This window comes from Rhizobium sp. BT03 (assembly GCF_030053155.1).
GTDB lineage: Bacteria > Pseudomonadota > Alphaproteobacteria > Rhizobiales > Rhizobiaceae > Rhizobium.
Genome location: NZ_CP125643.1, coordinates 230,686 through 288,356, shown reverse-complemented (window position 1 = coordinate 288,356; position 57,671 = coordinate 230,686). Strand labels below are relative to the sequence as shown.

Annotated in this window: 46 protein-coding genes and 13 pseudogenes (1 of these 59 running past the window's edge); 32 read left to right on the top strand and 27 right to left on the bottom strand. The window is 57.7% G+C overall.

Going from position 1 to position 57,671, the window contains the following annotated elements; genetic code table 11:
• The 4 genes and pseudogenes from QMO80_RS28765 to QMO80_RS28750 form a co-directional block, all read left to right on the top strand.
• Nucleotides 1-357: the 3' portion of a RibD family protein gene (locus tag QMO80_RS28765; RefSeq protein WP_012489430.1), read on the top strand. The gene continues 345 nt to the left of window position 1, outside the view; 357 of the gene's 702 nt are visible here — the last part of the coding sequence; the start codon falls outside the window, past its left edge; the stop codon is at nucleotides 355-357.
• Between the two features lie 22 nt (nucleotides 358-379).
• On the top strand, nucleotides 380-502 hold the full coding sequence (locus tag QMO80_RS28760; protein ID WP_257784633.1) for a hypothetical protein: 123 nt from the start codon (nucleotides 380-382) through the stop codon (nucleotides 500-502).
• 480 nt (nucleotides 503-982) lie between these two features.
• Nucleotides 983-2,933 (top strand): annotated as a pseudogene (locus tag QMO80_RS28755) (multicopper oxidase family protein).
• Between the two features lie 26 nt (nucleotides 2,934-2,959).
• Entirely contained in the window at nucleotides 2,960-3,352 is a 393-nt protein-coding gene (locus QMO80_RS28750; protein ID WP_004674379.1) for a hypothetical protein, read from the top strand.
• A gap of 77 nt (nucleotides 3,353-3,429) precedes the next feature.
• On the opposite strand, the pseudogene QMO80_RS28745 reads toward QMO80_RS28750, so the two are convergent.
• Together QMO80_RS28745 and QMO80_RS28740 are read right to left on the bottom strand one after the other, a co-directional pair.
• Nucleotides 3,430-4,097: pseudogene (locus QMO80_RS28745) on the bottom strand (IS66 family transposase zinc-finger binding domain-containing protein); the annotation flags it as partial.
• Between the two features lie 346 nt (nucleotides 4,098-4,443).
• Nucleotides 4,444-4,911 carry an avidin/streptavidin family protein gene (locus tag QMO80_RS28740; protein ID WP_012489429.1) on the bottom strand — a complete coding sequence of 156 codons (468 nt, stop codon included), beginning with the start codon at nucleotides 4,909-4,911 and terminating at the stop codon, nucleotides 4,444-4,446.
• 183 nt (nucleotides 4,912-5,094) lie between these two features.
• On the opposite strand from QMO80_RS28740, the pseudogene QMO80_RS28735 reads away from it, so the two are divergent.
• From QMO80_RS28735 to QMO80_RS28705, 7 genes and pseudogenes are all read left to right on the top strand, one after another.
• A pseudogene (locus tag QMO80_RS28735) lies at nucleotides 5,095-5,202 on the top strand (transposase domain-containing protein); the annotation flags it as partial.
• Nucleotides 5,203-5,480: 278 nt separating this feature from the next.
• Nucleotides 5,481-5,891, top strand: coding sequence for a xanthine dehydrogenase family protein subunit M (locus tag QMO80_RS28730; RefSeq protein WP_237350504.1), 411 nt, complete (start codon nucleotides 5,481-5,483; stop codon nucleotides 5,889-5,891).
• Nucleotides 5,888-6,127 (top strand): hypothetical protein, encoded by a 240-nt coding sequence (locus QMO80_RS28725; RefSeq protein ID WP_237350503.1) that lies wholly within the window; start codon nucleotides 5,888-5,890, stop codon nucleotides 6,125-6,127. The genes QMO80_RS28730 and QMO80_RS28725 overlap by 4 nt, the downstream gene beginning before the upstream one ends.
• A 186-nt stretch (nucleotides 6,128-6,313) precedes the next feature.
• Nucleotides 6,314-6,598, top strand: coding sequence for a 2Fe-2S iron-sulfur cluster-binding protein (locus QMO80_RS28720; protein ID WP_012489426.1), 285 nt, complete (start codon nucleotides 6,314-6,316; stop codon nucleotides 6,596-6,598).
• Complete coding sequence (locus QMO80_RS28715; RefSeq protein ID WP_004674371.1) at nucleotides 6,595-7,356, top strand: N-acyl homoserine lactonase family protein; 762 nt, start codon at nucleotides 6,595-6,597, stop codon at nucleotides 7,354-7,356. The genes QMO80_RS28720 and QMO80_RS28715 overlap by 4 nt, the downstream gene beginning before the upstream one ends.
• Nucleotides 7,353-7,677: pseudogene (locus QMO80_RS28710) on the top strand (xanthine dehydrogenase family protein molybdopterin-binding subunit); the annotation flags it as partial. The gene QMO80_RS28715 and the pseudogene QMO80_RS28710, both read left to right, overlap by 4 nt.
• Nucleotides 7,678-7,855: 178 nt before the next feature.
• Nucleotides 7,856-8,250 (top strand): annotated as a pseudogene (locus QMO80_RS28705) (transposase); the annotation flags it as partial.
• Nucleotides 8,251-8,848: 598 nt separating this feature from the next.
• On the opposite strand, the gene QMO80_RS28700 reads toward QMO80_RS28705, so the two are convergent.
• From QMO80_RS28700 to QMO80_RS28690, 3 genes are all read right to left on the bottom strand, one after another.
• Nucleotides 8,849-8,992: a hypothetical protein gene (locus tag QMO80_RS28700; RefSeq protein ID WP_016737394.1), complete on the bottom strand. Its 144-nt coding sequence runs from the start codon at nucleotides 8,990-8,992 to the stop codon at nucleotides 8,849-8,851.
• 39 nt (nucleotides 8,993-9,031) lie between these two features.
• Nucleotides 9,032-9,289 (bottom strand): BON domain-containing protein, encoded by a 258-nt coding sequence (locus tag QMO80_RS28695; protein ID WP_029875514.1) that lies wholly within the window; start codon nucleotides 9,287-9,289, stop codon nucleotides 9,032-9,034.
• Nucleotides 9,290-9,443: 154 nt separating this feature from the next.
• Complete coding sequence (locus tag QMO80_RS28690) at nucleotides 9,444-9,653, bottom strand: CBS domain-containing protein (RefSeq protein WP_008534154.1); 210 nt, start codon at nucleotides 9,651-9,653, stop codon at nucleotides 9,444-9,446.
• A gap of 270 nt (nucleotides 9,654-9,923) precedes the next feature.
• On the opposite strand from QMO80_RS28690, the gene QMO80_RS28685 reads away from it, so the two are divergent.
• Nucleotides 9,924-10,976: a type III polyketide synthase gene (locus QMO80_RS28685; protein ID WP_008534153.1), complete on the top strand. Its 1,053-nt coding sequence runs from the start codon at nucleotides 9,924-9,926 to the stop codon at nucleotides 10,974-10,976.
• 220 nt (nucleotides 10,977-11,196) lie between these two features.
• On the opposite strand, the pseudogene QMO80_RS28680 reads toward QMO80_RS28685, so the two are convergent.
• Nucleotides 11,197-11,343: pseudogene (locus QMO80_RS28680) on the bottom strand (hypothetical protein); the annotation flags it as partial.
• 937 nt (nucleotides 11,344-12,280) lie between these two features.
• On the opposite strand from QMO80_RS28680, the gene QMO80_RS28675 reads away from it, so the two are divergent.
• Nucleotides 12,281-12,988 carry a response regulator gene (locus QMO80_RS28675; protein ID WP_237350502.1) on the top strand — a complete coding sequence of 236 codons (708 nt, stop codon included), beginning with the start codon at nucleotides 12,281-12,283 and terminating at the stop codon, nucleotides 12,986-12,988.
• Here the strand turns inward: QMO80_RS28675 and QMO80_RS28670 are convergent.
• The 4 genes and pseudogenes from QMO80_RS28670 to QMO80_RS28655 all read right to left on the bottom strand — a co-directional run.
• Complete coding sequence (locus QMO80_RS28670; protein WP_012489422.1) at nucleotides 12,954-13,601, bottom strand: BON domain-containing protein; 648 nt, start codon at nucleotides 13,599-13,601, stop codon at nucleotides 12,954-12,956. The genes QMO80_RS28675 and QMO80_RS28670 overlap by 35 nt on opposite strands.
• A 123-nt stretch (nucleotides 13,602-13,724) precedes the next feature.
• Nucleotides 13,725-14,888: a trypsin-like peptidase domain-containing protein gene (locus tag QMO80_RS28665; protein WP_237350501.1), complete on the bottom strand. Its 1,164-nt coding sequence runs from the start codon at nucleotides 14,886-14,888 to the stop codon at nucleotides 13,725-13,727.
• On the bottom strand, nucleotides 14,869-15,060 hold the full coding sequence (locus QMO80_RS28660; RefSeq protein ID WP_237350500.1) for a hypothetical protein: 192 nt from the start codon (nucleotides 15,058-15,060) through the stop codon (nucleotides 14,869-14,871). Before QMO80_RS28660 ends, QMO80_RS28665 begins: the two co-directional genes overlap by 20 nt.
• A gap of 108 nt (nucleotides 15,061-15,168) precedes the next feature.
• Nucleotides 15,169-16,052 (bottom strand): annotated as a pseudogene (locus QMO80_RS28655) (zinc-binding alcohol dehydrogenase family protein); the annotation flags it as partial.
• 136 nt (nucleotides 16,053-16,188) lie between these two features.
• Here QMO80_RS28655 and QMO80_RS28650 point away from each other — a divergent pair.
• Nucleotides 16,189-16,488, top strand: coding sequence for a hypothetical protein (locus QMO80_RS28650; RefSeq protein ID WP_029875516.1), 300 nt, complete (start codon nucleotides 16,189-16,191; stop codon nucleotides 16,486-16,488).
• A 163-nt stretch (nucleotides 16,489-16,651) separates the two neighbouring features.
• Nucleotides 16,652-16,891, top strand: a complete 240-nt coding sequence (locus QMO80_RS33085) for a universal stress protein (RefSeq protein ID WP_335720576.1) — start codon at nucleotides 16,652-16,654, stop codon at nucleotides 16,889-16,891.
• Between the two features lie 426 nt (nucleotides 16,892-17,317).
• On the opposite strand, the pseudogene QMO80_RS28640 reads toward QMO80_RS33085, so the two are convergent.
• A pseudogene (locus QMO80_RS28640) lies at nucleotides 17,318-17,773 on the bottom strand (pyridoxamine 5'-phosphate oxidase family protein).
• A gap of 129 nt (nucleotides 17,774-17,902) precedes the next feature.
• Between QMO80_RS28640 and QMO80_RS28635 the strand changes: the two are divergent.
• Nucleotides 17,903-18,721 (top strand): universal stress protein, encoded by an 819-nt coding sequence (locus QMO80_RS28635; RefSeq protein WP_012489417.1) that lies wholly within the window; start codon nucleotides 17,903-17,905, stop codon nucleotides 18,719-18,721.
• 77 nt (nucleotides 18,722-18,798) lie between these two features.
• Here QMO80_RS28635 and QMO80_RS33080 read toward each other — a convergent pair.
• The 4 genes and pseudogenes from QMO80_RS33080 to QMO80_RS28600 form a co-directional block, all read right to left on the bottom strand.
• A pseudogene (locus QMO80_RS33080) lies at nucleotides 18,799-19,637 on the bottom strand (HAD-IC family P-type ATPase); the annotation flags it as partial.
• Nucleotides 19,638-19,804: 167 nt separating this feature from the next.
• The gene (locus QMO80_RS28610; protein WP_012489416.1) at nucleotides 19,805-20,899 is read right to left on the bottom strand and encodes a GSU2403 family nucleotidyltransferase fold protein; all 1,095 of its coding nucleotides are present in this window, start codon (nucleotides 20,897-20,899) and stop codon (nucleotides 19,805-19,807) included.
• A 135-nt stretch (nucleotides 20,900-21,034) separates the two neighbouring features.
• A pseudogene (locus QMO80_RS28605) lies at nucleotides 21,035-21,588 on the bottom strand (hypothetical protein).
• A 129-nt stretch (nucleotides 21,589-21,717) separates the two neighbouring features.
• A complete protein-coding gene (locus QMO80_RS28600; RefSeq protein WP_012489415.1) occupies nucleotides 21,718-22,392 on the bottom strand; it encodes a transcriptional regulator in 675 nt (224 codons plus the stop codon).
• Between the two features lie 624 nt (nucleotides 22,393-23,016).
• Between QMO80_RS28600 and QMO80_RS28595 the strand changes: the two are divergent.
• From QMO80_RS28595 to QMO80_RS28585, 3 genes and pseudogenes are all read left to right on the top strand, one after another.
• Nucleotides 23,017-23,124, top strand: a pseudogene (locus tag QMO80_RS28595) (hypothetical protein); the annotation flags it as partial.
• A gap of 201 nt (nucleotides 23,125-23,325) precedes the next feature.
• A pseudogene (locus QMO80_RS28590) lies at nucleotides 23,326-23,507 on the top strand (ATP-dependent DNA ligase); the annotation flags it as partial.
• A gap of 505 nt (nucleotides 23,508-24,012) precedes the next feature.
• On the top strand, nucleotides 24,013-24,486 hold the full coding sequence (locus tag QMO80_RS28585) for a helix-turn-helix domain-containing protein (RefSeq protein WP_041684019.1): 474 nt from the start codon (nucleotides 24,013-24,015) through the stop codon (nucleotides 24,484-24,486).
• A 288-nt stretch (nucleotides 24,487-24,774) separates the two neighbouring features.
• Here the strand turns inward: QMO80_RS28585 and QMO80_RS28580 are convergent, their stop codons facing one another.
• The 3 genes from QMO80_RS28580 to QMO80_RS28570 all read right to left on the bottom strand — a co-directional run bounded on the left by QMO80_RS28580 (nucleotide 24,775) and on the right by QMO80_RS28570 (nucleotide 27,131).
• Nucleotides 24,775-26,187: an NAD(P)/FAD-dependent oxidoreductase gene (locus QMO80_RS28580; protein ID WP_012489411.1), complete on the bottom strand. Its 1,413-nt coding sequence runs from the start codon at nucleotides 26,185-26,187 to the stop codon at nucleotides 24,775-24,777.
• A gap of 204 nt (nucleotides 26,188-26,391) precedes the next feature.
• Nucleotides 26,392-26,784, bottom strand: a complete 393-nt coding sequence (locus QMO80_RS28575) for a DUF2243 domain-containing protein (protein WP_237350510.1) — start codon at nucleotides 26,782-26,784, stop codon at nucleotides 26,392-26,394.
• 86 nt (nucleotides 26,785-26,870) lie between these two features.
• Nucleotides 26,871-27,131 (bottom strand): DUF982 domain-containing protein, encoded by a 261-nt coding sequence (locus QMO80_RS28570; protein ID WP_041684018.1) that lies wholly within the window; start codon nucleotides 27,129-27,131, stop codon nucleotides 26,871-26,873.
• A gap of 660 nt (nucleotides 27,132-27,791) precedes the next feature.
• Between QMO80_RS28570 and QMO80_RS28565 the strand changes: the two genes are divergently transcribed.
• The 3 genes from QMO80_RS28565 to QMO80_RS28555 all read left to right on the top strand — a co-directional run bounded on the left by QMO80_RS28565 (nucleotide 27,792) and on the right by QMO80_RS28555 (nucleotide 31,449).
• Nucleotides 27,792-28,619, top strand: coding sequence for a type IV toxin-antitoxin system AbiEi family antitoxin (locus QMO80_RS28565; RefSeq protein WP_012489408.1), 828 nt, complete (start codon nucleotides 27,792-27,794; stop codon nucleotides 28,617-28,619).
• Complete coding sequence (locus tag QMO80_RS28560; RefSeq protein ID WP_012489407.1) at nucleotides 28,616-29,476, top strand: nucleotidyl transferase AbiEii/AbiGii toxin family protein; 861 nt, start codon at nucleotides 28,616-28,618, stop codon at nucleotides 29,474-29,476. The genes QMO80_RS28565 and QMO80_RS28560 overlap by 4 nt, the downstream gene beginning before the upstream one ends.
• A 161-nt stretch (nucleotides 29,477-29,637) precedes the next feature.
• Entirely contained in the window at nucleotides 29,638-31,449 is a 1,812-nt protein-coding gene (locus QMO80_RS28555) for an ATP-dependent endonuclease (protein ID WP_012489406.1), read from the top strand.
• A 133-nt stretch (nucleotides 31,450-31,582) separates the two neighbouring features.
• On the opposite strand, the gene QMO80_RS28550 is transcribed toward QMO80_RS28555, so the two are convergent.
• The gene (locus QMO80_RS28550; protein WP_283197540.1) at nucleotides 31,583-32,779 is read right to left on the bottom strand and encodes an IS256 family transposase; all 1,197 of its coding nucleotides are present in this window, start codon (nucleotides 32,777-32,779) and stop codon (nucleotides 31,583-31,585) included.
• A 17-nt stretch (nucleotides 32,780-32,796) separates the two neighbouring features.
• Between QMO80_RS28550 and QMO80_RS28545 the strand changes: the two genes are divergently transcribed.
• The 3 genes from QMO80_RS28545 to QMO80_RS28535 all read left to right on the top strand — a co-directional run bounded on the left by QMO80_RS28545 (nucleotide 32,797) and on the right by QMO80_RS28535 (nucleotide 37,964).
• Entirely contained in the window at nucleotides 32,797-34,596 is a 1,800-nt protein-coding gene (locus QMO80_RS28545) for a UvrD-helicase domain-containing protein (RefSeq protein ID WP_283201242.1), read from the top strand.
• A 442-nt stretch (nucleotides 34,597-35,038) separates the two neighbouring features.
• On the top strand, nucleotides 35,039-36,451 hold the full coding sequence (locus QMO80_RS28540) for a toll/interleukin-1 receptor domain-containing protein (RefSeq protein WP_012489404.1): 1,413 nt from the start codon (nucleotides 35,039-35,041) through the stop codon (nucleotides 36,449-36,451).
• Between the two features lie 4 nt (nucleotides 36,452-36,455).
• Entirely contained in the window at nucleotides 36,456-37,964 is a 1,509-nt protein-coding gene (locus QMO80_RS28535; protein ID WP_082240375.1) for a hypothetical protein, read from the top strand.
• A gap of 244 nt (nucleotides 37,965-38,208) precedes the next feature.
• Here the strand turns inward: QMO80_RS28535 and QMO80_RS28530 are convergent, their stop codons facing one another.
• The 6 genes from QMO80_RS28530 to QMO80_RS28505 all read right to left on the bottom strand — a co-directional run bounded on the left by QMO80_RS28530 (nucleotide 38,209) and on the right by QMO80_RS28505 (nucleotide 43,759).
• Entirely contained in the window at nucleotides 38,209-39,231 is a 1,023-nt protein-coding gene (locus tag QMO80_RS28530) for a hypothetical protein (protein WP_123876245.1), read from the bottom strand.
• A 165-nt stretch (nucleotides 39,232-39,396) separates the two neighbouring features.
• Entirely contained in the window at nucleotides 39,397-39,864 is a 468-nt protein-coding gene (locus QMO80_RS28525; RefSeq protein ID WP_012489401.1) for a TIR domain-containing protein, read from the bottom strand.
• Nucleotides 39,865-40,458 (bottom strand): 7-cyano-7-deazaguanine synthase, encoded by a 594-nt coding sequence (locus tag QMO80_RS28520; RefSeq protein ID WP_041684015.1) that lies wholly within the window; start codon nucleotides 40,456-40,458, stop codon nucleotides 39,865-39,867. It abuts the gene before it with no gap.
• Entirely contained in the window at nucleotides 40,455-41,159 is a 705-nt protein-coding gene (locus QMO80_RS28515) for an N-glycosylase/DNA lyase HhH-GPD family (protein WP_012489399.1), read from the bottom strand. Before QMO80_RS28515 ends, QMO80_RS28520 begins: the two co-directional genes overlap by 4 nt.
• Complete coding sequence (locus QMO80_RS28510) at nucleotides 41,156-42,559, bottom strand: TIR domain-containing protein (protein ID WP_283201241.1); 1,404 nt, start codon at nucleotides 42,557-42,559, stop codon at nucleotides 41,156-41,158. The genes QMO80_RS28515 and QMO80_RS28510 overlap by 4 nt, the downstream gene beginning before the upstream one ends.
• Before the next feature lie 66 nt (nucleotides 42,560-42,625).
• Nucleotides 42,626-43,759, bottom strand: coding sequence for a carbohydrate kinase family protein (locus tag QMO80_RS28505; protein ID WP_012489398.1), 1,134 nt, complete (start codon nucleotides 43,757-43,759; stop codon nucleotides 42,626-42,628).
• A 170-nt stretch (nucleotides 43,760-43,929) separates the two neighbouring features.
• Between QMO80_RS28505 and QMO80_RS28500 the strand changes: the two genes are divergently transcribed.
• The gene (locus QMO80_RS28500) at nucleotides 43,930-45,273 is read left to right on the top strand and encodes a TRAFs-binding domain-containing protein (RefSeq protein ID WP_012489397.1); all 1,344 of its coding nucleotides are present in this window, start codon (nucleotides 43,930-43,932) and stop codon (nucleotides 45,271-45,273) included.
• A gap of 63 nt (nucleotides 45,274-45,336) precedes the next feature.
• Nucleotides 45,337-45,822 carry a DUF4231 domain-containing protein gene (locus QMO80_RS28495; protein ID WP_369685951.1) on the top strand — a complete coding sequence of 162 codons (486 nt, stop codon included), beginning with the start codon at nucleotides 45,337-45,339 and terminating at the stop codon, nucleotides 45,820-45,822.
• Here QMO80_RS28495 and QMO80_RS28490 read toward each other — a convergent pair.
• Nucleotides 45,767-46,956, bottom strand: a protein-coding gene (locus QMO80_RS28490) for an IS3 family transposase (RefSeq protein WP_283201018.1) whose coding sequence is annotated in 2 segments (ribosomal slippage) — nucleotides 45,767-46,707 and nucleotides 46,707-46,956 — 1,191 coding nt in all. Because the reading frame shifts where the segments join, the coding sequence is not laid out codon by codon here. The genes QMO80_RS28495 and QMO80_RS28490 overlap by 56 nt on opposite strands.
• A gap of 37 nt (nucleotides 46,957-46,993) precedes the next feature.
• On the opposite strand from QMO80_RS28490, the gene QMO80_RS28485 reads away from it, so the two are divergent.
• Nucleotides 46,994-47,554, top strand: a complete 561-nt coding sequence (locus QMO80_RS28485) for an SLATT domain-containing protein (protein ID WP_283201240.1) — start codon at nucleotides 46,994-46,996, stop codon at nucleotides 47,552-47,554.
• A 349-nt stretch (nucleotides 47,555-47,903) separates the two neighbouring features.
• Entirely contained in the window at nucleotides 47,904-48,335 is a 432-nt protein-coding gene (locus QMO80_RS28480) for a TIR domain-containing protein (RefSeq protein WP_012489395.1), read from the top strand.
• Between the two features lie 106 nt (nucleotides 48,336-48,441).
• On the opposite strand, the gene QMO80_RS28475 is transcribed toward QMO80_RS28480, so the two are convergent.
• The gene (locus QMO80_RS28475) at nucleotides 48,442-52,239 is read right to left on the bottom strand and encodes a hypothetical protein (RefSeq protein ID WP_012489394.1); all 3,798 of its coding nucleotides are present in this window, start codon (nucleotides 52,237-52,239) and stop codon (nucleotides 48,442-48,444) included.
• A gap of 344 nt (nucleotides 52,240-52,583) precedes the next feature.
• Between QMO80_RS28475 and QMO80_RS28470 the strand changes: the two genes are divergently transcribed.
• The 3 genes and pseudogenes from QMO80_RS28470 to QMO80_RS28460 all read left to right on the top strand — a co-directional run bounded on the left by QMO80_RS28470 (nucleotide 52,584) and on the right by QMO80_RS28460 (nucleotide 56,638).
• Entirely contained in the window at nucleotides 52,584-52,850 is a 267-nt protein-coding gene (locus QMO80_RS28470) for a hypothetical protein (RefSeq protein WP_225881501.1), read from the top strand.
• 334 nt (nucleotides 52,851-53,184) lie between these two features.
• Nucleotides 53,185-55,020: pseudogene (locus tag QMO80_RS28465) on the top strand (hypothetical protein).
• 700 nt (nucleotides 55,021-55,720) lie between these two features.
• A complete protein-coding gene (locus QMO80_RS28460; RefSeq protein ID WP_008534020.1) occupies nucleotides 55,721-56,638 on the top strand; it encodes a recombinase family protein in 918 nt (305 codons plus the stop codon).
• Nucleotides 56,639-57,671: the final 1,033 nt, after the last annotated feature.

The following is a 57,671-nucleotide window of genomic DNA, read 5'->3' as shown; positions in this document are numbered from 1 at the left end:
TCTGACGTGGATGATGCTTACCTGGCGGGCCTCACCCAGGCTGGCGTTTCCTATATCGTCTCGGAGAAAGATGGCGTCGATCTGAAAAACGCGCTCGACCTTCTTGGAACCGAGTTCGGTGTGAAGCGCTTGATGCTGGAAGGCGGGGCGCAAACCAATGGCCATTTCTTGAAGGCGGGTCTTGTTGACGAGGTCAGCCTGGTCATCTTCCCTGCGATCGGAGGCAAGTCGAGTACACCGGCCATATTCGAGGGCGGCGAGGATGGGCTTGACGGCAGGGCGAGGCTCACGTTTATCAGCGCCGAAGCCGCTGGCCTCGGCTCCGTGCATCTGAGATATCGCGTTGGACGTCCATAAGAGACGTCCATAGGAGAAGATTGTGGAAGGGCTCCCTCCTGCCGTCGTCGAAATGATCGTCGAGGAGCAGGGCGCGATACTCCTGAGCAAGCAACCTAGTTTCGAGATCATCGCGCAGCGCAGAGAGCCGGAAGAACTGGCGTAGTCTGCCCGTGGTGTCTCTCCGATTAGGCGGTGTGATGAACGGTATGTGACGCCGACATTAATGCCCGCGGCGGTGACCGCGATATGAGCGTCAAGGCGTTGCTCGAGTGCAGCTCGACAAACAAACAAGGTGAGACGCGTATTGCCGCACGTAACGATGCTCCCCACAAAAATGTCGGGCCTACTACACCTGCTGTCAGGTTTGTCAGGTGCGCGCCATGGTGCTGTTCCGCCCGACTTCCTACCGCGCTCTCGTGGAAGTCCTTGAAGCATAGGCACAAGATTCCTTCTGAGGCTCGATCCGGCCAGAGTGGCATGAGTCTTGAAACTTTCTCGTCGCGCGGCGGCAGCTGTCTTCTCCCGAGAAAGCGCGCGAGTCAAAGTCGAATTGCAGGTGAACGCATGGTGACGCAGTAGAACTTTGTGGATGCGGTTCGACCCGGGGAGAACAAAACTCCGGGCAGAGGTTTGGGAGGGTTGTTTGTCTGTGTCTGACAAAATTGCGATCTTCGGTATGGCGAGCGTTTTTTCGGTCACCCATGCGCTATTCGCAGTCGCTCAAGAGGCCAGGGCCGTGACTAACCCCCTGGCCTATATGCTGCAACCTATCACAAAATCCCAGGGGATGCTGAAAACCTTCGAACAAAGCCGGGAGACATTTCCGGGCGAGGTTCTGCTCGATATGAACGCTACCTATCTCGACCGACAGATCTACAATCCGGCCACGGCGCGCTACGACCACGTTAAACTGCGCGGCTATCAAGACGCCCGCCAGACCGGCTTATCCGGTGCCGACACGCCATTGGTTGGACCGACCATCGATCTACGGCCCGGTCAGACGGTGCGGGTAACGCTTCACAACCTGTTCCCTCAGGATTCCACCTGCGGCATCGGCGGTGGCAGTGCCAATACCCCCCATTGCTTCAACGGTACCAACCTGCATTCGCACGGTCTCTGGGTAAATCCGTCTGGCAATGGCGATAATGTGCTGATCTCAATCCGTCCCGGCGTTTCGTTCCAATATGAATACAACATCGCCGTTGAGCATCCCGCCGGCACCTTCTGGTATCACCCACACCTACACGGATCAACCGCATTGCAGGTGTCGAGTGGCATGTCCGGGGCGTTGATCATCCGTGGCGATCGCATGCCGACACCGACCGAGACTGGCGATATCGACCGCCTATTGAAGCGGCCGGGCGGCTCCGATATCGCCGAACGGGTTTTGGTGCTACAGCAGATTCAATATGCTTGCACCGATAACAATGGCGACATCACTTATGATTGCCAGCCAGGACAGGTGGGCGGCATCGAAAGCTACGATCAGTTCGGACCTGGCAGTTGGCCGGCTTCGGGCCGCTTCACCAGCGTCAACGGCCAGGTGCTTGGTCAGTTGGCATCAGCGGAGGCTGGCTCGGTCGAGCGGTGGCGGATGATACACGCCGGGGTTCGCGACACCATCAATTTCGAAATCCGGCGCAAGACCGGGACGACCGCGTTCCGCACGCTTGCGGCAGCGGACACCGACAGATGGATCGACCAGAATTGCGGCAAGGATACTATTCCGTATGGGGTGGTGGCCCAGGACGGGCTGACAATGGCGCAGGTGCAGATGCGGCAGCAAGCGATCCTGCAACCGGGCTACCGCGTTGACGCGCTGGTGGTGTTGCCAGGAGCGGGTGACTACTGCATCATCGATGGCGCCGCACCGGCAGCGGCCAGCGTCAACCAGGAGGCTCCAAGCCGACGGCTTCTCGGCATAGTCACTGCAGTAGGCGGCCATGCCGTCAATGGCGAGATCGGCACCTATCTGCAGGATTGGCTGATTTCGGCGGCTGAGCGCACGATGTCACAGAATGTCGCCGGCAAGGTTATCGATGACCTCAAGAACGAGATGTCGCTCTCAAGCTTTATTCCCCATCCGGACATCGACGCGGGCGAGGTCACCGGCGAGCAGCAACTGGTGTTTAACATCGATGTGAAACAGCCGGGTGCCGCCTTCTTCGAGGTTGACGGCAAACCTTATGATCCCAACCGCATCGACCGGACGTTGCCGCTGAGCGGAGTCGACGAATGGACGCTCCGCTCGGATTTCGTCAGCCACCCATTCCATATCCATGTCAATCTCGTTTCAGATCATCAAAATTGTCGATGCGGCCGGCAACGATGTCAGCGCGCTTGGCGCCGATGACGACGGCGATCCGCAATATCCAGGCTTGAAAAATGTCTGGAAGGACACGCTGTGGATCAAGAATCCCGGCACCGATCCGTCGGCGCGCTACACGATCACCGTGCGGACGCACTACCAGCGCTATATCGGCGAGTTCGTTCTGCATTGCCACATCCTCGATCATGAGGACCAGGGCATGATGCAGAACATCAGGATCACCCTGCCGGACGGCCAGGGTGGCACCGTTTCCGGCCATCATTAGGGCGTCGATCGCCATTGGGAGGAACTATGAGCTTCACTGGCACTTGGAGTTATCGCAGCCTGATCAACAATCCCGATTTATCGGTTGATTTCAATGCACTGGAATTTGGCCAGGGAACGCTGGTGCTGACCGAGTTGGCTCGGCGCAAGGTCGGCGGAACCATTGGTGGGCCCGGGTGGTCGCTGGAATTGACCGGTACGGTGCGTCCGGGAGACCCTGTCGAGCTGCAATTCACTGGAAAGGGCGATGTGGCCGGCGAGACCTGGATCTACAGCTATCGCGGCTACATCGTGCCGAACTGGCCGAATGGCGTCGATCAAAGGGACGCCATTGTCGGTAGCATCGTCCGCGACGTCCCGCATTCGCATGGGGTCGCCGCAGCCGGCTACGTTGCCTCCTGGTATGCCGTGCGACAGTGATGCTCCAGCATTTGCCGCAGCTCGAAGACATTCGGATCAACATTCACCGGCCAGGGTCTGGGTCGACGGACCGATGCCTCACATTTGAACCGCGTGCTCTGGCGGTTCAGCGGGATGTGCTGCCCGAACTTGTCGAACACGATCGTCGCCAGCAACTGAGGGCCGATGAAGCCGCGCGGGCGTCGCATGGAACGGTGCGGGAGCCTGACTGATCGCCTCGCAATCGCGGCAGGTAAATTTCTCGCGCACCGTCTCGATCACCTTGAATCGGCGCGGGATATCCTCCAGCGTTTCCGTCACATCCTCGCCCAGCTTCGACAGCCGCGAGCCGCCACAGCAGGCACATGCCGTCGGCGCTTCGATGACGATGCGTGCGCGCTCGACGTCTTTGGGCCACGCCTTGCGCACTGGACGCTTGCGGGCGAAGGCGCGCACGGACTGTGTTCTGACTGCGGCCTCTTGGACGCTCAGTTCGTCCTCGGCGGCCTACGCCACGAGCTCTTCGAGCTGCAAATTCCAACTGATCGATCAGCCGCTGCGTGCGCTCGCGGCGCGGCCCGTGCTTCTCGCGCTCCAGCTTGCCGATCAGCAACTGCAAATGCACGTTGAGCGCCTCAATGCTCGACAGCCGCGCCTTCGCGTTGGCCGCTTCCGCCTCAGCTTGCAGCCGCGCAGCACGTTCGGCCAGCAGCGCCGGATGAGCGCTGGCAAGGTCCGATGGCAGGGTAAGCGGCGGCAATGTCATAACGACATTGAATCAGATTTCTCAACAATCTCAATCGTCACGCTAGATAAACCTTCCTCGCTCCAATTTTTTCGTGAACAGGCAGGCCCCCTGGCATCGTGCCAAACGACCTTGATCAGATCGCCGCGTTTGCCCCAAGGCGGCGCATCCTCGGATGCTTACTTTTGTCCGGAAAGCTTGCCGTTTTGGCCGCATTGAACTCATCAAATAAGGATTTGCGCCGCGCGGACGAGCACGCGGCGCTTTTATTCGGCAGGGAAAGCAGCTTCGTCTAAGCCTTTGGCCATATTCGATGAATTCTTGCTCCACAATCTCTGACGGGCCAGCGCCGGCAGGGCAGAGGAGATTAATCCTTCAAGAGGCTTTTGTTCTCAGTCATCGGCACGTACTGGAAAGTGTCTTGTCCTTGCTCAATGGCCGGACCGGAGCCGCCTTCGTAAGCGAGGTTCCAGCTCGTGACTATCTCAGTGTTGTTGCCGTTGACCTGTGCGTAGCCGGTCCATCCGGTTGCGGAATTGCAGTTCTCCGTCGAATTGTTCCAGCCGACCGAAAATGCGATGAACGTCCCGTTTACCCTTCCTGTTAGCGGATAGGGCGAGTTCTGGCATCCGGTGCCCTGGGCTCTGTTTACATATTGGCCGGAGACATTTCCGAACGAGTCGACTTGAATGATCATCGTCGAGCCGGACTGGTTCTGCCAACTGCTGGAAGCCGATGCGATGCTTGAAAAATCCTTGAAGTTGCTTGCATCGAAAGCAAAAGCTGAGGTTGCTACAGCAAACACAAGTGCTGCAACTGCAGTAGTACGGATCATGGTTTTTCCTCCTGATGTGCGCCGACCGTCGGCGATCGTACCGAAGGTTGCATATAAACTCGTAATAATCAATCAATCCGAGTAGCAATTTCCCGGGTTGAGAAAACCGAAAGACGGGCCGCGCGTTGCGTGGCGCGGCCCGAGAACGAGCATCAGGAGTGAAGACTTACACGATGCAAATTACGAACGGGATAGCGCAACGCTAATATCTTGACCATCATTGGAACGGACAAACTGCATGGCCGCAACCCCGAGAGCTACCTCACGGACGTCCTAACCCAGATCAAAGATTAACCGGTAGATAGGCTTGAAGACCTGTTGCCGTGGAATATGCTTCCGACGGTCTCCACTGCGCAAAAGGCCGCCTGATGGCTCGTTCGATGCATATCTGCACGATCGAAGACGTGGCCACCATGACCGGCGAGAACCTCGAACTGCTCAGAGAGATCGTATCCATCCGAGCAGGGCCGCGGGATTTTGGGCGCCGCGCGTAGTAACGTCGGTTCATGGAGATCGGATCGAACTGCACGGAGATCGGGTGAGAATCGGCGCCGACGGTACGCCATCACATGACCGCGACAGACCCGATCATCCGCCAACACTTGCCGATCGTGCATGAGGCGATGCATCACGTCACCCATATGACCGTGCGCAACCGCGGCACCTTCGGCGGCAGCGTCGCGCATGCGGATCCAGCGACCGAGATGCCGATGATGACACGGTTCCTCGGTGGGACGGTCATCGCCTCCTCTCAGCGCGGCAGACGCGAAATACCTGCAGCCGATTTTTTTGTCGGATCGCTGGTCAACTCGTTGGAACCGGACGAGTTTGTAATTCGCGTCGAGCTCGACGCGATGAGACCGGATGCCGGATGGGGATTTGAGGAGTTTGCAAAACGCCACGGGGACTTCGCACTCGCTTGCTTTGCGACGACGCTGCATTGTGTAGATGGCAGGGCGTCTGACTTCGCGTTGGCATGATGGGCGTTGGTGAAACCCAGCTGCGGCTTGAAGAGATCGAGGGCATCATCGAGGGGACGGATGTTTCCGAGCCGGTTCTCGATACGGTGGCGGATCGCCTGGCTGGAATCCTCACGCCCAACACGGATATCCATGCCTCTGCAGATTACCGCAGGCATCTCTCAGGCGTCCTTGCCAAACGGGCCCTTCGCGCCGCCTGGAGCCGCGCGAACCACGAAAGGCTTCAAGCAAGATGAGTGAGAAGACGATCACCGTCAGCGTCAACGAAGCGTATATGACGCGCACGATCGAAGCACGAACGCTGCTGAGCCACTTCCTGCGCCAGGATCCTTTGCCTGACCGGAACCCATGTCGGGTGCGAACATGGCGTTTGCGGTGCCTGCACCGTCATTCTCGATGGAAGGAGCGCACGCTCCTGTCTGATGCTTGCAGTGCAGGCAGACGGGAGCGAAATCGAAACCATGGCCAGGGAAGCGTCGATACTCGGACGAATCCAAGAAGCGTTCCGCCAGCATCATGGCCTGCAATGCGAATTTGTAGGCCCAGTTTCATCGTTGGCGATCATCGACCTTCTTCGCCACCATCCGCTGGAAACCGATGATAAGATCAGGGAAGCGCTCTCAGGAAACATCTGTTGTTGTACGGGCTATGAAAACATCGTCACCGCCGTCCGCGAACTGGCTAGCAAGAGAGGACCTTTAAGATGAAGATGCATTTTCTCGAGGCCGGCCGCCTTCGTATGCGCCGGTCCATCTACGTCCCTGGGGCGCTGAAGGAAGAAGCGATTGAATTGCCGGTTCACGCCACCCTGATGCGCCATCCCCAAGGCAACGCGCTGTTCGATAGCGGATGCAATCCAGAGGCCGCCATCGATCCAGGCGCGCGATGGGGTGGGTTAAGCAAGGTTATGACCCCGATCTTTTCGCCAGAGCGGACGGTCGTTCATCAGTTGAAGACTCTTGCTCTCGATCCCGAGGACATAGATGTTGTGATCTGTTCACATCTGCATCCCGATCATTGCGGCTGCAACGCGTACTTTCGGCGCGCAACGATCCTCTGCCACGAAGCGGAGGCGCAGGCCGCCACGGCAAGCGGTGCAGAAAATCAAGGCTATCTTCGAGGAGAATGGGACCAGCCCCAGGGTTTCCAGACCTTCAATGCCGAGCATGACGTCTTTGGCGACGGGCGCATCGTCTTGCTGCCCATGCCGGGTCATACCCCCGGAATGACCGTCGCCCGTGTCGAGCTGGAAAAAGATGGTTCATTTATACTCGCTTCAGATGCTGCCCCGCTCCAGGCGAGCGTCGACACCGGTATCGCTCCGAGAAATACTTGGAACATCGAACTCGCCGCAGAGGCACTCGCTCGCCTGAAAGCTCTTCGGGAGCGGGGAGCTTCTATCATTTTCGGCCACGACGACGCGCAATGGCAAGAGTTGCGAAAGGGTGTGGAGTTCTACGAATGAGCCAGCAGGACCATTCCGTCGAGCTGCGGCCCAAACTTGTCGGCAAGCGGGACAAGCGCACCGAAGATCCACGTCTGCTGACGGGTGTTGGTCAGTATGTCGATGACATGGCGCCGCGGTATGTTGCATATCGCATTGCGACGCTCCGACCAGCCACATGCCCGAATCCTGAACATCGATGTCGGCGATGCGTTCTCGGTGCCCGGCGTCGTCGCGATCTATAACGCGAGCGACCTGGAAGGAGAGATCAAACCTGCCATACCGACCTCGCGTATGCGTGGTTATTACGCCACCCCCATATGGCCACTTGCACGCGGGAAAAGGTGGCCGTTCTATCGGATCGTGTCCCAGTACGTGGCGTAGGTGACGGTAGGGAGTAAAGCCGAGCGCCCGCGCGCTTCTCGTTGCGCTGTAGCGGGTGATCGGCTTTGCGGGCGGCCATCAGTGTTTTTCCGCTAGGGTCGGGTTGTTCAAGACCAACCTGACGGAAAGATCACCGATGACCAATGACATGATGAACGGGCGCTCCCTTGTTGAGAAGAGTGCCGATGCAGATTTGTTGCGTGAGATGATCGGCCTTGCCGCCGAGCGGCTGATGGAGCTGGAAGTAGGCTCGGCTACGGGTGCAGACTTCGGTGTGAAGAACTCGATGCGGCTCGCACAACGCAATGGCTACCGTGACATCGGGAGACGCGGGCTGGCACCGTCGAGCTTCGCATTCCGAAGCTGCGCAAAGGCAGCTACTTTCCGAGCTTCCTTGAACCGCGCCGCATGGCAGAGAAAGCTCTGACGGCCGTTATCCAGGAAGCGTATATCCAGGGAATCTCGACTCGTTCTGTCGACGACTTGGTCAAGGCCATGGGTATGAGCGGCATCTCCAAAAGCCAGGTGAGCAGCCTAACATCGGGACGAACGCAATCTGCGGGGCGAAGGTGGCTGCGACGGCCATCCTCATCAGCGGCTGGAGATAGATCAGATAACCGCCCACGGTGACAAGGATGCCGATCTGGAGTAGCGGCTCGGAGATGCTGGTCCCAACGAAACTGCCCACCGGTTCCGCTTCCGCAAAGACGATCGACAGCTCAACCCCCTCGAGCGTGGATTCCGATGGCGGCGTCTCGGCCCGATGCAGAACGCGCGCCCCGAGCCAAAGCGTGCTTTTTTCGCCCACCCAGCTTCTTTAGAGGTTGGAGGTGAATTTATCGCGCCCTTCAACACTGCGACCGCGAGATAGAGGGAGACGAGAAAGAGAAGAGACCGGTATGACGCTTGCTCGGTCGCCTCATTGACGATCCGGCGCTGGAGTTCGAGAGGCGCCGCGCCGATAACGAAAAGAGCCACGGACAGCCCTGCGACCAACGCCTGATGACGCCTTCCCATCAGCCAGATGAAGCCGAATAGTTCGGAGAGCATCGAATCCGTCGCGCCATTTGCGGGACGCGGCCGGACAATTAAATCCTGGAGGGCCAGATGTTCATCGCGCACTCAGGGGTCAGAGAGAGCGCTCGACGCGCCCGGTTCGGGAGTCGTCGGATGGCCTCACCAGTAGGACGCTCACGACCGTCCCCACCATGAGGATCAGGATGACGAGGAGAAGCCTCGACACGACGGCGTCTGCGATGACCCTGACAAACATGACGGAAACTCCAGGGACGATTTCATAGTTTGAGAGAGCTCACCATGCGGTAGCCAGGGTGATGTTGTTTACCACGCCGCCGACGCCGCGGATGCTTTCCGCCGCCACCCTGGCCGCCGAGCATTCCAGCTCCGTCTCGACCTCTCCCCTCAGGGTCACTGCCCCGTCGGAGACGGTCGCATTGACGATGGGGAACCTTATTTCGAACTCGGTTTCCAGGCGGCCACGAACGGCCGTCCCTAGGGCCTCGTCGCCGGAAGCAGTACACTGCCGTCGAACATCGAGAAGCGCTCGCATCAAGTCGTGACGGCTGATTATGCCGGCGAGTCTGCCGTTCGGTGTTTGATGTCGTGGGCCTGCAGGAGTTCTGCGAGCTGGCTCGCGGTTGCGCTCGGGGCGGCGCTGACGACGGGCGTCGACATCACGTCCTTGACGCGCCAGCTTCGGGCCTTCACATAGTCCGCCAGTGCATCTTCGCGGTCGCGCGTATGCGGTACCGCCCGTCTCGCCCAGGATGACGCCACCCGGCGCAGCAGGTCTCCCCGGTGACGATGCCGGTGAGCCGCCCTTCGCCATCGATGACGGGCACCGCGCCGATCTTGCTGGCGTTGACGATCTCGACGGCTTCCCTGACGTTGTGTCCCTCGTCGAGCGTCGTCACGGGGTCGTCATGATGTCTCTAGCAAGCATCGCGCTGTCTCCTTTTCGATCGGACAATTACGGAGCCAACTTGTTGAGCGCATTGACGTGGATCAAGGCAGACACGAAGCCGCGGGAGGCATTCTTCACGCGTCGTCGTCTCTGAAGCCTTCCGACGAAGTGCGGCGTCAGGCTCGCCCGCATTGCAACTTATTGAGGATCGAGGCGTTACGGTTCGGTCTCGTCCTCGCGCGGCGTACCAAATTCTTCCCGCGCCGTCGCAAGGAGTCTTATGCAGCAACCCGTCAAGCTGGTATCCGTCGGCACCGCCGTTCCGCCACATGTCATCGACCAGCGTGACGCGGCGCGAGCCTCGCACACCGCGTTCTCATCGCGATTTGGCGATTTCGAAAAGCTGGCAAGGGTGTTCGAAACCTCGGGAATTCGGCGCCGCTATGCCGTCCGGCCGATCGAGTGGTATCTCGAGACGTCGGGATGGCCCGAACGAAACCTCGCTCATATCGAGGGCGCGGGTGCAATGTTCGTCGCCGCCGCCAGCAAGGCTCTCGTGTCGGCGGGCATTGCAGCAGGCGATGTCGACACGATCGTAACCGTCTCCTCGACTGGTATTGCGACACCTAGTCTGGAAGCGAGGGTAAGCCGAGAACTGGGCTTCCGGGACGATGTCGAACGGGTTCCCGTGTTTGGCCTCGGCTGTGCCGGCGGAGTCTCTGGGCTTTCAATCGGGTCACGGCTGGCGGCATCCCGGCCAGGCTCAGTCGTGCTGGTGGTCGCCGTCGAGACCTGCACGTTGGCATTTCGCATGGACAAGCTTACGAAGGCGAACATCGTGGCGACCGCCCTCTTCGGCGACGGGGCCGCCGCCTGCGTGGTGCGTGCTAGTGAGACCGGTCTGGCCGAGGTCGAACTTGCAGGCCAGCATACGTGGCCCGACACGCTAGACATCATGGGATGGAGCGTCGATCCGGAGGGTCTGGGCGTGATCTTCGATCGTGCGATACCACCGTTCGCCGAAACTCATGTGCTGAAGGGCGTAACGTCCATACTCGCCCGATCAGATCTTGCTCCTGCCGACGTTGACCGGTTTGCGTGCCACCCCGGTGGATCAAAGGTTATCACCGCCTTGGAATCGGCGCTTAAACTAAGCCAGGGAACCCTCGACCAGGAACGTGAGGTTCTCTCGGACTATGGGAACATGTCCTCGCCAACCGCGCTGTTCGTACTCGAGAAGCTTCTTGCGCAAGGACTACCCAGGAGAACTGTCCTGACGGCGATGGGACCGGGCTTCACCCTTAGCTGCCTCTCGTTGACGGCTGCAGCATGACCCGGCGATCATTCTCCAGGACGTTTTAAGATCGCATCGTTTGCAGAACGAACAGGACTCGAAACAGGTAGCTGACGCTGCAAAGGCTGCGATTGCCGTGGGACACCCCAAGTCGAAGGCGAGGTTGCCACCTCGCACTCGAATCCTTTCTCCTGCGTGCCGGCGTAGCTGCGGCAGTATGGCTGGTGGTAGTCGCTACCCAGTTCGGTCCTCTGTCGCACTAGGAGGAGCGTGCCCAGCGCCAATTCTGGATTTCCGGCAAGTCTTCTCCACGCTCCCGCACGAACGCCCGGTGCTCGGCGAGCTTTGCATGCAAGGCTGCCGTCACATCTGGCACCTTTTCGGCGAGGCCGGGCACGCGCGCGATCGGTCGCGATGTCTATCTGCGTGTATCTGAACCATGCGATCCAGCCATGGCACTGAATGTGCATCGGCAAACAAAAGCGGATTTACAACCAACGTTGTCAGATACGTCTCCCTCAAGCGGCATTGATGTCTCGGGGGCCAGTGTCTCTCGATTACACCTGTCATCGATCGCCGACCTCGGCAGGCCACAAGGAGTGGGAAACTTTGATCTCCTACGCACTTTGCTCATCGCTTCCCATTCCTAGCTGCATTAAAGCGTATCTGGGGCAGAGTGACTTCAAATAGGCGCTTCAGCGGAGTCCACCGACCGAGGCACTGGATGTTCGCAACCAACTGCTGCTTTTCCGGAAGATGATGAGTTAAGGTGGCAGGAAACGGAATAAGACTGGTTGACGAGAAGCCCGGGGAAAGCAACAGAAACTGGTTCGAAAGTTCTTGTTCGTTCATCAGCGCTTTTTGTTGGATTGTGAGAGCACGGATCCTTCCAACTGCTTGGTAGGAGTGCTGTATTTCGTGCTCGATAGAACCTGCGAAGCCTTGTCCTCCATCGCAGCTCCTGTCTGCTTTGAGGTGCCCGCCTGCAAGGGCTCTGTTGCAAGATCGACTCCGACTATGTCGGGATGTACCCCGGCGATCCGCCCCGGCAGCTACGTCCTCATTTCCGTGACCGACACCGGCACCGGAATGACGTCCGATGTGATGGAGAGGGCTTTCGACCGTTCTTCACCGCGAAACCGACGGGCTCGGGAACGGGGCTTGGGCTGAGCATGGTCTACGGTTTCGCAAAGCAATCCGCAGGGCACCTGCAGCTCTACAGCGAACTTGGCGAAAGGGACGACGGTGCGCCTCTTTCTTCCACGCGCCGACGCCGGAAAGGATTCTCATCCGAACGAGCAGCGGGCTGAGGAAGCCCCGCCTCGGGGCACGGAACTATCCTGGTGGTCGAGGACGACGCGAGAGTTCGCCGAGTGACGGTCAGCCGCCTGCAGACGCTTGGCTACTTCGTGATCGAAGCTACGAACGGGATCGACGCGTTGAAGGAGCTGGAGGCGGGGCATGACGTAGCGCTCCTGTTCAGTGATGTGGCCATGCCGGGAATGAACGACGACGAACTGGCCCGGAATGTCCGGGAGCGCTGGCCGAGTGTGAAAATTCTCCTGACGTCGGGCTTTTCTGAACCCCATGCCGCGGACAAGGAGATCGAAGCGGGCGCCGGCTGGCTGAAGAAGCCGTACACTGCATCGGAGATGTCGACCCGTCTCAGGCTGCTGCTCGCCGCGAGGCCTAATAGCGATTCTGCTCGACAGCAGGATTTCAATTTAGAAAAATCAAACCCGAACCTCAATCGCGCTGCCGTTGCGGGGACTCATATCTTTCTTCGCGGAAGATCCCAGCCTACGTCGCCACCCAAGGTCGCTCTCCAAGAACATCAATGGTCGCCTTGTGCTCGCGACGGAGGCTCTGCAACGGGTGGTGCGGAATTTCGTTCCGAAGACGAGATCTGCGCGCAAGTCGATCAAGGAAATTGGGCTCTATGCGAAGGGCGCTCAGCGGCGCCCTTGCTGCTGAGTGTGGGCAGAGCAGTAATGTCTAGCCAATCCCGATATTCGATCACCCGACCGTCAGTCGGTCGTCAAGAGTGCTGATCCCTGGAGCGGACCATGCAGCGCGCTCCGCCGCCTGCCGTTCCGACCAGGTCTTCACCTTGCCGGAGAGGATTACCTTTCTGCCTTGGACGTCGATTCTGATTGCATCGGCCTCAAGAGCGGCGTCGCGCTGGAAAGCATCCTCGATGCGTTTCTTGACATCCACCGCCGTAATATGCGGCTTCAGCTCCACTAGGTTGGACACCCCTACTACGCCGGCGAGATCCCGCACGGCGTCGTAGGCCGCGTTCTTTTGATATTGCCACTCGACCTCTCCCCGCAAGGTGATCCACCCTTTGAGGACCCGCACCTGCACCGAATCCTTTGGCACGGAAACGTTCCAGTCGAGCATTTTGACAGCTCGCCGGGCGATGTCGTCGTCGTCTGTTTCCTTCGGCCCGAAAATCCGGACCTCGATATCGGCAGCTATTCCGCGCACGCCCTTGACGCGACTAACCACGCGCTCTGCGGCTTCTTTCTCCGCGTAGGTGCGCACGTGACCAGTCAGTGTGACGATCCCGCTATCGACCGCGACGCCGATATCAGCCGCGTCGATGCTGGGCTCGAATTCCATTTCGTCGAGAATGTTCTGTCTGAGTTGAATGTCGTTCATGACAACCTCCTTCAGGTTTGCGACGTGCCGATCGTGACAGCGCCGCAGATTTTCGTCGTTGATCTTCATCAAGCACGAGAGCGACCTTGGAATTTCAGCGGACAGAACACGGTCTGCGGGCTGCTACTGGGTCTGCACGTCAGCGGCCACGAAGAGGCGGTGGCCGTTCCTCACGACGGTGATGAGAGCACGGGCATGCTCCTTCACGAGTATTGAGAGGAGTTGCCCGACGTCCGTCACCGGCTGCTGGTCGAGAGCGACGATAACGTCGTCCGGCTGCAGGCCGGCCTGTGCCGCGACCGAACCCTCGGCGACGACGACGACGCGGGCGCCGGGACCATCGGGAGAGTTCGCCATCTCGGCGTCGGCGAGAGGGCCGCGGGCGATATGAATGGTACGCGGAGCAGCCGGTTCGGCAACCGGTGCGTCGGACACCACGGGAAATGCTTCTATCCTTCGGCTCGCGCGGTCGATCTGGAAGGACGGCTTGGACTGCAACGGTAGCGATCCCACAAGCCTTCGAACGTCGGACGCGCCGCGCACCGTCCTTCCGTCGACCATCCGAATGACGTCGCCCGGCTGAATTCCTGCATTTGCCGCCGGCGAACCCGGAAGGACTTCGCTGACCAGCGCGCCCGCCCCTTCATCGACGCCGAACGCCTTTGCGAGACCGGGCGTCAGGTCCTGCGTTAAAATTCCCACCTCGCCGCGTACCAACTTGCCGGTCAGGATGAGCTGCCGCATCACGATGCCGACAGTCTCGGCTGGGACCGCAAAACCGATGCCGATGCTTCCTCCGGCGGGGCCGATGATCGCGCTATTGATCCCGACCACGACGCCGTCCTCGCTTACAAGCGCGCCGCCCGAATTGCCGGGATTGGTCGACGCGTCCGTCTGAATGAATCCTTCGTACCCCTCCGATCCCACGGCACGGCGCCCAAGCGCGCTTACGATGCCCATCGTCGCGGTCTGGCCCAGGCCGAAGGGATTCCCGATCGCCACGACGACGTCGCCGACGTGAAGCGAGGACGCGCTTCCAAACTCGGCTTGAACAAGATGATCAGGTGGAATTTGAACGACAGCGACATCCGTCTCGGGATCGGCGCCGACAAGTTTCGCTTGGAAGCGTCGGCCGTCGGAGAGCGCCACCTCGATTTTTGAGGCGCTTGCTATGACATGCTGGTTGGTGACGATGTAGCCGTGGACCTCGTCGATGACGACACCCGATCCGGCCGATTGGAAGCTGTGCTCTGCCGGCGCAGCGTCGTCAGGTAGTCCGAAGAGCAAGCGTTGCATCCGCGTCGTCGAGTTCCCTGCCCTGCACCGAGATGCTGACGACGCTCGGCACGACACGCTGGAGCATCGGCGCGAGCGACAGGCTGTCTGCAACGGCTGGAGCCGACAATAGGCTCTCACCTGCGATGAAGAGCGCCGCCAAGGCGAGCAACGAACGCGACATCTCTGATCTCCTTGCGGAAGCGCCGCCGGTTGTCGGCGGACGTCTTGACGAAGAAGCTTCCGTGTAGCGCAAGCAAAGCGCATTGATCCTTGTCAAGGGGAACATCGGCTACGGAACGATCACGGCGGCTCCAGAGACACGGCCTGCGCGCAGATCGTCGAGAGCCTCGTTCGCATGCTCGAGGGGGTAGACGCTGGTGAAGCATCTGACCCCTGCCGCCTTCCCGATCGAGAAGAATTCCGCCCCGTCGCTCCGCGTCAGGTTCGCCACCGAGACGACCCGCCGCTCGCCCCAGAGCAGACGATAGGGCATGCTCGGAATGTCTGACATGTCGATGCCGCCGCAGACCACCGTTCCGCCCTCCCGCACCACGTCGAGCGCCATTGGCACGAGCTCGCCGGCCGGCGCGAAGATGATGGCGGCGTCGAGCGGCACCGGCGGCCTTTCACCGGAAAACCCGGCCCAGACGGCGCCAAGATCAAGCGCGAACTTCCGTCCGGCCTCGTCACCGGGACGCACAAACGCATAGACGCTCTGGCCTCGATGCTTGCACACCTGCACGAGGATGTGGGCGGCCGCGCCGAACCCATAGATGCCGATCGTCCTCCCCTCGCCCGCCATCTTCAGGGATCGCCACCCGATGAGGCCCGCGCAGAGAAGAGGCGCGGTCGCCACCGGGTCCGCATCTTCAGGCAGTTCGAACGCGTAGCCCGCCTCGGCCGCCGCATGGGCCGCAAAGCCGCCGTCGATGGTGTACCCGTGAAGCCAGGATCGTTGCACAGGTTCTCGCGACCCTCTCGGCAATATGCGCAGTGCCCGCAGGTGTGGCCCAGCCAAGGTACCCCGACTTTTTGACCGACAAGGCGACGAGGAAGGCCCTCGCCCGTTGCGGTCACGGTTCCGACAATCTCATGCCCTGGAACGAGAGGAAGCTTTGGCTGGGAGAGGTCTCCTTCGCAGACGTGAAGGTCCGTCCGGCAGACGCCGCAGGCCACAGTCGTATCGCCACCTTCCCCACCTTGGCTTGATCCCGGTCAAACATCCGGATTGATGCTCGTCAAAAACAAACGCCCGGGGACAGATAGGCTCCTGGACACAGCGCCACGACCTCATCCAAAGGAGACGGACATGCGCGAACAAGAAAAGACCGGCAAGACAGAAACGAACGCTGCCACGACCATTCCTCCCGTCGAGCGAACGTCCGCAGACCTTGTTCTCGGACGTCGGGACGAGGATCGCTGGGAAGTGACGGCGGCGACGCCGCGAGGCCAGGCATGGGCGAGAGATCACTTCTGCTGCGCCCTGCGGCAATCCTTCACGGGCACCATGTGTCTCGACATCATGAGCGCCGATCGGCTTCTCAAGGAAGCGCATGACGACGGACTGACGACCGAGTTCGTTAGCCTGTCTGGCAAGGACATATACTGACTGTTCGCCACGGCGCCATCGGCCGAGGATCCCGGCAACGCATGCTCCACCTCGTCGAAACGGCCCACGCGCAGATCGCGCCCAACGGAAGCCTCCACCTCGTTCACGCGGTGGAGGGCCTGCCCTCGTCGGCCTCGCCGAACGATTGGGCGGTTGAGGTGATGTGAGCCTCCGAGACCAGACTTTCGGAAGGCCCGCGGTCGACCGAGACTCCTGCTTCTATACACGTCCGAGCGGGCAACCCGTCGCAGCTCATCGTCGCCATCGCAAAGGAGATGCCGCCGATCTCGCCGTGATCGCCTCTCGCCGCGACGACGTGCTCGACCGCGTCTTCGCCTCGGTCGTGGACCACGTCGTGCAGCGCGCACCATGCTCCGTGCTCGTCTTGCGAACCATCCGATGAGCCGCGGGCTTCACACGACCGTCTTCGCTTCAGCCTCGTTGGCCTGACCGGCGGCGACGTCGCGACACATTTCGGCGGCGTGCGACAACGTTCGTGACCCGGCCTCACACAGTCGCGCCACCTCTCTAGGATACTCCTCCAGCTCGCCCTCGACATAGTCCGAAAGAACCTCGACCGCATCACCGTGGTCGATACTGCGGGCAAGTCGAGTCAGAAATTCAAAGCATCGAAGCCCTCGCCGGGCGGCGGACGCCGTCAAATCCGCAGTGACCGCGGCCGACCGGCAAAGATCTCGTCTTGAATCAGAGCGCCCGCGCGAAACGCGGGTGCGAGGTGAAATTAGATGTGGCGCTTGGATATAGGCCGCGTAGATATGGCATGTGGTGCTCCGATTGTGGGATGCGGGTTCGGCTCGAGCACCGACGGTCATTCCGTTCTGACTGCACTGCGTCCCGACACGGCCGTGACGGCAATGCCGTAGAAGACATGAGGAGAGCCATCGGGCATGGGGAACTCCTGGGGCTTCATAGAGCCGATTTCCCACCAGTCCGAATACTTTTGGAGAAGACCACGCGTGGAGCCGTTCGCTTTGTCGCGCCTCGCTGTCAGGAAATTCCTCGAACCTGCCTTCGACGACGATGCTCGTCCACCCGCCGGCGCTCGAACGCTGCTCGATGTGTAGGCAGATCTTGTCGTTCCCCGCATCCAGTCGAGCTTCTTGCCGGGCATGGTGAAGCTATAGGCGACGCCGTTGGAAAAGGCGAAATAAATCGCCGCCACGTAGAGCTGCCCATCCTTGCAGCATGCCAGATGACCGAAACGCTCGTTCTCCAGGATGCGGTAGCACTCACCGGGGTTGATCTCCGTCAGATTGATCGTCATGGCCGTGTCCTCCAGCTTCGATGAAGGCGCGATTATAGGAGCTTCATTGCGCCGCGGCCTTGACCAAGCGCAATGCGAACTCTCTCAGCGGCATGCATCATGACGGAAGTTTAACCTCAGGAGGCAAGCATGAAGCCGCAGTTCCATCTCCCGTTGTCGACCTATCCCGACGCGAGTTCCTTCGCCATAATCGATGCTATCGGCCTCGCTAGGCAGAATGACGCCCATCTCGTCGCCAGTATCCCACAAGTCCGGATCCCCCAGGTCCATCCGCCCTTTCCCACCGTTATCGATGTCGAGACATGGCGGGGACAAGCAGAACGGTATAGCCGGGACAGCGGGACTTCGCTGCGGGGACACATCGCCGACGCTATTTCGGAAACTGGCTTCGAGGTGCGAATCCACGGATTCGAGGTCAGGGAACCGTTCGTCTATGAACGCTTTTCTGAAATTGCCAAGTGCTACGACCTTTCCATCGTCGAAGCCTCGGAGCTCTCCCGGCAACTCTCCGAAACGCTGCTATTCGGAAGCGGCCGTCCGCTCGTGCTATTTCCAGCCACCAGCGTCTACTCTCGTGTGGACACGATCGCCGTCGCCTGGGACGGCAGCGCCACCGCAGCGCGCGCCCTTTCCAGCGCACGGGTCTTCATCGAACGCGCGATCAAGGTGCAGGTCATCTCGATCACCGACGACAAGGAGATCGACGAGGCGAACCGCGCCCTCCTGATCTCTTCGTTGAAGCATTCGGGACTCGACGTGGATGACGTATCGATCCAGGCAGGCGGCGAGACCGCGACAGGCGCCATCCAATCGGCCGCGCTGGAACGAAAGGCGGACCTTCTGGTCGCGGGCGGATTTGGCCATTCGCGGCTTCGTGAGTTCATCCTCGGCGGCGTCACTCGAGAACTTCTCGTCAAGGCCGAGCTACTAGTGCTTCTCGCCCATTAGAGGGCGCGAAGGGCGTTTAGAATGACCGCGACGTCGATGGCCTCCTGAAGCAATGCCCCGCCGACTGGCGGAAGGTATTGAAGCCGGTCTTCGAGCGTGATCGTGCCAGCCGGCGTGCCGTCAAACACTACCTTGACACGCATTGCGCTGCCTGACCCGTTAGGCGTCTCCTCCGCCGCCGACGCGCACGCCATCGACGATTCCGGATCCCGCGGTCTCGGTCACCTCCGATGGGCGGCTCACTACCAACCCACGTCTATGCGCCTCGTCCACCAGCGCGCGTCCGACCACATGGCCCGACGCCTGGTCCAGCGAGGCGGCCAGCCGCAGGATCCTGTTAGGATGCTCCGATCCCTCGATGTGGCCGACTTCGGGCTGTCCCGCGGTGAGCGTCCCCGTCTTGTCGAACACCGCCACGGTGGCCTGGACGAGTGCCTCGAGAGGTCCCGCACCCTTCACCAGAACGCCCTCCTACGCAAGTGCGACGGGTACGGCCAGGATCAACGGACAGGGCGTGGCGATGACCAGCACGGCCACGATCCTTGACAGGTCTCCGGACATGAACGCCGAGACGCCTGCAATCGCTACCGTGGCGAACAAGAACCACACCGAGAACCGGTCGGCCAGTCGCATCAGCTTCGCCTTGGAGCGCCTCGATGCTTCCACGAGCCTCACTATTCCGGTATTCCGGCATAGGTGCTGTCTCGGCGCGACTTAGAACGCGGATTTCGATCACGTCCCCCTCGTTCGTAGGGCCACTTGAAATGTTGCCATCCCTCGCGATGCGCACCCTTAAGGGCTCTCCGGTCAGGACCGCCTGGTCGATCGTCGCGACTTCGCTGACGAGAGCCCCGTCGGCCGGTACGACGTCGCCCTTGCGTATCAGGAGCACGTCGCCGACCGCGATCTTCTCGATTGACCCCCTTGCTATGTAGATCAGCGCTTCGCCTGCCCGGCGCTGGCCGGGGCCAGATCTGAGACCGTGCGATGCAGATATTCGGCACAGGACCCCGCAGGACCATATTCATCTTCATTGTCTTCACGACTTCGAATCAAATCAACTGCTTAGCCTTGAAAGACGGCCTATTCTCCAAACGGAAGTTCAATTTCTTCGCCGTTTCTTTTTCCGCCCTCGGTCAGGACCGTGTTGAGCCGCTCGGCATCTTGTGCTGGCAGCATTCCCGCCCCGGTTCGAATACCTTCTCGCCATGTAGGCCCGCGCCTCCATGCTTCGTTGTAGACGAGCGCCAAGTCGGTAGATCGCCTTGTCTGCTGCAGCGCTTCGAAGAGCAGCGCAGCTTGTCGGATGTCCTTCTCACGCTTCGCCGGCCCCTGCCCGTCCGTGTTTCGGCGGCTGGCGACTATTAGCTTGTGGACGGCATACCGGGACGGATCAGGGACGACGACCGGAACACCGCTTCGGTGGAGCAGCATTGTCCTGACGGGTTCCCTTATGAGGAAGTCGAGAAAGCGCAGTGGATCCGCGCTGGCGCCACCAAGAGCGGGCATCTTCGCCGGCTGATCGATGTAGTCATCCGAACCACGGTTCGACGTCAGGAACTCAACCCTGTAGCCGTCGGCATTCTGAAACGCTGACGAGACCGCGGCTCCCGATCGATGTGGAACTGGACGAAAGCTGGCGTCGACGCCCTGCAGCAACTCAAGGATCGGAGGCAGACTATCTTCGACCTCCCGACTGATGGCATAGTCCTGGGCGATGTCAGCATCGCCGGTCAGGATCGCAGCCATGGGAAGACGGACACCGAGCAGTCCTGAATAGCACTGAAAGGCCACCGTGCCTATGAGAATACCCCGGAGCCGAAAGAGACCGCCATCGGCAAGAGCCTCGACGATATCGCCCGACATGGCGTCAGGGGCGATCATCCCGCCTTCGCGGGTCAGGGTATTTACCAAGCGCCTGCGAGCGCGTAGATCGTCCTTGTCCCGCTTATGATCAGCTACGCGCTGTGCGATAACCGGATCATCAGCGGAACCGACGTAACGACGTTTCGTACCACCATGTCCATCCGGGATGTCGAAATACCAGTACTTGCGCCCCTTGATGTTTGCCGGGGTGAACCGACCCTCCGGAGGGAAATCGGCCGTCCAAGCGGCGTCGAGCGAGCGCTGACCGAGCTCAGCGAGCATCGTCTGATACATGAGGTCGATGGACTTCATAGCTCGACTCCAGGGTTATACTGTTTTTCAAAAACAGTATAACGGTCGTGAGGATAGGTCGCAAGATAGGATGCCGCCTCTATCGCCTTGAAAGGACACCTGCAACAAGCTTAAAAGGCAGGCAGCGCGTCACGCTCATCGTTCAAACCGCTCCAGCATTTTTCTCAACTGCGCGTTTTGCAACGTTAGCTTTCTGGCCAGCTGATCCCTGAGCATCCTGATCTCGTCATCGAGGCTCATCCCGTTTGCAGTTTGGATAAATTGGGGATCGTTTGCAATCGCCACCGCTTCCTTGCTGCGGCTCCTTTGCTCGCGCGGTGCGACTCGGCAATTCGCTTGAGCCTAGCGGCATCATTCGCAGCGGTGACGTCGAAACCAGTACCACCTGATATAGCGGGATCAGCGACCTCCACGATTTCGGCAACTTCGCCGTCGACCTTGTCGTGGACATCGCTTTCGGCTTCTTCGGAATGCACAGGCTTGAGGGAAATTGCACCGGGTTGACCGTGACGAGGTAGCTCCGCGCCTGCCGGCCGACCATCGCTATTCAGGCTGTCCTCGGCAGGCGTTTCAGTCGGACCAGAACTAGGCAACGCCTCCGGCGAAACCTTCTCGGTCGAGCCGTTTTTTCGCTTTTGTTCGCGTCCCGGTGAGACCAGTCGGGCAAGAAATTTCCAGGGAGACGCCATCTATCCGACCTCGCGTTTTATCCCGCAAGCAGGCAGTAAGTCTTCATTCCGGCAACAGCATCCGCCGCCGCCAAAATGTATGTCTCGACAAGCACAGAAATGCGGCCGGCGATTGACCGGCTGCTTATATCAATCGAGCTTGAGCCGTTTGCGCAGATCGGCATTTTCAGCGCGAAGTTTTTCAGCCAGAAGCTTGCGCAGCCGCTGATTTTCCTCTTCTAACTGCAGGAGGTCCGCCATTTCATCGATCGCTGTCGTCGGCGCGGCCGAGGCTGTCTGCACCGCCTTCGGAGCACGGCGCACAGGTGCGCGTTTGGCGCTCGCCGCAGCTTCGATCACCTTTGTCTTGCGCCCTCTCCTCTTCACACCACCGGCGCCGGCCAGAGCAGCTGCTGGCTCTGCCGTAGTGTCAGCTGACGCGGTTTCGAGTGCCGCGGCTTTCTTGGCCCTGGGTTTGCGCTGTTTCTTCGGCGTAATTGGCGTTTCGACAACGGCCGGCACATCGGCACTGGTTGCAGTATCAGTCTCGTCGGCCATGCTTATCTCCTGTGCATCTGATGCAGTTGTCGACGGCTCAAGAGGCGGTGTCAACAACGACTCAGCCTGATCTGGTTTTGGTAGAGAAATTTCGCTGTCGGATTTGCCACTCTGAGAGCTATCCGACAGAAACGGCATTGCCTCTTCGTCTAGGTCGCGAGCGACGGACTTTAGGTCCACGTTGCCCCAGATCGAGTTCGACCTAGTATCGAGTTTTCGTCTGCCGCTTTTGTACTCGACGGCAAAACTGCGTTGCACTTTTTTCAATATAAAAGGCCTTGAAGATTCACGGGATGATTTGGTGATGGGGTGGTATATCCGAAATAACGATTACCGGACTGCCCGTCTATAGCCACGCTCAAATGTCCACCTCACCTTTCCAGGAGCAGAATTCGTGGCCAGTCGAATGGGGGATGAGACGGGTGAGGCTACATTGGCCCTGAACGAAGTCAAACCGTACTGATTCAAAAGTTGCACGTGGGCAACTTATCGGCGAGCTTCCTTGTTGTGCATCGCCGGAGTCTTAAAAGATTTTCCGCCAACCCCGACGCGGTCTATGTAGCGCATCCAGAGCGCCGGCGTTGCCAGCGCGCACGGGCGAAGGCCCGATCGATCGGCACCACCGTCGTCACGCATGAACTGCCGAACCCTCAATCGAAGAAGCAATGCGCCTGTCAACCTTGTCTTTCTTTGCTCGCCTGCCGGGCCAGTTCCCTTCGATCCATTATGCGATCTTCCTCGGCACCACAATCGGCGTGGTGACGAAGCTGATAAGGAAATGTCGCTGGGCCGGCACAGTGTTGTATCTTCAAATATGGAAGCCAAGATCGTTGCGACCCCTTGGGCAGAAGTGGGGCGGAGATCGACCATGATCGTCCCGTACCGCGAGGAATGCCGCCAGCTCCAATCATCGATGCCCATAACCCGCGGATTTCCGACGAAGCCATTGAGAAATGGGAAAGTAAGCCGCTTTACACCTTCGCCGGAGACAAGAAGCCCGGCGATATGACCGGCGATGGCGTCGGCGGCGTTCGCTTGTCGGATATCGTCCCGCCGAGCAGCCGCCCAGAGCGGCGAGGCCATTACCCTGACGCCTTCTGCGCCGCGCTCATCAATTCCACAGCCGATGGGTTTTTATGCGCCGGCACAGATTGTGTGATGCGAGAGCACACAGCGTCGAGGTTCGGTCGGTCTGCATCAACGGGCTTCAAGGAAGCCGAGGCCATCCGATTGCGGAAGATGCTGGACAAGCTGCGCTGGAAGCGAAAGCAGCCGCCCCTGCCCTATTCCTGAAGTGCGGCTATTGTCTGGGTCGAGCCGACCCTGGTCGCCGAGAGCGAGTTTCCTGGACAGCTGATGGGAAACTTCGCCATCCATCCTAACAAGCGGAGGTGGCGCCTAAGGTGAAATACGCCGACTTCAACCAGATCACCCCGCAGCAAAAAGGTTCCGACGACCCTTCCGGCCATTGCGTACGGACCCAGAACAGATCGTTAGCCTGCGGCTGACGCCATTCGTTCGGCCGCGGCTCACACAGCGCCACTTGGCGTATTCAAAAGCGCCGAGGCTCTTCGTGCAGCGTTGGAAGAGCGAAGCCATTGAATCTTGTGAAGCATTCGGTTGCGCGGCGGGCGGATTTCAACTAGGTTTCGCAGCGAGGCAGTACGCGCTGCCTTGGGGTGTGGAAACCCCTACAAGCGGTTGGTGTCGGCCGATTCGACACCACACTCCTTGACCTTCGGTCGAGGAGCCTGTGGCGTATGTCCAGGTTCCTCGGAACTAAAGGCCACAGGACCGTCTTGTACGGTTTCCAACTCCCCGATCAGTGGGTTTAGCGAGTTTTCAGCGGGGGCGCACCGCGTGAAACTCTCCATCGGGGTGTCCACCATGAAGCGCTATGCAGCAGCACAGGTCCGGACTTCGAGGCCTGCGCAAGCCGAACAGTCGAATTTAGCGCGCGAGTTGGTGCATCCAGTTGATCGGCATGTCGGACAGCAAATCCGTATCCGCCGAATGCAGTCGAATGTATCCCTAGGGGATCTCGGCGCCGGCATCGGGGTCAGTTTGCAGCAGGTACAAAAATATGAAAGCGGCAAGAACCGCGTCAGCGCTTCGATGCTCTACGAGCTTGCCAATTGCCTCAAGATCCCTGTTTCGAGGTTTTTCGAAGGCCTTCCAGATCCCGAAACCACTCAGGGCCAGCAAATCATAACAGAGATCGATGAGAAGATTGCCTACATTTCCACGGCGGAGGGACGGCGTCTGATAGACGACGTTTTGCTCCTTTCCCCGCGTGTGCGCAGCCGGGTCGTTGCCCTCGTCAGCTCGATTGTCGATGAAGAGATGGAAGAACAGAAGTAAGCATCCGAGAGGGCCACTCAGGCGGCTTGATCTGTCGGTGGCGTAAGAGGTATTTGTGGAACTTCAGTGGCTCAGCCGTGGCTGGGTAGGTTCGATTGGCAGCAGTCCGTCTGTGGATACAACCGGCACGATATCTGTATAGTCATTTATTGATGGGTTGTTATGACGATAGGGCTGGTTCGACTCTTGCTATGGGTGAACGTTCTAGGCTGTGTGATGCAGACAATTGGACTTAGGTTGTCGGCGTGAGAAACGATTGAGCGTAAAGTCTACAAGGCACCTCTGAGGCTAATAGCCTCGACGACTGTGCGTTCTGTTCGATGGCCGTAAACTCCGATCAACATCAGCGATGTGACAATCGTCGTGGTTATCGTCGATGTGATGAGGCTCCGCGCCGGGACCGTCATCGGCTCCCTCAGCCGTCTCATCGATGATCCGCGCGCCGCGTTGCCGCGTGAGGTACCGCCCTACCCACTGGATGGCGACAAGAAGGCGCTTCTCGAAGTTGATCAGGAGGTAGACATGGACAAGCGCCCAAAGCAGCCAGGCCGCCCTGCCTTTCAACGTCCATTTTCCAAAGTCGAAGACGGCGGCATTCCGACCGATCACCGCCGTATTACCGCGATTCTTGAATTTGAAACCTGAAACGGCTTTGCCCATTCGCAGGCTTTTTCCGAGATATGTGCCTTGCTGCTTGGCGACCTGCGCTAGACCTGGCAGGAGCTTCCCGTCCGCCCCGGTGAGCGCAGATGTGTCTCCAATGGCGTAGATGTCGTCGAACCCCAGGACACGAAGATGATCATCGACAGGGATCCGGCCACCCGCCAGTCCGGGTATCCCGAGCCATGAATGGGCGGGGGACGCCTTGACGCCCGCGCCCCATATGATCGATCCGGCGGGGACGAACTCACCTTCGATCTCGGCCCCATCCTCGCGAATATCCATCACCCGCCTGCCCGTGCGGACCTCGACGCCGATATTCTCGAGATAGGACTTGGCGTATGCAGAAAGATGTTCGGGAAAGGCGGCGAGTATCCGTGGTCCCGCCTCCACGAGTATCACTTTCAGATTGTAGGGCTGGAGGTTCCGAAAGTCGCGGCTGATCATGAAGCGACCGAGTTCGGAGATGGCGCCGGCCATTTCGACGCCCGTTGGTCCACCGCCGATGACAATGCTGGTGAGCAATGCCTGTTTCTCTGGCTCGCTCTTCGCTCGCTCTGCTTTTTCGAAGGCCAGAAGCAGCCGATGACGGATATGCCGCGCCTCATGAATGCTTTTTAGCCCGGGCGCGAACTGCCGCCATTCATCATGGCCGAAATAGTTGTAATCGGAGCCGGTGGCGATGACGAGCTTGTCGTAGGAAAGCGGGTCGCCATCAGAAAGTGACACCTTGTGCAACCGCGGGTCAATTCCGACGACCTCTGCCATGATCATGTTGATGTTCTTGAACCTGGCAAGCGTTTTGCGAATCGGTTCGGCAATGTCCGCCGGCGACAGGGCGGCGGTCGCCACCTGATACAGCAGCGGCTGGAAGAGGTTGTGATTGCGGCGGTCAACGACCGTGACATCATTATCTGGGGCGTTGCCCAGTTCCATGGCACAGGCCAGGCCGCCGAAACCGCCGCCGACGATGACGATGACGACATGGCGGGAGGCACGGTGTACGGCATCAAGGCCATTTCGGTCAGGATACGCAGTCATGGATGAGCTCCGTAGATCGCTAGGGATAGGTCGCGCGCTCGACCGGCGCCTCATGTCGGCAGGCCAAAGCACCGCAATGAGAGTAGGTGCTCAAGCGTGAGGTTTGGGCCGAAGAGAAGAAACGACCACACCGGTCGGGTCGCGAAGACAAGACCAAGACCGAACGCGGCCCAGATTATTGCCGTGCGGAGTTCACGAAGCACCTCAGACATGTCGTCGCCTCATGATCATTACGCCGATGGCGACCATCGCCCCACCCCAGGCAAGGAAGCCGATGTCCCAGAAGAGCAACTCTCCGCGAGGAGCGGTTTCGTTGACGTGGTGGAGGCCGAGAACCTGATGATCGACAATGCCTTCGATCAGGTTGAATGCTCCGAAGCCGATGAGCATTGTCGCGACGAGGTCGGCCGTCGACCAGCGGAAATGGCCGAGGCGACCGGACCGCCAAAGGATGAAGAGACCGGCGAGCACGAAGACGTAGGTACCAGAATGGAAGACGCCGTCCCAGAAGGTGTTCAGTTCAAGGTTCTCGATCGATGTGATCGGGTACCAGGAACTGAGCATATGATGCCACTGCAAAAGCTGGTGAAGAACAATGCCGTCGAAGAAGCCTCCGAGTCCGAGGCCCAAGAGCAGGCCGGCGGACAGTGGTAAGCTTCGTGCGGGCCGCCGCTCCAATCCTATCATCCCAGCACCCTAGCCGAGACTGCCGCTTCCACGAAAGCCTCGCGGGCAAGCTCCGGGCTGCCGCGCTTCGCGATCGCGTCGACGCAGCGGCGCTTGGCGACGGCGTATCCCGCTTGACTGGTCGAGGGCCAGCGATGGAGAAGCGCCGCCAATGCCGCGTCCGGCCCGTCAATACGTTCCCGCATGCCGTCGCCGATCCGGACGAAGACGGGCGATTGCCAGGTGACGTGGAAATCGACGTCGATGACCTTGTCCATTAAGGACCTCCATTCGTTTCGTCCCGACAAACCAGCGCAGGGGACGCGAGTTCCCTGGCCTCCGATTTGAGTGCGCAACCGAACGCGCCGCACAATTGCGCGACGCCACCTCCTTGCCTAAGAAGCTTATTGGTTGGGAGGCTAGACCGCAGTGCTCTACGTTGTAGGTCCGAAGCACCTTGCTCCGGAATTTAATGGACGCGACGATGGCAGATCTATCGCAGCGGTGAGCTCTCACGCCTGGACGGGAGTCTAATCGACGGCTCAGCAGTTCCAAGACGGCCGCCTTGAACGGATTCGGACCGCCGACCCTGTCGTTCCAGCAGCATTTATTTGTGCTAATTTTTATAAGCGGGACAATAACTCGCGTTTCAGGATTGCCGATCGAGAGCCAAGCACGGACTGATTGGTTTGCTTGTTCAAGACTGATTAATCGCCACGGTTGGCAGGCCTATTAGAATGGCTACTTCTGGCCTAACTGAGCATCTGAATGGTGAGAAAATTCGAGAAAATGGCGGCGGTCATCTACCCCGCGGCTGGCATTGGTGGCAACTACGCTAGTGAGTCATATTGCATTTTCCGCAATAAGGGCGGATTTCCGAGAATGATTCAGTTGCGGCATCATATTGAGTTTTCCGCGCTAAAAGCGGATAATGAGATATGATACAAATCGAACGACCCACACTGTCTTCCTACGCTTCTGGGCTACTTGCTGCGGGCCGGGGAGTTTTTTCTGCGGATGAAGCCCAGCAGGAGATCGGCATCAGCCGGGGCGCATTCCTTGACGCCGCCGAGCGTTTGCAGCGGCGCGGCCAGCTTATCCGACCCCGGCGCGGCTTTTATGTGGTTGTGCCGCCTCAGCACGCAGTCATGGGAGCGCCGCCGCCGGAGTGGTATATCGACGCCCTGATGCGCCACGAAAAACGGCCCTACTATGTGGGGTTGCTGACGGCCGCGGCCGCCTATGGCGCCTCCCACCAGGCCTCCATGGAATTTCAGGTCGTCACGAACAAACTCCTGCCCGATATTGAGGCTGGGCGAACGCGGATCGTGTTTTCATACCGCAAGGATATGGGAGCGGTATCGGCAGGAATCGAAGACCGCAAGACGCCTTCGGGATATATGAAGTTATCCTCGCCGGAACTGACGGCGTTCGACCTGGTACGCTATCCGCATTCCGGGGCTGGTCTGGACAATATTGCTACGGTGCTTTCCGAACTTGCCGGACAGTTGCAACCCAAAAAGCTTGCCTCCCTGTCGCGTGCTCTCGAGAAAGCGGTCGCACAACGCCTCGGGCATCTACTTGGGAGGCTGGGGCACTCGCAGATAGCGGAAGCGATGTTTGCAGCGCTATCTCCGCGTGGGCCGTTGCCATGGGTCGAACTCGACCCCAAGCAGGCCGGAGATCCAGATCTGTCGCCGCCGCCATCCGAACGCGATGAGCACTGGCGTGTGATCGTTCGCCGACCGCCGGAGATCGACGAATGATACCGCAGGACTACATCACCGCCTGGAATGGTGTGGTGCCGTGGGCAAGTCAACGGCAAGTCGAGCAGGATCTCATAATCAGCCGCGCGATTGTCGCCATCTTCTCCGATCCGTTCCTGCGTGACGAACTGCGCTTCCGCGGCGGCACTGCGCTCAACAAGCTGCACTTCCCCAAGCCGCTGCGCTATTCGGAAGACATCGACCTTGTGAGGACGACTGCCGGCCCTATCCGACCGTTACTGGAGCATCTGCAGGACGTTCTCGATTCGTGGCTAGGCAAGCCGCGTTTCGATCAAAGCCCGGTTGCGCCCAAACTTAAATACGCTGTCGAAGCAGAAGACAAGGCTTCTCCCGGTCCGATAAAACTCAAGATCGAAATCAACACACGCGAGCGTGAAGCTTACGATCCACCCATCGAGATTCCGTTTGGCGTCAAAAATCCGTGGTTCACCGGAACGGCTGCAATCCCGACCTTCTCTCGGGAAGAAATGCTGGCGACCAAGCTGCGTGCCTTGCTTCAACGCAACAAGGGCCGCGATCTGTTCGACCTTGACTACGCGCTCAGAGTGTTCGAGGGGCTGAACTCGGCCAGGATCGTCGAGTGTTTTCTGCTCTACCTTGAGAAAGGAGAGGTAGCGATTTCCAGAGCCGAGGCGCAGCAGCGCATGTTCCAGAAACTCGTCAATCCGGGCTTCTTCACTGACATGGGCCCGCTGCTTCCGACAGATCTCGCCAAGGTTCTGACCGAAGAAACGCTTAAGGCCGCGTTTTCTAGGGTAATGAAGGAACTGATCGACCGGATGCCCGGCGACGAGTGGGCGAAGGCGGGGGAAATGCGAAAACGGTTCGGGCTGTAAACCAGCTTAAAGCGTCGGGATTGTGTGACGCGCTCGCTGGAACAGCGCCACTATGTGAGCTTCGTTTTACAGCAAAGCGGCATCGCGCACCAGCTCTTCTCGGTGTACACTTTTCGCGGGTAAATCAATTGCTGGACTGAGTCGGCGGAACAGGACTTCTCGTGCGCGTAGCAAGGATCGTTATTAAGAATTTTCGGACGTTTCAACGCCTTGACGTCAATGTCGAAAACGATCTCTGCTGTATCATAGGTGAGAACAATACCGGAAAAACCGCAATTCTGCGGGCCATTCAGATCTGCCTTGATATTTCGCTTCCGTCGACTTTGCGCTCGCTTCTCCGAGAAGACATCAACGCCAATGTGGATATCTCGATACCCACACAGGTCCTAATTGGGGTCGAATTGACAGGTTTCGAGGGAATTGTGAATGAAGAGGCTCTAGTCAGCACGTGGAAGACGGGCACCGACCGCGCGAGGATCTTTTACCGATTCCGACCCAAGCCTGGGGTTCGCGAGCAACTCGCGAGCGGTGCTATCCAATCCGGTAGCTTGACGCTGGACGATTACGCCTGGGAGATCCGCGGAGGAGGAAACCCGGCGATCGATCTCCTCGACCTCGAGTGGAACGAAGATGGCGTTGGGGAAGCAGTGCGATTTGCCGATCTTCAGTCGTTCCTTGTTATCCATCTGCCGGCCCTTCGAGACGTCGAGGGCGATTTGCGCAATCCACGTCAATCGCCATTGATCAAGCTGATCGAGTCCTTCGAGATTCCAAAGGAAGAGCAGGAGGAGCTGATCCAGATCCTGGATGAAGCAAACAATCTGATCGCGAAATCGAAAACCATTTCCGATGTAGCTCAGGCGATCGATTCGCGCTTCAAAGACGTCTCGGGTCCAGCTTTCGAGATGGGTGCAAAGCTAGGGCTCTCGGCGGCCACGTTTCGGGCCATCCTGCGCAATCTCAAACTTATCCTGTCGGATACGTCTCTCCAGGAGTTCGAACCAGGCCGTAACGGCTTGGGGATGAACAACATCCTTTATATCTCGATCCTCATCGAATATCTCAAACGGCGCATTGCCGGCGGAAACTCTTCAGGACAGCTCATCCTTATCGAGGAACCCGAGGCTCACCTGCATCCCCAGCTTCAATATTCTCTCATCTCTGCACTAAACTCGATCGGCGTTCAGACGGTTCTCACGAGCCACAGCACCCATGTGACGTCGCAGGTTCCCCTCAAGACAATCGTATCGCTCACAAAACGAGGCGATGCCAGCATCGCGGCTGGCAATCTCGCCTTGAATGCGAAATTGACGTCCGGCGAAATTTCCGACCTAGAGCGCTATCTAGACTCGACGAAAAGCAGCCTTCTCTACGCGAGGAAGGTCATGCTGGTCGAAGGGGCCGCCGAGCTATTCTTGATACCCGCTCTCATCGAAAGTGTGCACAAGGTAAAGCTGGAGCGTGTCGGCATTTCATTGACTCCGATCCACGGTGTTCACTTCGACGTCTATGCCAAACTTTTCGCGCACGGCTCCTTGGAAAAGAAATGCGCGATCGTGGCGGACGCAGATCTCATTCCATCAGATGCTACCGCGCTTGATTTCAACCCGGACGACTCTGCCCCCGACCTGATGGCGCTCGAGAACGATTTTGTTCAAGTCTTTCTTGGAGCAACGACCTTCGAACGCGAGCTTACAACCAAGGGCCTTTTGCCAATGCACATCGCGGCCGCAGAGGCATTGGGTGCACCGAAAATTCATGAGGCCTTGTCCTCCGGCTATGCCAAACTATGTTCGGGATCTCTGCAGCTCGATGATGAAGTCAAGCTCCGGGTGGAACTCGGGGGAGCCGTGCTGAACACCGCCAAGAGATTTGGCAAGGCGCGCTACGCTCAGGTCGCCGCACGTTTTGCCGATCATGCGAACGAGCTCCCTGAATACATCCAACAAGCGTTTGAATGGCTCTCAGAATGATCTCGCTGACCGAGGAGCAGCAGTCGGCCGTCGAGGTGGAAAAACACCTGCTGCTTGCCGCCTGCCCCGATCGTGTCCCAGGGAGTGGTGTAGCTTAGACGGCCACGGCTCATCCCAGAGGGCCGGATGAGTGTCAGCTTGCTGCTGGCAGGCTGATGAGTGGATCATCGCTCATCGTAGCGATTGTCTCAAGGGTCATATAGCGAGATCGCTGGACGGCCCATTCATCATTCTGTTCGAGCAGCAGCGCACCGACCAGGCGCACGATGGCGTCGTCGTTGGGGAAGATGCCGACGACCTCTGTCCGCCGCTTGATCTCGCCGTTCAATCGCTCAATCGGGTTGGTCGAGTGAAGTTTGGCCCAATGCTGCTTGGGAAAGGTCATGTAGGCGAGTACGTCTTGCTCAGCGTTGTCCATCAAACTGGCAAGCTTCGGGACCTTTGGCCTGATCTGGTCGGCGACGTTGCGCCACTGAGTGCTTGCCGCCTCCGGCGTGTCTTGAGCGAAGGCCGTGGCAATGAAGGCGGAGACGACGCGCCGTCCGCTCTTTCCAGCATGGGCCAAAGCATTGCGCATGAAGTGGACCCTGCAGCGCTGCCAGGTGGCGCAGAGCACCTTCGATACTGCGGCTTTGATGCCCTCATGGGCATCGGAGACGACGAGCTTGACGCCACGCAGACCCCGCCTGGTCAGCTTGCGCAGGAATTCCGTCCAGATCGCCTCGGCCTCGGACGTGCCGATCTCCATGCCGAGCACTTCGCGTCGGCCGTCGGTGTTGACGCCGACGGCGATGATGACTGCAACAGAGACGATGCGCCCGCCACGCCGGACCTTCAGGTAGGTAGCATCGATCCACAGATAGGGCCATTCGCCCTCGATAGGCCGGTCGAGAAAGGCCTTCACCTTCTCGTCGATCTCCTCGCACAGCCGGGAGACCTGGCTCTTGGAAATGCCCGACATGCCCATCGCCTTGACGAGGTCATCAACCGAGCGGGTCGAAACGCCCTGGATATAGGCCTCCTGAATAACCGCCGTCAGAGCCTTCTCGGCCATACGGCGTGGTTCAAGGAAGCTCGGGAAATAGCTGCCGGTACGAAGCTTGGGAATGCGCAGCTCGACGGTGCCCGCCCGCGTCTCCCAGTCTCGGTCGCGGTAGCCGTTGCGCTGGGCAAGTCGAAAGCCATTCTTCTCGCCATAGCCCGCACCGGTCTTCGTGCCGACTTCCAGCGCCATCAGTTTCTCGGCAGCAAAGCCGATCATCTCGCGCAGCAAATCGGCGTCAGCGCTCTTCTCAACGAGTGAGCGTAGGTTCATCATGTCGTCGGTCATCGGTGGAGTCCTTCAGGTTGGCTCTAAGCAACCCGACCCTACCGGAAATCACCGATGGCTATGAAATCCAGCTACACCACTCCCTGGGACACGATCCCTGCCCCGGCAGCGGCAAGACCCGCGTGATCCTCGCAAAGCTTCTTGGGCTTGCCGATACCGTCGAGAAATCCCCCCGATTTATCGGTTGCATAACCTACACAAATGCGGCCGTGGATGAGATTGAATCGCGCCTGCGGGTCTACGGAACGAACACGAGCACTGAAAAGTGCGATGTTTCAACGATCCACTCGTTCTGCCTTCAACACATTCTGAGGCCTTACAGCTGGCTCGTTGCTGAGTTGCCGCCAACTTTCAAGGTTTTGACACGGGAAATCGCGGATTTCGAGCAAATCGTAGAGGCGGTAGAGGACCACTTCGGTCGCGCCACCATGGCAAGAACCTTCGACGATTACGAATCTCTGCGAGTCGACGTCCATGGCGAGCCGGCAGGTGACGGTTTTGAGCATGGTATCGTGACGCGCGATTCCGCCATTTTGTACTGGGAATTCGTCCGCGCGCGCGGCTTTCTTGATTTCGCGATGATCCTTTTTTACTCGCTCCGTATTCTGCGCGAACATCCATTTGTTGCCAGAGGAATCGCGGCACGCTTTGAATGGCTCTTGGTCGACGAGTTTCAAGACACTACCGACGTTCAGCTGGCGATTTTTCGCGAGCTGCACCGCCACCTGACCACGAAATTCTTTATGGTCGGCGACCACAACCAGTCAATCATGAGCTTTGCCGGTGCCCGCCCCGATTTGGCGCAAGAATTTGCGACCGAGATTGGCGCCGAGCTAGACTATTCGCTGACTGCAAATTTTCGGTCCGCGCCCGGCGTCGTCAATACAGCGCACACCTTGATCGCGACCAATCCTCGCATGCATTCGGAAGGAAAAGCGAAGGATTTTGATGCCAAGGTTACCTACGTTCATGTCTCCCAACCCCTCAACGCAATCACCGAGCATTTTCTGCCTATGCTGCAGGACGAAGGTATCGAGCTCGGAAACGCGGCCGTTCTCGCGCCGTGGTGGACGCACCTCATACCCGTAGCGCGTGCGTTAAGGGAGTTTGATATCCCTGTTTTCGGGCCGGGTGCGAGGCCATATAGACGACGACGCCTGCTCGCCGGCTTGGCCGAACAACTTGGGGCCTGTGCCGAGTCGGAGCATTTTCTCGGCCTTCCAGGCGTTGAGAAAGCGCTCTTCAGGCTTATAGGCGACATCACGGGCGCGACGCGGTTTGACGTCTTCAGCTATGCGGGACGTCGGACCGCACTGGCATTGATCTATCGCGCACGAGCTTGCGCGACGGCTCATCCTGGTGGAAAGGCTTGGCTTTATCAAATCGCGGCTGAAATCGCGGAGCAGCTGTATACTGACGGCTGGGTCCCGGCCCCGCCGACAGCGCTCCTTGAAGCGTCAGCGGATGAGATGGTTCGGGACATGCGGGCAAATCGCGTGGACCTTGAAAACCTCGCTATTTCTGACATGGGGCTGTTTGCCAACCCGGAAAAAGCTCTCAAGTTGATTACGATGCACAACTCTAAGGGTCGCGAATTCGATGCGGTCGCATTGATCAGCATGAACTACGGCCACCTTCCTCATTTTTCGAGCACCACCCAAGAGCAGTACGATGAAGCGCGGCGACTGTTCTATGTGGGCATCACTCGTGCAAAAAAAGTTTTGCTTGTCGCATCCGATTTCTCCGACAGGCGTAATCGGCCCTGCCCGTTCATCACCGAAGCAGGGCTGATGTTGGGGGGCTCGGAAGATTGGTAACCTTAGCCAACTTCTACGGCCGAAGTCGAAGGATGCGCGGTTTACGCTATTCAGGAGATTAGTTGCACGCAACATCAGCGGATAAACCGTTTCATCGTCAAATGAAGGTCTTGAAGGGATCAGAACCAGCGACCCCGTTGTTAGAAGGGCCTTCCGGTTCAGATTCCCCAATCGCCGACATCGGCTCGATGAGGCCGAGGTGGCGGCCTGTCGGATTTTTGATGTCGGCGACCAGAATGCAGCCATCAAATTCCTACGGTTTTTTGCTAACTAAATGCGGATGACCAATTGTTTTGTTGCTGGCCAATACTTTGCCCCTGTGCAGCACCGGTCCCGGCCTTGACTGCCAGCATCATTGTTTCTCTATATGTTCTCACTCAGTTCTGACAGAATCGGGGACGTGTCAGTGACAAATGCTGATTCTGTAATCGCAAATTCTAGTGTGGCTTCGGATGCTGTCCGAGAGAGCATCTTCATTAGTCATGCAACACCGGAGGACAACGCGTTTACGCTCTGGCTGGGCAATCGGCTTGACGCCATGGGCTATGACGTTTGGGCTGATATCTTCCGCCTAAAAGGCGGAGATAACTGGGAAGTGGTCCTTGAAGACGCGATCCGCCACCGAGCCGGCAAAGTTCTAGTCGTTTCGAACCCGGTCAGTATAGCCAAGCAAGGCGTACGAAACGAAATCAGTATCGCCCTGACGACCGGTAAGGGTATCAAGGATGACAGCTTCGTCATTCCTTTGCGAACGGCCGAATACGAGTCCTCATTCCAGATGGTCCATGCCCAGCGCGTCGACTTCATGGGTGGCTGGGCCCAAGGCTTGCGTGACTTGATCGAAACCTTGGAAGGCGCGGGTATACCCCGTCGAGGCGCTTCAGAGCGCTCTCGAATCTGGCGCGAGATCTCCCTGCGGGACGGACAGAGCGTGGTAGAAACGGGCGAAAAGCTTATATCGAACTGGCTACGTGTGAAAGCCTTGCCGCGGGACCTGCGGATTTATGACTTTGCCGGCGGGATCTCGATCGGTGCGAAGGACCGCGCCATAAAGAGCTGCCCATTGCCGGTGGTGCCCTTGGGGCGCGGTTTTCTTACCTTCGCCTCCCCACCGGCACTGCATGAACACTTCGGCGACAGTCTCCCGATGAGCATCGCCGGGATAGTCGAAACGGAAGAGTTTCTTACGAGGGGCGCTCCTGGCTATCGTATCGACGCCAATGATGCGCGACGCCATGTCGTCGATCTCATGAGACAAGGTTTCGATCGCCGGCTGGGACAGGCCGGATTACAGGCCACGGAAATGGCGAGTGGCCGGTACATGTGGTGGCCTGACAAGAATGCGGCCGGCGTGGAGCAGAAAGCCTTTTCCTGGAAAGACGGCCTATCCGGGCGCCGGCAACTCGTCGGGCAGTCCAAGGCGCGCAACGTGTTCTGGCATTATGGAGTCAGCGCATGGCCAGCTACCGCCCCATTCCGTCACTTTCGCCTCTCCGGCCACGTGATCTTTACGGTGGATGGTCGGTCTACGGTCGGTGACGCCAAGCGCATGCACACGATGCGGCGAACCATGTGCAAATCTTGGCGCAATGATCGGTGGCGGGATCTGATGCTCGCTTACCTGGGATGGCTCGTCGGTGACGCGACCGAGTTGTCCATCGACATGGGCGGCGATGCTTTCATGGCGCTCGAAGTACCTCCGGTCCAGTTCGACGTATCTTTCGGGCTGGAGGCGGAGGCCACCGCTGCCGAGGAGCACGAGGACGAGGAAACGGGCGACATTCTCGCAAGCTCGGACGACGAAGCCGGGTTCGATGACGAGAATGACTTCGATATACCCGGAGATGAGGAGTGACAGGTTGAGAGCAATTCATGTTCTCGAGCCGATGCTCGAGTTTCGCTACGGCCAGCGCATGGTCTATCCACGGGACGGACTATTTCTGTTCGGTCCAGGCGACGGAGGGCGAGCACCCATCAATTTCGGCGTGATCGGCACTCCCGCGGGAGTCGCTCGCTTCCGGCAGTGGATGGGCTCGGTCGGCAATGTCATAGACGCCGCCAATGACGACCCGCAGCATGTGCCGTTTCCGGGTTATGGTGCCGCCTTCGCCAGTGCTTGGCCAGACAAGCCACGGCACATCATCGATAGCATCGACCCCGCGGCTGTCTCGCGGGCTCTTCGCCTGGAGAACAGGAACGAGGCGATCAAAAGCACCGTGGATCTGTATGTCGACCCACTGGTGGCGGCCGCCGATCGCTTGGAGGCACCTCCGAATTTCTGGTTCGTGGTTATTCCTGAGGAAATCTACAAGCTCGGGCGACCCCAATCAAGCGTCCCCAAGGCGGACCGCATCCGCGGTTCGGTGAAACTGTCCAAGTCTGCTGCCAGGGACTTGATGTTGGAGCCGACGTTCTTCCCCGAAGATCTGGAAGCGGCGGAGATCTATCAATATGCCACCCATTTCAGGCGCCAGTTGAAGGCACGTCTGCTCAGAGACCGTATCGTCACTCAGATCGTTAGGGAAACCACATTGGCGCCTAACGATTTCCTGAACAAAATCGGCAAGCCACTGCGACGATTGGAGGACCCTGCAACGATCGCCTGGAAAATATTGACCGGCGCCTATTACAAGGATGGTGGACGACCATGGCAGTTGGCCGACGTCAGACCCGGCGTTTGCTATGTCGGCCTCGCCTATAAGCGACAGGACAATAGTTCCGATGATCGCTTCGCCTGTTGCGCCGCCCAGATGTTTCTTTCGAGCGGTGAAGGCGTCGTATTTCGCGGTGCGCTCGGCCCATGGTTTCATTCCGAATCCAAGCAATTTCATCTGAGCGAGGACGCGGCAAGCAGTTTAGTTGAGATGGTTATCGGCGAATATCAACAAATGCATGATGGACAGCCGCCCGCTGAGCTGTTCATTCATGCCAAGTCCTCGTTCGCGGACCCGGAATGGAAAGGCTTCAAGGCCGCTGCTCCGGGGACCAATGTCGTAGGAGTGCAGATTTCCGATGCGAAAGACCGCATGAAGCTATACCGGCCCGGTCGATATCCGGTCATCCGCGGAACGGCCTTGATATTGCACGAACGCCGCGCGTTCCTCTGGACGTCGGGATTCGCCCCGCGCCTTGATACCTACCAAGGGCCAGAGACGCCGAATCCGATAGAAGTCCGCATTCACCGCGGAGATTGCGAACTTGAAACGGTTCTCGGGGACGTGATGGGCCTGACCAAGATCAATTTCAATTCTTGCCTGCATAACGATCGATTGCCGGTGACGATACGTTTCGCCGACGCGGTGGGCGACGTGATCCTCGCGGCACCACGGACCGGCGAACCGAAGCTGCCGTTCAAGTATTATATATAAGGCAACTGGCCTCACGCCTCACGCACAGGCGTTCAGTTGCTCCCCTCGAAATGTTGCGCACCGGCGAAGTGATCGCTCCAGCCTCCTTTCCAAATCGAAACTTTCCGAACCCTCGAGAAAGGCTGGAACAACTCGTGTAGCTTTGGCCACGCGTTTCTCTCAGTTGGCCATAGGACAATCCCTGCGCGTTTTTCGCGCCTTCGAAATCCAGGGCCAGGAGAAGCACTTGAGTTGAATTATTTGTTTAACGACCTATTACACTAAGCATGTTATGTAGGTTGTTTAGTAACAAACCATGAACGTCGTCACCTGCCCTGAACGCGCCAATGATATTGATCAGTTCATCGCCTGTAAGAAGTATAATAAGTTTACCGTGTTCACGCAAAGCGCCTTCACGGGCTGCTTTTGCACCGGCATCTTCACCATTCCGCGCAATTATTATTGCAATCATTCGCAATGCGCCGGCAAATAGATATTTTTCTGTCGTGTATATTTCCTTTTGAGTGATCCTTTCGGCGTAGTTCTTAAACTCGAATACAACATAACGGGTTCGAAAATCGTATCGAAGACCTTTCCAGAAGTCCTGTTGCGAATTGATGTGCCCTAGCAAGTCTAGCCGATGAAAACCGTCCGCAATCTTGTGCTGCTTGCTGGACCACGGATTGAAATCATTTGCGAAAACGCCGCGTATGGCATATTCGCAAGCTTGCTCGTATTTTGGGCCATCGCCAACGGGGCACTCCCTTAATTTCCGTTTTGCCTCATCGGCATCGAAGCTGTCCTTCGGTGGTGTCGGGCGAAATGGCTGCGTGGCCCAGGTTTCGTCGCGAAATTCGGCAGCGGCTTGATATAGTTGATCGAGTTCTTCTTCCGAGTGCGCCATATCCCTGAGCATACGGAAATCGAGCAAGTCAAAATGGTATTGCCCATACATGCCGCTCCTGACTACGTCGGGCGACAGTTCGATATTTGTCACGATCGCAACATGCTGGATATTCTCGTAGGAGGCAGCAATCGAAAGTTGCTGCAAGCCATTCCAAACGAGAGTTTGATCAAGTTGGTTCGACCGATAAATTTTGACATCAACCAATGTAACATTGCCGTCGGGGCCACGCATCTTCCAGTCGTAGGGGACCTGGTCGGCAGGATCGTAATTTTCAGGGTCTCTGCCGCCGAGCCATTGATAGCCATTAGATTTGAGAATTTGTTCGGCAAGTTCCATGAAGTCCGCTTCTTGATTGCGATACTCGATCATGAGTTCTTTCATTCTGCCCATGTCACCCCCGAACCACAGAATTCGTTGCCTCTCGTATTCGCGAGCATAGTGTCGATCTAACTGTGCGCTCGCGGCACCGCCTTGCAAGATTTTCCTAATGGATCAGCTTGCCAGGCACCGGTCAGGACGTAGTGCTTCCCCGAAACTAAAAAGCAGCTATCTGAGCTCGTCGGACAGCTTGTTCCAAGGGACAACTTTGATCTGGTTTTCCTTTATCCACTGTGGATTAACTGTGGGAGCCTTGCCTTGCGGGTGCACAGCGATGACCCTCTTGCCGAGACTGATGCTCTTCTCGACCTCCCATTGCACCCATTGGCTCTGCGCAGTGCTCTCCGACAAGTAGACCACCGTTACCGAGGAGCGATTGATCCGTTCGGTGATCTTCTGCTTGATATAAGCTGCTCTCTCACTGTCGTAAGGTTCGCGGACCGAGTGATCATTGAATTCGATATCGCTGTTTTCGTTCTTCGCATGAGCTCGAAGCAGATTCACCTCGTTGATATCCTCGGTCGCGAAGCTGATAAAGACGTTACGCTTTCCACCTTGGAGGGCCGCTTTTGCCTTTTCTTCAAGGGAACGGATGTCGCCTAACCGACTCCAACTTCCGCTGCTTCCGCCTCCCATTCAAGCCTCCCCGACCTTAAATTCATTGCATGCAATACATTCGCCACAAGGTTCCTCTAAGCCGAGATGGCACGAGTATGTGCCGCCTACACCTTTAGCTTTTGCGAGTTGTATCACTTCATCTTTGTGGAAGGCCGCTAACGGCGCAAGCACCTTGATTGAGCGGCCCATGATGCGAGTGATTAGAGCTTCGGCGTCTTGCAAGAAACCAGACGTTTGATCGGGAAATAGACTTGTTTCTTCGTGAAGTAGACCAATCGACACCGCGTCGGCATTGACTTGGTGAGCGTGCGCCGCTGCCGTCAGCAAAAACAGCATATTGCGACCGGGCGTGAACGCGTCTTCAACGATGTGCTTGTTGGGGTCAGTCAGTCCGGAGCGGATCAACCTTCCGTATCCCGAGAGGTCGGCTATTTCGAGCTCGTCCAGGATTCCCAACTTCATCATACTGTTTTTACAAGCGGCGAGCTCGCGATCAATCGCTCGTTGGCCATAATTGACGAACAGGGGATGAACCTTCAGTCCTTCTTCGATCGCCAAATAGGCTACCAAAGTGGAATCGAGACCGCCGGACACCAATGTAACTACGCTCATATTAGAAGTTCCTCAGTAACCGACTTTTGTTTGAACATTCGCATCACGATCCATATGGCCCAATCCATCAGACCTACGGCTGCGCCGAGGCTGCTGGCATAGGAACGCAAGGTATCTTCCCGCCTGCGGTACTCAGACATCTTCGAAATCGAGCTTTGAGCGGCTGAGCAGAGACCCATCTCTGCCATATATTCGAGCACATGCCGGTCAAGTACGGCGAGGTCATAGCTGACCCCGCAATTGCGTAGAAACATGCTGGCTTGCTTCGGTCCCATACCAAGGGTGTTTTCGACGAGCCACGATCTCAACTTGGCAGGGTCCTGATGTATCTCGAGCAAGTTTCCTAGGGTGCCGGCTTGCCGCGTTACGGTGACCCGCGCGGCTGCAAGTTGGCGTCCCCGCGAAGCAGGAAACCGGTAGCGTCTGAATGCTCCATCTACGATGAGGGGTGCCCTTAAAATAGAGACAAGCCGATCCTCGGTGTCCTCCAGCGCCTCGATGTGGAGAACGCTTTCGCGGTCGATAGCCTCGGCCGCTGCAACCGACAGGGGATAGGGCACCTGGCTACTAAGAACGCAACATGCAAACTCCTTCCAAAGAACACGTTCCTCGAACGTTGCGGGAACCGATAGGGCCCTCTCCTCGACGTCGGAATATATCGAGACGACTGCACGCTCGAGGCGGTCGCGAAGCGAATTCATTGAAAGATATCCGGAATAGCGTTCCTGATCTGCTGGACGCTAGCCGGACCAATCATGTCCGTCAGCATATTTTCCATTTGCTTATACTTCATCGCATTTGCCAGTCTCACCTCAAACTGGCGGTAATAATCGAGATTGTGCAGGGCTACTTTACCCGCGTATTCGATCTTCGGATCATCGATCGCGTCCAAAGTCACCTGCGAGTCCGAAAAACTCATCTGATATTTGAAGAAATCAAAATGCTGGAAGTGATGCAATCGATGAGTCTGTTGATCAACAACCATTCGACACCACTCGAGGCCGTCGAAGCTGTTCGCGCCTGCGGCGGCCAAAAGCGCAATACTCCAAGGGTTCCCGGTTCCAAGCACATGCAAGGGTTGATAATAAGGTAGCTTATCAAGCTCTCGCCTTATACGCTTCACCGTCTTCGCTCGGTCGATCAGGCCTGACCCTAGCTCCCTTTCCGCTACCGCAATAAGAGGAGCAGAGAGTGTGGCAGCAACTTCTTTGACAATGTACGGTAGGTCTTTGACGTTGTACCCACTCAAGGTCTCTTTTGGCGCGTGGACGATTGGCAATATTTTTGCCGTGGCCGCAGTACGATCCCGTTTCACAGCCCTGACTACGCTTTCTATCGCCCTATCGGGCTCAACCCTTGGCGTCACGACATCAAAGCAATACGCCCAGTCATGGGGAACGTCTTTCATTGCTTCTGCGAATTTCGAGGCTGTCCAACTGTCGTCCCCCCGCCGAGTTGCCTCGTAGTTGCCCGAGTCAATCAGGATAAATCCGCCATCCTCCTGAATTTGTCTTAATTCCTGGATTATTCCCTTGGGGCGCCGAGAGGGAAGCAGATCGTATGCTGACACCAGAATTGCTGACGCGCCGAACAACCTGAGTGCTTTGACGGCATCGAAGGGCACCAGTTGCGTCTCATGGGACGAGACGGACAAAAGAAGACTCGGCCACGTGAGTGATATTTGCGGAGAAGGAACCAGTTGCCTGACCGACTTTTTTTGCGGGACTACGTTTGAAATTTTTGCAACTAACTGTTCAAAGCACGAATGAGCGGCTGAATCGTCCCACGAGATAAAATTAACACCGCTCCGGCCGGCAAATGGGTACATCATTTCAACCGTATCCAGATGGATCGGAATTATAGGAACTTGATGTCTTTCGGCGAGACGAACTTCCTCGCGTACCGGTTTGCTATCGCTGGCGTCTTTCGACCAGATAACGACCGCACATTTTGCCTTAGCGATTTCGCGCTCGATAACTTCCGAATAGTCGCCGACTAGATTGTAATCCCACCAGACGTCCCACTGCGCTTCCAATAACTTGACCATTCTATGTGTCTTATCGTTATCTTTGCTGGAGTGGATGACATAAACATCCGCCATTACGAGCGTTCCCCCCGACTCGCTGAAAGGTACCATTGCAATACATGGGCGCAATGTGAAAGCATATCATTGCGCTTCGACAGGCCATGCGGCTACATACAAGGCTGTGATGAAATCATCTTTAAATACGATACCCTCCCAGGGTGTAAGGCGCTTTTCCTCGTCCAACACAACAATTCGATGCGCCCTAGGGGGGGTGGAGATCATTTCTTGAACTGCTTGGGGATTGAGCCCATCCGCTAAGATCAGCAAGGTTCTTGGGCCATCATGTCGTGCGATTGGCATATCACCTAAGTCGACCGCCTCTACTGCCATTCCAAGCGATTGAAGGCAATATCTTGCTTCTTCGAGAGAATAACGCCTTCCAAGTGTCTCCACGGAGCCTCGCAAAGCCACACAAGCTGGTGAAGTACCAGTGAGAGGAAACCTCGATATTGTGGTCAAAGGTGGCAAGGGCACCTCATCGGCGTCGCAATAGAACGATACGGCCTTCGAGGCGATTTCAGCGGACTTGACTGCCGGCATGTGTTGCTCCGCCCAGGTATGTGCAAAAACTGCACTAAAGACGTCGCCTGTACCAATTTTAAAAACACGTTCCGAATGGTAGGGTGGAATGTTGCTGGTGCGCTCCCGTTCTACAACAAGTGCCCCTCGAACGCCGCACTTGACGACGATCACGCCAGCTCGGCGTTGATTGAGTAGGGTGTCACAGGCAGCTTTCATATCTGAGCTGCCGCTGTATCGCAAAAGCTCTTCTTCATTGAGCACGATCGCTAGCTCACCCGCCTTCGACCCGTTGGCCTCGAATGGCTCGACAGTACCCGATCCTTGTGGGTCGTAGACTGCCCTTTCGGCGTTCACGATTGCAGAACCTTCCAGGAAACCAAACCTCAAAACGCAATCGCCAGTCACGGCCAACGGCGTGCTAGCGTGGTCGACAGCTGGCCGGATCAGTGGGTTTGATAACGGATGGAAATATGCAAACACGATGTCGGTCGGGCGCTGCTCGCAGACGACATCGACGCCAAGTCCTTTTAGATACCCCATAGCCTCGCCACCTGGGCACGAACGATAGGTGTGAAATTTCGTGCCTGGTGACAGCTTGCTGATGGCGGCCGCCGCTCTGACCCCAGATCCGAACTCTCGGTTCCAGGATGGCGTCTCACAGACTTCGCGATAAAGTCCGCCGGCGACGAACATGGCAGTCGACCTTCCTTATTCTCAATGTCAGATTGCATTTCGTAGTTGAAGTTTGCCATATAGCCAATAGATGAACAGCAGCATTTCAGAACCGCAGTTCCGATTTCAATCAGGGGAAGTTTCCTGGCCACCGGAGTGAGGTAGCCTGATCGCGAGGGGGAGTTCTAGGAGTGGTCCATAAGCCATTGTGTTTTGTGCTGATGCCTTTCGGAAAAAAATCTGCCGGCGGCGAGAAGCCGATCGATTTCGATGCGGTCTATCGCGATCTTATCAAACCAGCAGTGGAACAAGCTGGGCTGGAGCCGATCAGAGCTGATGAGGAGCAGGCAGGGGGCATTATCCATAAGCCAATGTTTGAGCGGCTTGTTCTCTGCGACTTCGCGGTGGCGGATCTGACGACGGCGAACGCCAATGTGTTCTACGAACTCGGCGTTCGGCATGCTGCGAAACCGCGAACCACTGTACTCCTTTACGCGGAGGGGCAGGGTCGGTTGCCATTCGACGTGGCGCCGCTGCGAGCAATGCCATACCCGATCGGTAGCAGAGGCGGACCCGCGAACACAGGGGCATCCGTCAAGACCCTGGTCGACAAGATAAAAGCCGCTAGGAAAAACCTGGAGAAAGACAGCCCTCTCTATCAGTTATTGGATGGATATCCTGACCTCGCCCATGAAAAGACCGACGTTTTTCGCAGTCAAGTTGCCTACACCGCTGAACTGAAGAACAAATTGAGCGAAGCTAGGAAGCTCGGCAGAGATGCAATTTATGAGGTAGAACTCACCTTGGGCGCGCTCGATGACGAAGAGGCCGGCGTCATCGTGGATTTGTTCCTTTCCTACCGTGGCGCCAAAGCATGGCCTGACATGGTACGAATCTTCGATAAAATTGATGCGCCGCTGCAAAATACGATCCTGATAAGGGAGCAATTTGCGTTCGCACTAAACCGTGCAGGAAACAGTGAGAAAGCCGAAGAAGTCCTGCTCGATCTTATAGAACAACGTGGCGCAAGTAGTGAGACCTATGGCATTTTAGGTCGCGTCTACAAGGACCGGTGGCGGACGGCCAGCAACGAAAAAAAGCCGACCAAAGCTAAAGGGTTCCTGAAACAGGCGATCGAAGCGTACAGCAGGGGATTTGAAGCTGACTGGCGAGATGCTTATCCGGGTATCAACGCGTTGACGTTGATCCATGTGTTCGATCCGAACGACAAACGAATTTCCGAGCTGCGATCGGTCGTCGAATACGCGGTGAGGAGGAAGATAGCCACCGGCACGCCTGACTACTGGGACTATGCGACACTCCTCGAACTTGGCGTGCTAAGCCACGATAGAGTGCTGAGTGAAGAACACCTCGCCGATCTGATACCAAGGGTACGCGAACCATGGGAGCCGGAAACCACCGCCGACAACATTCAGCTGCTGGCGGATGCCTTACCTAACGATTCAGAAGAACGAGCCTGGATTTTGGCCGTCATCACTGAACTCCGTTCAGTGGCGAAGGACAAGACTGTCTGAGACATCTCATCCTTCTGTTGTCCTGCTTGCTGTGGGCAACAGACTGGTGGTGGATACTGGAAGATGTGCAAAGGCTGCGTTGTGAACGCCGCTAGCCGACAGAGCGATTGGACCGATAACATCATGACGACTACGCAGTTCGAATATCCGGCTCTCTATAGGACCGCTAACGTGATGTCGGCGAGCTCGCAAAGCTTCTTTCTATGGCTGGTTAAAGCTGAGTACGGCCTCCTGCTCCTAGCGACCATTTCTTCTATGAATTTCTATACGACTTCGCTGTACTTCATTATCCCAGCGCTCATTTTGATTGCTTCGTTGGTGCTTATGATCACGCGGAGCCTGCTGAAACCGGAGCAAGGCTGGTACCGCGGGCGTGCGCTCGCGGAATCTATCAAGACGTCGTCTTGGAAATATTGCATGCGAGGCGAACCATTTGGCGATGCCGATAACCTTGCTATGCGCCGGTCGGAATTCCTGACCTTGCCCCCAAGTTTTATCCAGTTTTGCGTTCGCTCCAGCGTTTTTTGGTTGCTGTTGTTGGTTCGGTAGCGGCGGGTTGCGGTGCGGAGCCATTTCGGCTGCGCAGCACCACATCACGTCGCGGGTTGAGTGTCTGAGCGAATTCGGCCGGTGTCAGCCAGCCAAGGCCTGAATGCGGGCGTTGATCGTTGTAATCGCTACGCCAGTTTGAAAGCGCAGACCGGGCGTGAGCAAGCGACGAGAACAGAGTTTCATTCAATAACTCGTCTCGCAGCCGCCCGTTGAAGCTTTCGATAAAAGCGTTCTGGATAGGCTTACCAGGCGCAATGTAATGCCAGTCAACCTTGGTCCGGTCCGCCCATTGCAGGATCGCGTTGCTGGTGAACTCGCTGCCGTTGTCGCTGACGATCATCCTCGGCTTGCCGCGCTCCTCGATAATCCGGTCAAGCTCCCGTGCGACGCGAAGACCGGAAAGCGATGTATCGGCGACGAGCGCCAGGCACTCCCTCGTGCAATCATCGACGACGGTCAGAATCCGCAGCCTGCGCCCATCGGTGAACTGATCCGACACGAAGTCTAGCGACCAACGGTCATTGGCCACCATCGGCACCAGCATCGGCGCTCGCGTGCCTATCGCTCGCTTGCGACCGCCGCGCTTGCGCACCGTCAGTTTCTCCTCCCGATAGAGCCGGAAGAGCCTCTTGTGGTTCACGAGGTGACCCTCCCGCCTCAGCAGCACATGAATGCGTCGATATCCAAAGCGGCGGCGTTCATGCGCCAACGCCTTCATTCGCTCGCGAAGCTCATGATCATCGTCGCGCCTGGTCTCGTAACGAATCGTCATTCGGCAAAAACCAATGGCTTTACACGCCCGCCGTTCGCTCATCTCATGATGGCTCATCAGATGCGCGACAGCTTTCCGCTTGGCCGCGGGCGTCACCACTTCTTTCCCAAAAGGTCTTTCAAAGCGGCATTGTCGAGCATGGCATCCGCCAGAAGCCGCTTCAGCTTCGTGTTCTCGTCCTCCAGCGTCTTCAGCCGCTTGGCTTCGGATACCTCCATGCCGCCGAATTTGGCCTTCCATTTATAGATGCTGGCATCGCTGACGCCGTGCTTGCGGCAAAGCTCCGAGACCGGCGTGCCAGCCTCGTGCTCCTTCAGAATGCCGATGATCTGTTCGTCTGTGAAACGATTGCGCTTCATTCCCTGGTCCTCTCAATGGGCCAGAGCTTACTTCAAAATGGATTATGTCAACGGGGCAAGGTCATTCCGGACGTACCTCGCCGAAATATTGTCGGCAAACAGGCTTATTGGCGATCGGATGCCTCCTGATCAGGCGGCCGCCGACCAGATTACGACATCAATGGAAGATGTGAGGGCCCTACCCTTAGAAGATCGAATTCGGTTCTACGATACACATCGGATTCTTGAGCAACGGAAATGGTATGCGAAAAAGGCCGGCGCAAACAAGAAAGCCAGCAGGCTCTGGGTCGTGGCGAGCGTAATCGCATATGCGGTTGCGATTGTGTTGAGTCTAATGAGGATCACCCAACCAACCTTCGTATTTTGGCCAATAGAGCCAGTAATCGTGGTCGCCTCCTCAATCCTAGGCTGGATGCAAGTCAAGAAATTCAATGAACTTGCTTCCTCGTATACGTTGACCGCACATGAAATTGGCATCATTCGAGGTAAGATCCCCGAGATGAAAACTGAGGGCGATTTCTCACAATTCGTCGTAGAGGCCGAGCAGGCCTTCTCTAGGGAACATACGCAATGGGTGGCTAGGCAACAACACGCATAGTCTTTGGAGACAGGCTGGAAAAGGCTTGTCAGATTAGCGGCAGAGAAGGATGAAGGACTACAAGTCGTTGATCAACTTGGTTCAACCGTCACCGGCCAGCAACTAAGCTAAAAATTGTCAAAATGTGAAGATCGCAAACCGCTATTCGGTGCCCGTAGCCCGGTGACGATTGAGCCTCGGTCCGCATTGGATAATGCAGCAACGTATTATACATGCCGACCCGACTTTTTTGCAGGGCTAAACAGTTATCACAAACAATAGCCGGGGATTTCATCGAATCCCACTGGTAGGCGACTGCACCGCCTGTGTACGAAGAACGCAGGTGCTTCCACAATGGATTTGAAATTACATGACATACGATGTTTTTATTAGCCACGCTTGGAGTTACAGCGAACGCTACGAAGGTGTCATTCGGTTACTTGATACGGCATCGCAGAATATTCCTTGGTTTTCCTACCGCGATTACAGCGTTCCCAGAAACGAGCCGATAGTAGCACCCAATGAAGCCGTTCGCATTTCAGTCCTCAAGGGGAAGCTGAAGGAGCAGATTCGCCAAGCTAGTTGCGTGATCGTTCCTGCGGGAATGTACGTCAACGAACGGTTCTGGATCCAGACGGAAATCGACCTCGCTTTGAACGCGTTCATGTACCCCAAGCCAATCATTGGCATACGCCGTCGCAATCAACAGCGCACGCCTGTTGAGCTCGAGCAACAGGCCAATATCATGGTCAATTGGAACAGCAACAGCTTGGCAAGCGCGATCAATGAGGTTTGCCGTTGAGTTCTTTCCCCTACAGTGACTTTAAACCCTTTAGGACCAATCCACATTCAGGTCTTCCTTAACAGATCGTCTTACTGGATGTCCTGAGACGATCGACTTCCCGCAGTCAACTCCAGGCGCAGCCGTCGATCGTGACAAGGGGATTGCCATAAAGCGTCATTGCCAGTGAGCGCTTGAGACTGTAGCTGGACACGCGGGCAACCTCTTGGTTCGCCACATGACATGAATCGATCAACGGTGATCCGCTGTTCCAAGCTGGAAGAAAGGCTTTCAGCCAAGGGCGAACAGCAAGAAATTCCAATGGCCAAGATGGTGCAACGACCGCGCTTAGTCCATGTCCTAGCAGGCGCCGCGCCAGACCCACGGCGCCGCCGCTTTCCGGATGAAAATCGTGGCGCCCGCCGGAACAAACAAATAGAATCGCCACGCGGCTATTATGAAGAAGGTCCACCAGCTGTTTAATGTCGGCTGGTTGATGACGATCATCGCTCACCGATCGGAAATACTGGTTTTCATGCGAGAGCCCTCCATGCGCTCCAAGGATCGCAAGATCTGCTCTGGAAAAACTACTCGGGGGTTTGGGTTCCGTGAACAGAGGCACGCTGGCGTCGGTAAGAACATCCACGATGTCATCTCGCAACAGCGAAAGGGTTTCGGTGTCGGAGAGGTCCGAGGCGACAGGTATCCAGGCAGCGGCACTACCATCTCCTTGACGATCCGCGTCGATCGAAGCACGCAACCATCCAAGCGACGGTGCGGTCGCGACTGCGCTGTTCAAACCGACGAGATCACCTTCTAGGCTCATGACGTTCGGCGGCAAAAGAGTGAGTTCGCCAGCGATGAAAAGCGCTCGTTTCGGCAGCTCGACCAAGCCGAGAGACGCCGTTGATTCGCGAAACGCATCATCACCAAGCTCTCGATAGCCATAGGGGAAGATCTCCCGCCACTGTTTAAAGGCCATTGTCTCGAACACTCTGGTCGGTACAGCATCCAGTCTGCATTCGCCCTCCCCACCAAGCCTCCCATACATCAGACCTGCCTCGTCCCTTGCCAGGCACACGATCGGCAAACATTGGGCGAGATCGGATGCGACCGTAAGAGGATCGCCACTGGAATGAAGCAATCGAGTGGGCTGTACCAGCTCACCATTCCTTCCCCACACCTGCAGACCTTGATCGCTCAAGGCTTCCGCAGCGAAAACGAAGCCTTCCAGGTCCTGGCTATCTATGGAAGACCGGGCAAGCTTCTTCGCGATTGCTCTGACCAAGCGCAGGTCATAACTGGTATCGTCGGCATATTGGGAAGCAGTAACGCCGCCCGCCACGGCAACGACATCTTCCAGTGTCGGATTATCACTAATCGCCAGGGCTATGGGTTTGTGGGGTATGGGGAGTTTTTCGACAAGTTTGTCGAAAACCAACTGCGTTTCTGAATGCCCGGGTAACCCAATTGCTCGCGCCTCGTTCATAAGCTGTCGCAAGAAGACGGTAACAGGGAGCAGCTCGTCATTGGCATTGAGGGCCTCTCGAGCATTTTTGGTTGCATCGGCCAATAAAGTCTCTAAGCCCTCGGCCGGAGCTGCATTTTTCCGGCGCATCTGATCCTTCGCCTGAAGCTCGAACGTGTCGAGGCGGTGACCGAAGACATCTTCCAATCCCATCGCCGCCAACGCTTCGCGGCAGCGAGGTATGAGGTCGATAGCTCGATCGGCCAGACCCAGATCACGGAGTAATCTGAACAGAAGATTGAGCTCGTACCAAATTTCGTCCCAAGTGACGCTGTCACTTGCTTCCATGCCGGCGGCAAGCGCCAGTAGGGATTCTCTCGTCATGCCCAGACGCGCATAAATATCGGCGAAGGAGAAGAGGGCCTGCCGACGACGCGGTGGGCTATCGCCAGCAAGTGCAAGCGCCTGTTCAGCCAGATCGCGAGCCGCCTGCGATTGGCCGCAGACTGCCAGCTTGATCGCCACTCCCCGCAAAACCGTCAAATCCTCATCGCTTGCGGTGGCTAGCGGTGCAACAGCAGCCGCAACGATTACCAGATTGTGCAGCACCTGCGTATCGACGCTCTCCCGCCGTCCAGGTTCGAAAAAATTGATGAATTCAAGGATTGCCGCGAGGACTTGATCCGGATCAGCTCCAAGTTCCTTTCTGGACACGGTGTGCTTCGCGATGACGATCACTCCCTCCCCTTTTGCTGCCAGCGCATCTAAGACTCTGCGCGAGACCGCTGGCAAAGATTCAATATCTTTCAATCCGGACCGCGGTTGGACCGTGGTTCGCTCGCGGACCGTGACCGGCCGGCCGGCTCGCTCAAGAACTGAGCGCAAAAGGATCGCAGGCCCCAACGTTGCGAGGTGTGATGCATCAAGAAGGTCGACAATGGATGTGCGGACGCGTCCGTCAGTCGGATGAGACGCGAGATATCGAAGCGAAACATCCACCAGTTGGGGAATAGTTCCTTTAACGGTATCAAGTTCGCCGGCCAGGATCGTCTGCTCAATTAGATTTGATGCAAGCGTCAGCCAGGTGGCCTCTGTCGAGAAGTCCGTGTCGAGCAGCAACGCGATCGCGTCCAGACGCCTATCGGTGCGCTCCAGTGACCTGATGACCTGCAGACGGATAGCATTGCTGTAGTCGGGGAACTGGTTGATCAGATTTTCGATCAGCGCCTCCGGCTGCTTCAGCGCACCGCACTCGATTCGGCCATTGAGTGCCCGATAGAATTGGGCTCGATCACGGTCTTTTGGGGTCGGCAGCCCTTCAAATATTTCGGAGGCCTGCTCATACTTTCCCTCTGTTACGGCGTCAAATCCGCGCTGTCGGCGAAGAACAACGGACTCCGGATGCAGATTGGTGAGAACAATCATCACCCGTTCGACCAAAGGTCGCCGCTCGATCCTCCGCGCAACGCTCAAAGCAGTTTCGAGATGAGATTGGGATTGCAGATCAGGCAGACTTTGATCCAGCAGCCAGACAGATAAATCGTCACGATCGGCTTCGGCAGCAATTTCAGCGAGACGAAGCAGGACGGTTGCCGGAAGTGATGCCGTATCTGGTAGGTCTTCCTGAAGGAGTTGTTGAACGCGCGGTCTTAGACCTGCTCGCGAGAAAATGTCGATCTCAAGTGCCCATCTCTGGTCTTTAGACAGCCGGACCTCGTTTTCTATGAGGGACAGCGCAGCGCCGGCGCGATCGCGGTCAACGAGATCGATCAGGTGTTCAACGAAAGCCACGACCTCTTCTGCGCCCATTGCGACGGACACACGGAGCTCAAGTAGCCCAACATCTCCTGCATCGCGGAGCCGATCGATATTAGGCTGCCTGGCTGGCAGACCTGTTCTCGTGACCAAGAGGATATAGCTGCCGTGGGCGCGAGCCACTCTCTCAGCTGCCAGCATCAAATGGGCCAGATGAGGCGCCCACCGGTCCTCGTCGAGTACGGTCTCGAGCGGAACTGAGACACCGGCAAATCGATATTCGTTCGCATCAGCGATGATGACGACGTCATACTCGCGTGCAACCGAAATGACAGAGATCAGGTTTTCGCCGCTGAAGCTGGAGGTTTCAATAGACTTGAGATTTTCGAACCTGGAATCGGCAATACTGGTCGCTCTTTCATCGCGGGCCATGGTGTAATGGGCACGGCGGATACCCGCACGCACTTGGGACCCGACAGTGTCACGATCCCGCTCGCCAAGCGGCGGAAGAATCAGATAGATATCTCGGACTCTGCGCTTGCCGTCCAGCATGCTCAAGTAGCCAGCAATCTCGCCGAGACCATCAGGTTCGCCAAGCGAGCTAAGCGCGAAGACGTCAGCGTTGCCCCACTCTAAATTTCCGAAAATCGAAGCCAAGAGTTGATTTTCAGACAAGTCAATTTTTTCTAGATTCTCTGACATCAGACGCACTTTCTTATACCACGCGGCCGCACAGTGCTGCGGATCTAGGATTCAATGCAACAATCAACAACGCAGAAAATGAACCGACGGAAGGCGAAATCAATCGCGATATTTTTCGGAGGCTACATCACGCCCCACGCCCGAAACCTCCCCTCTCCGTCACCTCCCTCAATCCCAGGTTCCCACAATCCGCCGCGCGCATGCGACGTCACCTCAAGCGTCTGTGCCATGACGAGCTCAACCAACTCCGCAGCATCTAGGACGTTCCGGCGCCCCTGCATCTTCCGCGCCGCCATGGTGCGTGCCAGCGCTATCCGGCCGCGCTCATTGAGAATGGGCCGCCGGTGGATACATTGTTTTTTAAAGGACAGCTTTTATTTCCGCTCGCCCTCGGCATTGGGCCGATAGCTATGGAATGCGAGCATGCCAAAACAAGATGTTTCCTCACGTCATTTTCAACGAAAGATCTCAGATTTCTGCGAGCTGCGCATTGCGCCGATCGCATCGAAACGGGTCCTGGAAAATATCCGACCATACCTCATCAGCCTGATTATCTACCGCAAATCACCGCCTTTGCTGAACGGCCGCATCGACTGGACGAAAATCGGTGAAACCTGCGGGGTCGAAGACGAGATGACAGCGGAGCTGAAACACCACCTACGTCCAGGCCTCGACGCCATCCTTCGATGGCTCCGCATGCCGCCGGCGGCGGAAGACGTTCGACCGTCAAAGTCGAAAACCAAATCGCCCAAACCCGTTCGTCGCGCGCCAGCACCAGTGGCATCCGCGACCCGCAAGCCCCAACGGATGGGCAGCGACAACACTCCGGCCCAATCCGCCTCTGCGCCGCGAGGTCCGCAGCCGAAACCGGTCCAGGAGTTTCCCGAACCGCTGTTCGAAGCGGCGGACGATCCCCAGAGCTTTCAGGACGCGCTCATCTACCAGATGCGCCGCTTCGGCGACAGTTACTGGCAACTCTATCGCGCGATCATTCGTCTCGGCGAGAGCTTCGACCACAAGACCTTGTTGTCTTGGATCCAGGGTGAACGCGCGCCGAGGTCCATTGCCAGCTTCGATATCCTCGCCCGCATCGAGCGGCGCTATCGACTGACGCCGGGATATTTCAAGGCCAAGCTTCCGCATCAGGCGCGTTCGCTCAACGGTCATGACCTTGGCGATATCAGTCCTGCCGAGCGGCGGCGACTGGCCTGGCATCTGCCGGACGATTTTGGCAGCCTGCCGTTTTCCGAGCGCGAGGAGATCCTCGACTGGGTGCGACGGGTCATCATCTCCGGCTCCACCGATTATCGCCGATACCAGGCGGCGGCCAGCAAGCAACGCTATGCCATCCGCTTTCCCGGCATCACCTATGGCGGTGGATCGCTGTCTCCGCGATCGGCAGCTCTGACCATCGGCGACAATCGCAGCGCGGAAGAATCCTTCGAGGACCCGGACCTTCTTTCCGGCGTGGTCGATGCTCCACCGCGCCTAGCGATGGAGATGGCGGACCTGATCCGCTTCAAGACCTCGACGCTGACGGCGATCGGCTTCCCGCGCAATGGCGTGTGGGGCGAGGAAACGGCATCGCAAAAGATCGAGCATCTCGGGCTGATGTTCGGGGCGCTCGCCGCCTCACCCGCCGGCATCGTCAAAGGCCGCGGCGTCCCGCTCAGCCAATTGACCTTCGGCTTGCTGATTTTCCCGGGTGTCTGGGACTGGTATCTGCAATGGCGCGAGCAGCGGCGCGGCTTCTAGACCAAGTGGGAAGAAGACATGCTGATGGTCGCACAAGCCCTCACCCGTGCCGAGGTCGGCTGGATCCGGCAGCATCCGGAGCTTCTGAGGAATGTCAGATCCATCGAAGGCCTGATCGCCCCAGAGGAGATCGAATTCGCTTCGCGTGACTGGCATGGCGCCTGCGATGCGTTTCATCGGCATGCTGCCAATCGCTCCAAGGAAGTTCAGCGGGTCATGCGCGTTCATCGCGATCCTTTCGAGCCGATCATGGTGATCCTGGAGGCAGACAGTCCGCTGGCGGAATATCGCAAGATCACCGACGAGATCCTGAAGCGCATGCCGGACGAGGACCACTATCCGCGGCCGGCGGCGGAAGCCGTCCGCTCCTTCCTGATGCTTCGGCTTGGGTTGCATCTAGGGCTGCGGCAGAAGAACCTCCGCCAGCTTCGCGTCTGCCCGCGCGGTCATTTTCCAACGGCGGAACGCCGGTTGGAAGACATGAAATGCGGGGAGCTGCGCTGGAGCGATCGCGAGCGTGGCTGGGAAGTGCTCATCCCGTCCGTCGCCTTCAAGAATTCCGGCTCGTCCTTCTTCGGCCAGAAACCTTTCCGCTTGATCCTGCCCGACCTGCTCGACCTTTACAAATACCTGGACGCGTACATCGAACGGCACCGCGGTGTGTTGCTCGCCGGTGCAAAGGACCCCGGCACCCTGTTCGTGAAGACGGTGAAGACGACCAGTACCGAAGCCGCATACGACTCCGCGACATTCTACTAAGCTTGGCGAACCGTCATCCAACGATATGGAATCTACAATCCCTATACCGGTCGCGGCGCCATCAAGGGCCTGCTGCCGCACGGTCCGCACAATGTCCGGGATATTCTGGCGACGCATATCCTCAAGCAGACAGGCTCCTACGAGCAGGCGAGTTATGCGATCCAGGATACCCCCGATGTGGTGCAGCAGCACTATGGGCGGTTCCTGCCGCAGGACAAGGCGGCGCTCGCCGCAAAAATCCTGAACCAGGTCTGGGAAGCGGCTTAGGCCGGAACGGGCGATCGGCCGGGCTCTGCTTACAGACGGGCTCGCGCGGTACGACCGAGCTTGCCGCCGAGGCGCAGGCAGGTTCGGCCTGCCCTCAATTGTCTACGGTCTCATTTTCCGCGTCCGTTACTGCCAACTTGATGGAGCACGTGATGTTTCCATCCCGTTAACCATATGAATTAGCGCTGTTCTTTTCTGTTTTAGAAGCGAAAATGCCTTTAGCTTCCGTTGCCCCTGACGGTGGTTTGCGCGAGGCATCACTTCCGATAAGTACTGCTTATCGGAAGTGATGGATTTCAGGCCGTAGATCAGTTTGTCGGTGGTCCAGGATCGCCGGAAACGCCCGGTTTCCCGGGCTTCTAGGGTGATTTAGCCCCGGATGACCGGACTACCCAAGACAGAATTCAACGGCCGCAGTCGGCGCACGTGGTCCCGCCTCGCTTCCGGAATTATGCGCCGGCGCTCTTCAGCAGGGTTCTCTTCTCGCAGCCATCTCCGAAACCGCTGCTTTTCCGGCATTTCCGCCAGAGAAGCCCGCGGACGCGCGTTTGCTCATCCGGACGCTCCGTTGCTCGTCTGCGGCGGCATTTCGAGTCTGGCGGGCTGCTATTCAATGCCTAAAACACGCTTGCAACTGTTCGATTTCTAACGCATGCCTTATCTGTACAAACTACTTCGAGACAGGGCCGTTACAAGCGCGATGGCAAAGCCACAAACATTTGACAACCAACAATCTCCCAAGCGGCTGATCGGTTATGCCCGGGTGTCGACGGATGAACAGGTCCACGATGCCCAGTTGGACGAGCTGCGTGCAGCCGGCTGCGATCGGATCCATCAGGAGCATGGTTCCGGAGCATCGCGGGCTCGACCGGTGCTGACGCGATTACTCGCTGAACTTAGCGCCGGCGACGTCCTCATTGTCGTGCGCCTCGATCGACTGGCCCGATCCGTCAGTCATCTCTTGTCGGTGATCGAGGACCTCGAGGCCCGCGGCGTGCATTTCCGGTCGATCCGCGATCCAATCGATACGTCGACCCCGCAGGGCATGTTTTCCCTTCAGGTCCTCGGCGCCGTCGCGCAGCTCGAGCGGGCGCTAATCGCTGAGCGTACCAAAGCCGGCATTAAGGCGGCGAAGGCACGCGGCAAGCTTCCTGGAAATCCCGGTCTGCGAGAACGACGGCCGGAGGCGATCAAGGCAATCTCGCAGGCACGGGAGAAGCTCTATCTCGATGAACTCATTGCATCGGCGCAGACGTGGCTGCCGATGGTGCGTCAACTCCGGCCGCAGCACAGTTGGGACAATGTCGTGCGGGTTCTCAATCGCCGTGGCCACGACTGGACCGTCGAACGCCTTCGTCGCGCTGTTCATCGCATGGTACGCGAAAAGCTCGCGGAGAAGGAACTCCTTGCTCGATCCCCTCGCCGGGCTCCCGAAGACTATCTGATGAAGCTGGTGGCGGCAATTGCCATTGCCGATCCCAACCTGTCGCTGCGCGACATTGCCGCGCAACTGGACCAGATGGGAGAACGGCCTGTGCGCAGCGGCAAGAACTGGCAACCGTCCTCGGTGCGGGTCCTGCTGGACGAAGCCCACCGATTTGGCCTCATTCGCCGTTGAGGGCATGGTTCATCCGACGCCCGATGGCAGAGAGTCTTTTCTTGTCGCTATTCGACTGCATAGCCGTCAGGTCCGGCCTTTGGGGATCTGTAGCGCCAGGACCGCTAGTCGCTATCGCTCCGCGGTTTCAGCTCAGCGCCTACATCCTCGCCGCGGAGCCGGCTTCCTCCGCCTGCTCGCCCCCTCCCCCGGAACGTGCTGAAGGCTTCAGCCGCGGTGATTATGATCCGCAGAGGCGCGCGGGCCATGACCCTCGGCGGCGCGGGTAAAAGCAGAGGACAGCCGCTCCCCTCGCTACCAAAAAGCCGTCTCGGCTGCACGACGAATTCGGGCGCGAGCCGGAACTCAGTCAGACAGTATTTGTTTCTTTTACAATCCGTCCGCGTTTCGGCGTTCTTTCAAGGATGCTCGACAATTTGATTGAGCCATTTGTCCGCGCCGCCAGCTATATTTCCTACAAGAATGATTACGGCCGAAGATCTGCAAACATTCGTTTTACGACCAGCAAATTTCGACTGTCCTCGAAGCCTGGGAGGTCTTCGTCCTGAAGCATCCTGCGGAGACCGCCGTTAAGATTACAAAGCAATGTCTCCTTTCAGTCGTGACAAACACCGCGATTGTTCGTTCGAACACGAAGCCGCTCAATCGGCTCCGTGCATCAACTGACCTTACTACACCAGCCGCATAGAAGGGCTGTCGGCCATTCTACCCGGGCAACCATGACCAATGCCCTTAGAACGTCATGTACGATCAAAAATGACCGCCAAGACCCCGCGACCCATGGCGGCGACAGGACGGTACCTATCTCTACACAACCGATCTTGTGAGAGGTGGCGCGAGGAGCGGGTCATGCGCCGTCCATAGTAGCGCCCGAAAATGTCGTTTCTTTTCAGAGTGTTGTAGCTGTGGTCAGCTGACCACCGGAAAAGCAGCTGTTGGCAGTGCGTCCCACCCCAAAAGACTTGCTGGCCCACGACAGCAGAGTCTGGCGAAAAACCTCGATCAGTGGACCCGCTGACCTAGCACTCAATCC

Excerpts from the sequence above, each read along its gene's own strand:
- QMO80_RS28720 (WP_012489426.1), top strand. The coding sequence starts at position 6,314 with ATGCTTGCAGTGCAGGCAGACGGGAGCGAAATCGAAACCATGGCCAGG.
- QMO80_RS28475 (WP_012489394.1), bottom strand. The coding sequence starts at position 52,239 with ATGTCAGAGAATCTAGAAAAAATTGACTTGTCTGAAAATCAACTCTTG.
- QMO80_RS28740 (WP_012489429.1), bottom strand. The coding sequence starts at position 4,911 with ATGATCCGTACTACTGCAGTTGCAGCACTTGTGTTTGCTGTAGCAACC.
- QMO80_RS28695 (WP_029875514.1), bottom strand. The coding sequence starts at position 9,289 with ATGCGAGCGCTTCTCGATGTTCGACGGCAGTGTACTGCTTCCGGCGAC.
- QMO80_RS28520 (WP_041684015.1), bottom strand. The coding sequence starts at position 40,458 with ATGAGCGTAGTTACATTGGTGTCCGGCGGTCTCGATTCCACTTTGGTA.
- QMO80_RS28525 (WP_012489401.1), bottom strand. The coding sequence starts at position 39,864 with ATGGGAGGCGGAAGCAGCGGAAGTTGGAGTCGGTTAGGCGACATCCGT.
- QMO80_RS28460 (WP_008534020.1), top strand. The coding sequence starts at position 55,721 with ATGGCAAAGCCACAAACATTTGACAACCAACAATCTCCCAAGCGGCTG.
- QMO80_RS28550 (WP_283197540.1), bottom strand. The coding sequence starts at position 32,779 with ATGACCGACGACATGATGAACCTACGCTCACTCGTTGAGAAGAGCGCT.
- QMO80_RS28585 (WP_041684019.1), top strand. The coding sequence starts at position 24,013 with ATGAAGCGCTATGCAGCAGCACAGGTCCGGACTTCGAGGCCTGCGCAA.
- QMO80_RS28750 (WP_004674379.1), top strand. The coding sequence starts at position 2,960 with ATGAGCTTCACTGGCACTTGGAGTTATCGCAGCCTGATCAACAATCCC.
- QMO80_RS28495 (WP_369685951.1), top strand. The coding sequence starts at position 45,337 with ATGTGCAAAGGCTGCGTTGTGAACGCCGCTAGCCGACAGAGCGATTGG.
- QMO80_RS28635 (WP_012489417.1), top strand. The coding sequence starts at position 17,903 with ATGAAGCCGCAGTTCCATCTCCCGTTGTCGACCTATCCCGACGCGAGT.
- QMO80_RS28530 (WP_123876245.1), bottom strand. The coding sequence starts at position 39,231 with ATGAAAGAACTCATGATCGAGTATCGCAATCAAGAAGCGGACTTCATG.
- QMO80_RS28515 (WP_012489399.1), bottom strand. The coding sequence starts at position 41,159 with ATGAATTCGCTTCGCGACCGCCTCGAGCGTGCAGTCGTCTCGATATAT.
- QMO80_RS28670 (WP_012489422.1), bottom strand. The coding sequence starts at position 13,601 with ATGAACGACATTCAACTCAGACAGAACATTCTCGACGAAATGGAATTC.
- QMO80_RS28650 (WP_029875516.1), top strand. The coding sequence starts at position 16,189 with ATGCGCGAACAAGAAAAGACCGGCAAGACAGAAACGAACGCTGCCACG.
- QMO80_RS28730 (WP_237350504.1), top strand. The coding sequence starts at position 5,481 with ATGACCGCGACAGACCCGATCATCCGCCAACACTTGCCGATCGTGCAT.
- QMO80_RS28580 (WP_012489411.1), bottom strand. The coding sequence starts at position 26,187 with ATGACTGCGTATCCTGACCGAAATGGCCTTGATGCCGTACACCGTGCC.
- QMO80_RS28610 (WP_012489416.1), bottom strand. The coding sequence starts at position 20,899 with ATGAAGTCCATCGACCTCATGTATCAGACGATGCTCGCTGAGCTCGGT.
- QMO80_RS28660 (WP_237350500.1), bottom strand. The coding sequence starts at position 15,060 with ATGTCGCGTTCGTTGCTCGCCTTGGCGGCGCTCTTCATCGCAGGTGAG.
- QMO80_RS28510 (WP_283201241.1), bottom strand. The coding sequence starts at position 42,559 with ATGGCGGATGTTTATGTCATCCACTCCAGCAAAGATAACGATAAGACA.
- QMO80_RS28725 (WP_237350503.1), top strand. The coding sequence starts at position 5,888 with ATGATGGGCGTTGGTGAAACCCAGCTGCGGCTTGAAGAGATCGAGGGC.
- QMO80_RS28700 (WP_016737394.1), bottom strand. The coding sequence starts at position 8,992 with ATGTTTGTCAGGGTCATCGCAGACGCCGTCGTGTCGAGGCTTCTCCTC.
- QMO80_RS28560 (WP_012489407.1), top strand. The coding sequence starts at position 28,616 with ATGATACCGCAGGACTACATCACCGCCTGGAATGGTGTGGTGCCGTGG.
- QMO80_RS28505 (WP_012489398.1), bottom strand. The coding sequence starts at position 43,759 with ATGTTCGTCGCCGGCGGACTTTATCGCGAAGTCTGTGAGACGCCATCC.
- QMO80_RS28715 (WP_004674371.1), top strand. The coding sequence starts at position 6,595 with ATGAAGATGCATTTTCTCGAGGCCGGCCGCCTTCGTATGCGCCGGTCC.
- QMO80_RS28565 (WP_012489408.1), top strand. The coding sequence starts at position 27,792 with ATGATACAAATCGAACGACCCACACTGTCTTCCTACGCTTCTGGGCTA.
- QMO80_RS28685 (WP_008534153.1), top strand. The coding sequence starts at position 9,924 with ATGCAGCAACCCGTCAAGCTGGTATCCGTCGGCACCGCCGTTCCGCCA.
- QMO80_RS28570 (WP_041684018.1), bottom strand. The coding sequence starts at position 27,131 with ATGGACAAGGTCATCGACGTCGATTTCCACGTCACCTGGCAATCGCCC.
- QMO80_RS28480 (WP_012489395.1), top strand. The coding sequence starts at position 47,904 with ATGACATACGATGTTTTTATTAGCCACGCTTGGAGTTACAGCGAACGC.
- QMO80_RS28485 (WP_283201240.1), top strand. The coding sequence starts at position 46,994 with ATGGATTATGTCAACGGGGCAAGGTCATTCCGGACGTACCTCGCCGAA.